43 protein-coding genes are annotated in these 43,288 nt (G+C 72.9%); 20 read left to right on the top strand and 23 right to left on the bottom strand.

The genetic code is table 11. The features are described from left to right. Window positions 1-165: 165 nt before the first annotated feature. The 4 genes from ACZ45Z_RS03450 to ACZ45Z_RS03435 all read left to right on the top strand — a co-directional run bounded on the left by ACZ45Z_RS03450 (window position 166) and on the right by ACZ45Z_RS03435 (window position 4,502). Window positions 166-591 carry a GNAT family N-acetyltransferase gene (locus tag ACZ45Z_RS03450; RefSeq protein WP_468355293.1) on the top strand — a complete coding sequence of 142 codons (426 nt, stop codon included), beginning with the start codon at window positions 166-168 and terminating at the stop codon, window positions 589-591. Window positions 592-774: 183 nt separating this feature from the next. After that, window positions 775-2,118, top strand: coding sequence for a hemolysin family protein (locus tag ACZ45Z_RS03445; RefSeq protein ID WP_468355290.1), 1,344 nt, complete (start codon window positions 775-777; stop codon window positions 2,116-2,118). Beyond that, window positions 2,115-3,140 carry a hemolysin family protein gene (locus ACZ45Z_RS03440; protein ID WP_468355287.1) on the top strand — a complete coding sequence of 342 codons (1,026 nt, stop codon included), beginning with the start codon at window positions 2,115-2,117 and terminating at the stop codon, window positions 3,138-3,140. Before ACZ45Z_RS03445 ends, ACZ45Z_RS03440 begins: the two co-directional genes overlap by 4 nt. 135 nt (window positions 3,141-3,275) lie before the next feature. Further along, window positions 3,276-4,502 (top strand): FAD-dependent oxidoreductase, encoded by a 1,227-nt coding sequence (locus ACZ45Z_RS03435; RefSeq protein WP_468355284.1) that lies wholly within the window; start codon window positions 3,276-3,278, stop codon window positions 4,500-4,502. A 115-nt stretch (window positions 4,503-4,617) separates the two neighbouring features. Here the strand turns inward: ACZ45Z_RS03435 and ACZ45Z_RS03430 are convergent, their stop codons facing one another. Further along, complete coding sequence (locus ACZ45Z_RS03430; RefSeq protein ID WP_468355281.1) at window positions 4,618-5,241, bottom strand: TetR/AcrR family transcriptional regulator; 624 nt, start codon at window positions 5,239-5,241, stop codon at window positions 4,618-4,620. A 75-nt stretch (window positions 5,242-5,316) separates the two neighbouring features. Between ACZ45Z_RS03430 and ACZ45Z_RS03425 the strand changes: the two genes are divergently transcribed. From ACZ45Z_RS03425 to mug, 3 genes are all read left to right on the top strand, one after another. Continuing rightward, entirely contained in the window at window positions 5,317-6,111 is a 795-nt protein-coding gene (locus tag ACZ45Z_RS03425; protein WP_468355278.1) for an SGNH/GDSL hydrolase family protein, read from the top strand. A gap of 99 nt (window positions 6,112-6,210) precedes the next feature. Then, window positions 6,211-7,644, top strand: a complete 1,434-nt coding sequence (purB, locus tag ACZ45Z_RS03420) for an adenylosuccinate lyase (RefSeq protein WP_468355573.1) — start codon at window positions 6,211-6,213, stop codon at window positions 7,642-7,644. A gap of 15 nt (window positions 7,645-7,659) precedes the next feature. Further along, window positions 7,660-8,211 (top strand): G/U mismatch-specific DNA glycosylase, encoded by a 552-nt coding sequence (gene mug / locus ACZ45Z_RS03415; protein ID WP_468355275.1) that lies wholly within the window; start codon window positions 7,660-7,662, stop codon window positions 8,209-8,211. A 144-nt stretch (window positions 8,212-8,355) separates the two neighbouring features. Here the strand turns inward: mug and ACZ45Z_RS03410 are convergent, their stop codons facing one another. Then, a complete protein-coding gene (locus ACZ45Z_RS03410; RefSeq protein ID WP_468355272.1) occupies window positions 8,356-8,844 on the bottom strand; it encodes a hypothetical protein in 489 nt (162 codons plus the stop codon). A 206-nt stretch (window positions 8,845-9,050) separates the two neighbouring features. Here ACZ45Z_RS03410 and ACZ45Z_RS03405 point away from each other — a divergent pair, with 206 nt between their 5' ends. Continuing rightward, window positions 9,051-10,208 (top strand): ROK family transcriptional regulator, encoded by a 1,158-nt coding sequence (locus ACZ45Z_RS03405; protein WP_468355269.1) that lies wholly within the window; start codon window positions 9,051-9,053, stop codon window positions 10,206-10,208. Between the two features lie 74 nt (window positions 10,209-10,282). Here ACZ45Z_RS03405 and ACZ45Z_RS03400 read toward each other — a convergent pair whose 3' ends face one another. Together ACZ45Z_RS03400 and ACZ45Z_RS03395 are read right to left on the bottom strand one after the other, a co-directional pair. Further along, window positions 10,283-11,029, bottom strand: a complete 747-nt coding sequence (locus ACZ45Z_RS03400; RefSeq protein WP_468355266.1) for a GntR family transcriptional regulator — start codon at window positions 11,027-11,029, stop codon at window positions 10,283-10,285. A gap of 244 nt (window positions 11,030-11,273) precedes the next feature. Beyond that, window positions 11,274-12,152, bottom strand: coding sequence for an RNA polymerase sigma-70 factor (locus ACZ45Z_RS03395; protein WP_468355570.1), 879 nt, complete (start codon window positions 12,150-12,152; stop codon window positions 11,274-11,276). Window positions 12,153-12,416: 264 nt separating this feature from the next. Here ACZ45Z_RS03395 and ACZ45Z_RS03390 point away from each other — a divergent pair, with 264 nt between their 5' ends. The 4 genes from ACZ45Z_RS03390 to ACZ45Z_RS03375 all read left to right on the top strand — a co-directional run bounded on the left by ACZ45Z_RS03390 (window position 12,417) and on the right by ACZ45Z_RS03375 (window position 18,407). Then, a complete protein-coding gene (locus ACZ45Z_RS03390) occupies window positions 12,417-13,247 on the top strand; it encodes an alpha/beta fold hydrolase (RefSeq protein ID WP_468355264.1) in 831 nt (276 codons plus the stop codon). A gap of 215 nt (window positions 13,248-13,462) precedes the next feature. Continuing rightward, window positions 13,463-15,043 (top strand): alkaline phosphatase D family protein, encoded by a 1,581-nt coding sequence (locus tag ACZ45Z_RS03385; RefSeq protein ID WP_468355261.1) that lies wholly within the window; start codon window positions 13,463-13,465, stop codon window positions 15,041-15,043. A gap of 83 nt (window positions 15,044-15,126) precedes the next feature. Beyond that, complete coding sequence (locus ACZ45Z_RS03380; RefSeq protein ID WP_468355258.1) at window positions 15,127-16,521, top strand: GNAT family N-acetyltransferase; 1,395 nt, start codon at window positions 15,127-15,129, stop codon at window positions 16,519-16,521. A 191-nt stretch (window positions 16,522-16,712) separates the two neighbouring features. Then, window positions 16,713-18,407: a DUF885 domain-containing protein gene (locus tag ACZ45Z_RS03375; RefSeq protein ID WP_468355255.1), complete on the top strand. Its 1,695-nt coding sequence runs from the start codon at window positions 16,713-16,715 to the stop codon at window positions 18,405-18,407. Between the two features lie 85 nt (window positions 18,408-18,492). Here the strand turns inward: ACZ45Z_RS03375 and ACZ45Z_RS03370 are convergent, their stop codons facing one another. Next, window positions 18,493-18,981: a rhodanese-like domain-containing protein gene (locus ACZ45Z_RS03370; RefSeq protein WP_468355251.1), complete on the bottom strand. Its 489-nt coding sequence runs from the start codon at window positions 18,979-18,981 to the stop codon at window positions 18,493-18,495. A 94-nt stretch (window positions 18,982-19,075) separates the two neighbouring features. Here ACZ45Z_RS03370 and ACZ45Z_RS03365 point away from each other — a divergent pair, with 94 nt between their 5' ends. Continuing rightward, window positions 19,076-19,522 (top strand): Lrp/AsnC family transcriptional regulator, encoded by a 447-nt coding sequence (locus tag ACZ45Z_RS03365; RefSeq protein WP_468355248.1) that lies wholly within the window; start codon window positions 19,076-19,078, stop codon window positions 19,520-19,522. Window positions 19,523-19,566: 44 nt separating this feature from the next. Here the strand turns inward: ACZ45Z_RS03365 and ACZ45Z_RS03360 are convergent, their stop codons facing one another. The 5 genes from ACZ45Z_RS03360 to ACZ45Z_RS03340 all read right to left on the bottom strand — a co-directional run bounded on the left by ACZ45Z_RS03360 (window position 19,567) and on the right by ACZ45Z_RS03340 (window position 26,979). Next, window positions 19,567-22,743 (bottom strand): AAA family ATPase, encoded by a 3,177-nt coding sequence (locus ACZ45Z_RS03360; protein ID WP_468355245.1) that lies wholly within the window; start codon window positions 22,741-22,743, stop codon window positions 19,567-19,569. Next, on the bottom strand, window positions 22,740-23,906 hold the full coding sequence (locus ACZ45Z_RS03355; protein ID WP_468355242.1) for an exonuclease SbcCD subunit D: 1,167 nt from the start codon (window positions 23,904-23,906) through the stop codon (window positions 22,740-22,742). The genes ACZ45Z_RS03360 and ACZ45Z_RS03355 overlap by 4 nt, the downstream gene beginning before the upstream one ends. A gap of 85 nt (window positions 23,907-23,991) precedes the next feature. Beyond that, entirely contained in the window at window positions 23,992-24,531 is a 540-nt protein-coding gene (locus ACZ45Z_RS03350) for a hypothetical protein (RefSeq protein ID WP_468355239.1), read from the bottom strand. Between the two features lie 248 nt (window positions 24,532-24,779). Then, window positions 24,780-26,270, bottom strand: a complete 1,491-nt coding sequence (locus ACZ45Z_RS03345) for an APC family permease (protein WP_468355236.1) — start codon at window positions 26,268-26,270, stop codon at window positions 24,780-24,782. A gap of 82 nt (window positions 26,271-26,352) precedes the next feature. Then, complete coding sequence (locus ACZ45Z_RS03340) at window positions 26,353-26,979, bottom strand: YigZ family protein (RefSeq protein ID WP_468355233.1); 627 nt, start codon at window positions 26,977-26,979, stop codon at window positions 26,353-26,355. A 243-nt stretch (window positions 26,980-27,222) separates the two neighbouring features. Here ACZ45Z_RS03340 and ACZ45Z_RS03335 point away from each other — a divergent pair, with 243 nt between their 5' ends. The 3 genes from ACZ45Z_RS03335 (at window position 27,223) to ACZ45Z_RS03325 (ending at window position 29,071) form a co-directional block, all read left to right on the top strand. Next, a complete protein-coding gene (locus ACZ45Z_RS03335; protein WP_468355230.1) occupies window positions 27,223-27,972 on the top strand; it encodes a type VII secretion system-associated protein in 750 nt (249 codons plus the stop codon). Window positions 27,973-28,139: 167 nt separating this feature from the next. Beyond that, window positions 28,140-28,547, top strand: a complete 408-nt coding sequence (locus ACZ45Z_RS03330; RefSeq protein ID WP_468355227.1) for a CoA-binding protein — start codon at window positions 28,140-28,142, stop codon at window positions 28,545-28,547. Window positions 28,548-28,573: 26 nt separating this feature from the next. Then, entirely contained in the window at window positions 28,574-29,071 is a 498-nt protein-coding gene (locus ACZ45Z_RS03325; protein WP_468355224.1) for a GNAT family N-acetyltransferase, read from the top strand. On the opposite strand, the gene ACZ45Z_RS03320 is transcribed toward ACZ45Z_RS03325, so the two are convergent. Further along, window positions 29,072-29,629 carry a YbaK/EbsC family protein gene (locus tag ACZ45Z_RS03320; protein WP_468355221.1) on the bottom strand — a complete coding sequence of 186 codons (558 nt, stop codon included), beginning with the start codon at window positions 29,627-29,629 and terminating at the stop codon, window positions 29,072-29,074. A 43-nt stretch (window positions 29,630-29,672) separates the two neighbouring features. Then, window positions 29,673-30,245: a helix-turn-helix domain-containing protein gene (locus ACZ45Z_RS03315; RefSeq protein WP_468355217.1), complete on the bottom strand. Its 573-nt coding sequence runs from the start codon at window positions 30,243-30,245 to the stop codon at window positions 29,673-29,675. A gap of 106 nt (window positions 30,246-30,351) precedes the next feature. Between ACZ45Z_RS03315 and ACZ45Z_RS03310 the strand changes: the two genes are divergently transcribed. Further along, window positions 30,352-31,221: an EamA family transporter gene (locus ACZ45Z_RS03310; protein WP_468355214.1), complete on the top strand. Its 870-nt coding sequence runs from the start codon at window positions 30,352-30,354 to the stop codon at window positions 31,219-31,221. A 55-nt stretch (window positions 31,222-31,276) separates the two neighbouring features. On the opposite strand, the gene ACZ45Z_RS03305 is transcribed toward ACZ45Z_RS03310, so the two are convergent. After that, window positions 31,277-32,101, bottom strand: coding sequence for an acyltransferase (locus ACZ45Z_RS03305; RefSeq protein WP_468355567.1), 825 nt, complete (start codon window positions 32,099-32,101; stop codon window positions 31,277-31,279). Between the two features lie 150 nt (window positions 32,102-32,251). Here ACZ45Z_RS03305 and ACZ45Z_RS03300 point away from each other — a divergent pair, with 150 nt between their 5' ends. Then, window positions 32,252-32,806, top strand: coding sequence for a gamma carbonic anhydrase family protein (locus ACZ45Z_RS03300; RefSeq protein ID WP_468355211.1), 555 nt, complete (start codon window positions 32,252-32,254; stop codon window positions 32,804-32,806). 81 nt (window positions 32,807-32,887) lie between these two features. Here the strand turns inward: ACZ45Z_RS03300 and ACZ45Z_RS03295 are convergent, their stop codons facing one another. The 9 genes from ACZ45Z_RS03295 to ACZ45Z_RS03255 all read right to left on the bottom strand — a co-directional run bounded on the left by ACZ45Z_RS03295 (window position 32,888) and on the right by ACZ45Z_RS03255 (window position 40,895). After that, window positions 32,888-33,649, bottom strand: a complete 762-nt coding sequence (locus tag ACZ45Z_RS03295; protein WP_468355208.1) for an enoyl-CoA hydratase/isomerase family protein — start codon at window positions 33,647-33,649, stop codon at window positions 32,888-32,890. A 66-nt stretch (window positions 33,650-33,715) separates the two neighbouring features. Beyond that, on the bottom strand, window positions 33,716-34,969 hold the full coding sequence (locus tag ACZ45Z_RS03290; RefSeq protein WP_468355204.1) for a cytochrome P450: 1,254 nt from the start codon (window positions 34,967-34,969) through the stop codon (window positions 33,716-33,718). A 99-nt stretch (window positions 34,970-35,068) separates the two neighbouring features. Further along, a complete protein-coding gene (locus ACZ45Z_RS03285) occupies window positions 35,069-36,436 on the bottom strand; it encodes a cytochrome P450 (RefSeq protein WP_468355201.1) in 1,368 nt (455 codons plus the stop codon). A 10-nt stretch (window positions 36,437-36,446) separates the two neighbouring features. After that, window positions 36,447-37,037 (bottom strand): GTP-binding protein, encoded by a 591-nt coding sequence (locus ACZ45Z_RS03280; protein WP_468355198.1) that lies wholly within the window; start codon window positions 37,035-37,037, stop codon window positions 36,447-36,449. After that, on the bottom strand, window positions 37,012-37,392 hold the full coding sequence (locus ACZ45Z_RS03275; RefSeq protein ID WP_468355196.1) for a DUF742 domain-containing protein: 381 nt from the start codon (window positions 37,390-37,392) through the stop codon (window positions 37,012-37,014). The genes ACZ45Z_RS03280 and ACZ45Z_RS03275 overlap by 26 nt, the downstream gene beginning before the upstream one ends. Continuing rightward, window positions 37,389-37,802 carry a roadblock/LC7 domain-containing protein gene (locus ACZ45Z_RS03270; RefSeq protein ID WP_468355193.1) on the bottom strand — a complete coding sequence of 138 codons (414 nt, stop codon included), beginning with the start codon at window positions 37,800-37,802 and terminating at the stop codon, window positions 37,389-37,391. The genes ACZ45Z_RS03275 and ACZ45Z_RS03270 overlap by 4 nt, the downstream gene beginning before the upstream one ends. Continuing rightward, the gene (locus ACZ45Z_RS03265) at window positions 37,799-38,956 is read right to left on the bottom strand and encodes an ATP-binding protein (protein WP_468355190.1); all 1,158 of its coding nucleotides are present in this window, start codon (window positions 38,954-38,956) and stop codon (window positions 37,799-37,801) included. The genes ACZ45Z_RS03270 and ACZ45Z_RS03265 overlap by 4 nt, the downstream gene beginning before the upstream one ends. 427 nt (window positions 38,957-39,383) lie before the next feature. Continuing rightward, window positions 39,384-39,740 (bottom strand): DUF4333 domain-containing protein, encoded by a 357-nt coding sequence (locus ACZ45Z_RS03260; protein WP_468355187.1) that lies wholly within the window; start codon window positions 39,738-39,740, stop codon window positions 39,384-39,386. Window positions 39,741-39,896: 156 nt separating this feature from the next. Further along, window positions 39,897-40,895 carry an alpha/beta hydrolase gene (locus ACZ45Z_RS03255; protein ID WP_468355184.1) on the bottom strand — a complete coding sequence of 333 codons (999 nt, stop codon included), beginning with the start codon at window positions 40,893-40,895 and terminating at the stop codon, window positions 39,897-39,899. A 289-nt stretch (window positions 40,896-41,184) separates the two neighbouring features. Here ACZ45Z_RS03255 and ACZ45Z_RS03250 point away from each other — a divergent pair, with 289 nt between their 5' ends. Then, window positions 41,185-41,394, top strand: coding sequence for a hypothetical protein (locus ACZ45Z_RS03250; protein WP_468355181.1), 210 nt, complete (start codon window positions 41,185-41,187; stop codon window positions 41,392-41,394). A gap of 67 nt (window positions 41,395-41,461) precedes the next feature. Here ACZ45Z_RS03250 and ACZ45Z_RS03245 read toward each other — a convergent pair whose 3' ends face one another. Then, a complete protein-coding gene (locus tag ACZ45Z_RS03245) occupies window positions 41,462-42,034 on the bottom strand; it encodes a helix-turn-helix domain-containing protein (RefSeq protein ID WP_468355178.1) in 573 nt (190 codons plus the stop codon). A 181-nt stretch (window positions 42,035-42,215) separates the two neighbouring features. On the opposite strand from ACZ45Z_RS03245, the gene ACZ45Z_RS03240 reads away from it, so the two are divergent. Next, window positions 42,216-43,073 (top strand): methyltransferase, encoded by an 858-nt coding sequence (locus tag ACZ45Z_RS03240; RefSeq protein WP_468355175.1) that lies wholly within the window; start codon window positions 42,216-42,218, stop codon window positions 43,071-43,073. Window positions 43,074-43,288 lie beyond the last annotated feature (215 nt).

The following is a 43,288-nucleotide window of genomic DNA, read 5'->3' as shown; positions in this document are numbered from 1 at the left end:
TGGCTCCCCCGCCGGGGGCCCCCCCCCGACCACACCCCCCCCCCTGGAATAAGTCCCCCCCCCCCCCCCCCCCCCCCCCCTCTCCCTTCACCCCCCCCCCCGGGGCGGGCGGCGTCCCGCAAACGCGGTCGACACCGCCGCCGCCCCGATGGTGGGGTGGCCGCCATGAGCGATCTTCATATACGCGCCGCCACCCCGTCCGACCTCGACGCCGTCCTGGCGTTCTGGAAGGTCGCCGCCGAGGGGACCAGCATCAGCGACGACACCGAGGGCGTGGCCCGGCTGCTGGCGCGCGACCCCGAGTCGCTGCTGCTGGCCGAGCGGAACGGTGAGCTGGCCGGGACCGTCATCGCCGGTTTCGACGGCTGGCGCTGCCACCTCTACCGGCTGGCCGTGCACCCCGGTCACCGCAGGCGTGGCATCGGCGGCGCGCTGCTCGCCGCCGCGGAGGACCGGTTCACGGCGCTGGGCGGGCGGCGTGCGGACGCGATGGTGCTGGACGGCAACGAGCGGGCGCGGCATGCGTGGCGGGCGGCGGGGTACGCGCCCGAACCGCAGTGGAGCCGCTGGGTCAAGCATCTGGACACCTGAGGCCGGGGCCGGGATCTTCTCGACACCCCACCCACTTTGCCGGTCCTTTACCCTGGGGTTCCCACCCTCCCCGTGAAAGGTGTGTGAGCGTCCAGCCATGGGCGAACCTCCCGGTCGCCGAGCAGCCCCCCGACAGAGCGCGAACCTCCCGATCCTGTCCGACGATGGGACGGAGGTGACCCGATGACCGAGCTGCTCCTTCTGGCCGTGGCGCTCCTCCTGACGCTCGCCTGCGGAGTCTTCGTCGCGGCTGAGTTCTCGCTGACGACCGTCGAGCGCAGCGATCTGGTGCGCGCCGCCGAGCGCGGCGAACGCGGTGCGGACAGCGCCCTGAAGGCCGTCCGCGGCCTCACCTTCCAGCTCTCCGGCGCGCAGCTCGGCATCACCGTGACCGGCCTGGTCATCGGCATGCTCGCCAAGCCGGCGCTGGCGACCTTGCTGGCCGGCCCGTTCGACGCGCTGGGCCTGCCGCGTGCCGCCGCCGAATCGGTGGCCCTGGTCGTGGCCACCGCCGTCTCCACCGTCGTCCTGATGGTCGTCGGCGAGCTGGTCCCCAAAAACTGGGCGATCTCCTCCCCGCTGGCCGTCGCCAAGCGGGTCGCGACCGCGCAGCGCGGCTTCAGCGCCGCCTTCAAGCCGCTGATCGGCCACCTGAACACCACCGCGAACCACACCGTGCGCCGGATGGGCCTGGAGCCCGCCCAGGAGCTGGCCTCCGCGCGCGGCCCGCAGGAGCTGATGGCGCTGGCCCGGCACTCCGCCAAGGAGGGGGCGCTGGAGCCGGACACCGCCGAGCTGTTCGTGCGCACCCTCAACCTGGCCGACCTGAGCGCGGAGAACGTCATGACGCCACGCGTGCAGGTGATGGCGCTGGAGGTGCAGTCCACCGCCGAGGACGTCGCGAACGCGACCCGCGCGACGGGACTGTCCCGCTTCCCCGTCTACCGCGGCAGCCTGGACAGCGTCGTCGGCGTCGCCCACATCAAGGACGTCCTGCGGATCCCGGCCGAGCGCCGCCCCCGCCACCCCGTCGCCGAGCTGCTGCGCGAACCCCTGCTCGTCCCCGAGACGCTGACCGTGGACCGGCTGCTGGACCGGCTGTCCGGCAAGCGGACGATGGCCGTGGTCATCGACGAGTACGGCGGCACGGCCGGCGTGGTGACGCTGGAGGACATCGTGGAGGAGGTCGTCGGCGAGGTCCGCGACGAGCACGACCCGCTGGAGTCGCCCGACCTCGCGCCGGCCGGTACGGACACGGACGGCCGGAGCGTCTACCAGGCCGACGGCGCCGCGCGCACCGACCAGTTGGAGCGGATCGGGCTGCGCCTGCCGGAGGGGCCGTACGAAACGCTCGCCGGCCTGATAGCCACCGAACTCGGCCGCATCCCCGTGGACGGCGACCGACTGGAGGTCGTCGGCTGGTCGGTGGAAGTGCTGGACGCGACCGGCCACCGCGCGGCCCGTGTCCTGCTGCACGCGCCGCCGCCCGGCAGCTCCGAGGAGCGCGGCGCGGGAGCCGGCCGATGATCGTCATCCAGTTGTTCGTGGGTCTGCTGACGCTGGTCGTCAACGCCTTCTTCGTCGGCGCGGAGTTCGCGCTGATCTCGGTGCGCCGCAGCCAGATCGAGCCGTACGCCGACCACGGGGACCGGCGGGCGCGCAGCGTGCTGTGGGGCCTCCAGCACGTCTCCGCGCTGCTGGCGGCCGCCCAACTGGGCATCACGCTGTGCACGCTGGTGCTGGGCGCGGTCGCCGAGCCGGCCATCGCCCACCTCCTGGAGCCGCTGTTCCACGCGGTGGGGATCTCGCACACGCTGGTGCACCCCATCTCCTTCGTGATCGCGCTGTCGTTGGCGACGTATCTGCACATGCTGTTCGGCGAGATGGTGCCGAAGAACGTCGCGCTGGCGGAGCCGGTGCGCAGCGCCCTGGCGCTGGGCCCTCCGCTGGTCGCCCTGACCCGGGCGCTGCGCCCGGTGATCTTCGCGATCAACGCGCTGGCCAACGCGCTGCTGCGGCTGCTGCGGGTGCAGACCAGGGACGAGGTGGCCGCGACGTTCTCGGACGACCAGCTCGCCAAGATGGTGGAGGACTCGCGGGACGCCGGGCTGCTGGACGACCGGGCCAAGGAGCGGCTGCGCGACGCCCTGGAGCTGGGCCGCCGTCCGGTCAGGGACGTCGTGCTGCCCGCCGAGAAGGTCGTCTCGGCCCGGATCGGGATCACCGCGGAGGGCCTGGAACGGCTGGCCGCCGATTCGGGCTTCTCGCGTTTCCCGGTCCTGGACGACACCCGCCGCATTCTGGGCTACCTGCACGTCAAGGACGCGTTGGACGCGCTCCCGCGCGAGACGCCGTTCCCGGTCTCCGCGCTGCGCCCGATCGCCCGCGTCAAGGCCGCCACCCCGCTCGACGACGTCCTGACGGCGCTGCGCGGATCGCGTACGCATCTGGCCGCGGTGATCGGTGACGACGGGACGCTGGCCGGGCTGGTGACCATGGAGGACGTCCTGCGGGAGGTGGTCCTGCAACGGCCGCCGGCGGCTGAGTGAGCGACGCGGGAAACCCGCCGTCGCGGTCCGGGCGGGGGGTGCCCGAGCACGGTGCCTGACCGATCGGTTAGATTGCTGACCGATCGGTCAGACATCTGCCGGACGCGCCTCCGGCCAGGACGAGGGAGCACGAGCATGGACCGTACGACGGCTTGCGTCGTGGGCGGCGGGCCCGCCGGGATGATGCTCGGGCTGCTGCTCGCCAGAGCCGGGGTGGAGGTGACCGTCCTGGAGAAGCACGGCGACTTCCTGCGCGACTTCCGCGGCGACACCGTGCACCCCTCGACGCTGCGCCTGCTGGACGAACTGGGCCTGGGCGCGGCCTTCGCCCGGCTGCCGTTCGTCCGGCTGGAGGAGATGCGGGCGCGGATCGGGGGCACGACGGTGGTGATGGCCGACATGCGGCACCTCCCCGGGCGGCACAAATACTTCGCGATGGTCCCGCAGTGGGATTTCCTCACCCTCCTCGCCGACGCCGCCGCCGCGGAGCCGTCCTTCACCCTGCGGATGAACACCGAGGTCACCGGAGTGCGCACCGAGGGCGGGCGGACAACGGGCGTGCGCTACATCGGCGCGGACGGCACACCGGGCGAACTCGCCGCGGATCTGACGGTGGCCTGCGACGGCCGGGACTCGGTGGTCCGGCGGGCGGCCGGGCTCCGCCAGGAGCACTTCGAAGTGCCGATGGACGTCTGGCAGGTCCGGGTGGACGCGCCCTCCGACGACCTCAAGGACGGGCGGGTCTTCGCGCGGTTCGGCGGCGGCCAGGTGGCGGTCACCATGGACCGCGGCGACTACTACCAGACCTCCTATCTCCTGGCGAAGGGCCGGGACGCGGAGCTGCGCGCGCGGGACATCCAGTGGCTGCGGGACCGACTGGGCGCCCTGTTCGACTGGGACGCGGAGGTGACGGACGCGATCGGGTCGTGGGACGAGGTGAAACTGCTGGAGGTGACGTTCGGCAGGCTGCGGCGCTGGCACCGCGACGGGCTGCTGTGCATCGGGGACGCCGCGCACACCATGTCGCCGGTCGGCGGCGTCGGCGTCAACCTCGCGCTCCAGGACGCGGTCGCCGCCGCCCGCATTCTGGCTCAGCCGCTGCGCCGCGGCACGCTCGGCGTCGCCGACCTCGCCCGCGTACAGCGCCGGCGACGGCTGCCGGTCCTGGTCACTCAGAGGGTCCAGCGGGCCGAGCACACCATGATCCGGGCCGCGCTGGAGGGCACGCTCGACGGCGACCGGCTTCCGGTGCCGATGCGCCTGCTGCGGCGGGTGCCGGCCCTGCGTACGGTCACCGGCTACCTCGGCGGGATCGGCGTACGCCCCGAACGCGCCCCGGACTTCGCCCGGTCCCCCGCCTGAGAGCCGACGCCCGTCCCCGGCCCGCCGGGGTGCCGCCCGGCGGGATCCGGTCCGGGAACACGACCGCCCGGAGGGCACCTGCGCACCTCGGAAAGGGCCTGTCCCCGCGCCGGGATCAGCCGCGGCGTTCGATGGCGTTGAGGGTGAACGTCTCCAGCTCCGCGGCCGCCGCGTCCAGGTCGAGGTCCGGGTGGGCGAGCCAGTGGGCGATCACCCCGTCGATCGCGCCGCCGATCGCCAGGGCCACCACCTGGGTGTCGAACTCCCGTAGCGCGCCCGCCCGCTGGCCCTCGGCGAGCAGCGCGGCGAGGGCCTGCCCCCGTCCGTGGGTGTCGTGCGAGCCGGGGGTCTTCAGCCGGGTGCCGCCGTGGTCGTCGAGCAGCATCTCGGTGATCACCCGGACGTGCCGGCGGTGGGCTCGCTGATAGCCGATCATCGCCCGTACGTAGGCGACGACCGCGTCGCGCGGGTCCGGCTCGTGCTCCACCGCCGCGGTGACATACGCGCCGAACTCCTCCAGGACCTGCTCCAGCGCCGCGCGGGTGAGGTTGTCCTTGGAGGAGAAGTGGTAGAGCACGGCGGCCTTGGACAGGCCCGCGCGTTCGGCGATGGCCGAAAGGGAGGTGGCGGGGTAGCCGCGGGTGGAGATCAGGTCGATGGTGCACTCGATGAGCTGGCGGCGGCGGGCCCGCTCGGTGAACGTCGGCGCGTCGGGGTCACCGCCCCGGCGAGGAGTCATCGCGCGTCCACCCTTGCCTTTCCTCGCACACCGGACGACATCCGACCGTACACCGGCGGATAGGATCTCCGCGCCATGGAGATGAATGCCCATTACACCAGTTTCGTCGCGGTCGGCGACAGCTTCACCGAAGGCATGTCGGACGGACTGCCGGACGGCTCCTACCGCGGCTGGGCCGATCTGCTCGCCGCCCGGCTCGCGGCCCGGCCGCACGGCCGTGCCGACGGCCCCTCCTCCGGGTTCCGCTACGCCAATCTCGCCGTACGCGGCAAGCTCATCGGGCAGATAGCCGACGAGCAGTGCCCGCCCGCGGCGGCGATGGACGCGGACCTGGTGACGCTCGTCGGCGGACTCAACGACGTCCTGCGCCCCAAGTGCGACGTGGACCAGGTGTGCGCACGGCTCTCGCGGGCCGCACGCCTGCTGGCGGCCGGCGGCGGGCGGTTGGTGCTGATGCGCAGCCCCGGCCGGCAGGGTCCGGTCCTGGAACGCTTCCGGCCGCGCATGGAGCGGTTGTTCGCCCACCTCTACGACCTGGCGGAGCGCCATGACGCGGTGCTGGTCGACCTGTACGGGTCGCGGACGCTCTCCGACCCCCGCCTGTGGGCGGACGACCGGCTGCACCTGAACGCCGAAGGTCACCGACGGGTGGCGGAAGCCGTCTGGCAGGCGCTCGGCCTGGACCCCGAGTCGGACTGGGACGCACCACTGCCACCCGCCGCCGCACCGAGCCGGGGCGCCCGGCGGGCTTCGGACCTGCGATTCGCTCGCGAACATCTGCTGCCGTGGATAGGCCGCCGCCTCACGGGCCGCTCCTCGGGCGACGGCCGGTCGGCCAAGCGTCCGCTGCTGCTGCCGTACGAGGGCTGACGCCGTGCGGCCCGTCCGCGGGGGGTTGGAGGAAAGCACAGCCGGGACCGGGGCGTCGGCCTGCGTGAAGCGCCAGTAGACTCTGGCCATGTGACTGCTGTGTCTGCGAAGCCTCGCATCCCCAATGTCCTGGCCGGCCGCTACGCCTCCGCGGAGCTGGCTGTGCTGTGGTCCCCCGAGTACAAGGTAAAGCTGGAGCGGAAGCTGTGGCTGGCCGTGCTGCGCGCGCAGAAGGACCTGGGGGTGGAGGTTCCCGAGCAGGCGCTGGCCGATTACGAGCGGGTCCTGGAGACCGTCGACCTGGCCTCGATCGCCGAGCGCGAGAAGGTCACCCGGCATGACGTCAAGGCCCGGATCGAGGAGTTCAACGCCCTCGCCGGCCATGAGCAGGTCCACAAGGGCATGACCTCCCGCGACCTGACGGAGAACGTCGAGCAGTTGCAGGTGCGGCTGTCGCTGGAGCTGATGCGCGACCGTACGGTCGCCGTCCTGGCGCGGCTCGGTTCGCTGGCCGCCCAGCACGCCGAACTGGTCATGGCGGGCCGCTCGCACAACGTCGCCGCGCAGGCCACGACGCTCGGCAAGCGCTTCGCGACCGCGGCGGACGAGCTGCTGGTCGCCTACGGACGGCTGGAGGACCTGCTCGCCCGCTACCCGCTGCGCGGCATCAAGGGGCCGGTCGGCACCGCGCAGGACATGCTCGACCTGCTGGGCGGTGACGCCGCCAAGCTCGCCGACCTGGAGCAGCGGATCGCCGCGCACCTCGGCTTCGGCCAGGCGTTCACCTCCGTCGGCCAGGTCTACCCGCGCTCCCTGGACTACGACGTGGTGACCGCGCTGGTGCAGCTCGCCGCCGCGCCGTCCTCGATCGCCAAGACGATCCGGCTGATGGCCGGGCACGAGCTGGTGACCGAGGGCTTCAAGCCGGGCCAGGTCGGCTCCTCGGCGATGCCGCACAAGATGAACACCCGCTCCTGCGAGCGCGTCAACGGCCTGATGGTCATCCTGCGCGGCTACGCCTCGATGGCCGGCGAGCTGTCCGGCGACCAGTGGAACGAGGGCGATGTGTCCTGCTCCGTGGTGCGCCGGGTCGCCCTGCCCGATTCGTTCTTCGCGCTGGACGGTCTGCTGGAGACGTTCCTGACCGTGCTGGACGAGTTCGGCGCCTTCCCCGCCGTCGTCGCCCGCGAGCTGGACCGCTACCTGCCGTTCCTGGCCACCACCAAGGTGCTGATGGGCGCCGTACGGGCCGGGGTGGGCCGCGAGGAGGCGCACGAGGCGATCAAGGAGAACGCGGTGGCGTCGGCGCTGGCCATGCGCGAGCGGGGCGCCGAGCGCAACGAGCTGCTCGACAAGCTGGCCGCCGACCCGCGCATCCCCCTGGACAAGGCGCGGTTGGACGCCCTGATGGCGGACAAGCTGTCCTTCACGGGCGCCGCCGCCGACCAGGTGGCGTCCGTCGTCGCCCGCGTCGAGGACATCGCCAAGCAGCACCCCGAGGCCGCGGCCTACACCCCGGGCTCGATTCTCTGACGTGCCCGACCTGTCATGACGGCCTTCACCCCCGAAGAACTGTCGGCCGCTCGCGACCGCCTCGTCCCCGACGTGGCCGCGAGCGGTCTTCGGGTGCTCTTCTGCGGGATCAATCCGGGGCTGATGTCGGCCGCGACCGGGCATCACTTCGCCCGGCCCGGGAACCGCTTCTGGCCCGTGCTGTACGCCGCCGGTTTCACGCCCCGGCTGTTCAAGCCCGCCGAGCAGGAGGAGTTGCTCGCCCACGGCGTGGGCATCACCAACGTCGTGGCGCGGGCGACGGCGAAGGCCGATGAGCTGACGGCGGAGGAGTACCGCGAGGGCGGCCGGCTGCTGGCCGAGAAGGTCGCGCGGCTGCGCCCGGACTGGCTCGCCGTCGCGGGCGTCACGGCCTACCGCGTGGCCTTCGGCGACAAGCACGCCGCCATCGGGCCGCAGGAGCGGACCCTGGGCGCGACCCGCCTGTGGGCGCTGCCCAACCCCAGTGGTCTGAACGCCCATTGGACGCTCGCGACCATGGCGCAGGAGTACGGCCGGCTGCGCGCGGCGGCCTTCGGCACGTCCTGACGGGCGCGCTCCTCTCCCCCTGGTCCGTATGTCCCGACGGTCCCGGCCGCGACGCTCGCGCGTCTGATCCGTACGTCCGGACGGTTCCCGGCCACGACGACGCTCGCGCGTCCGGTCGGAGCCGCGCACCCGGTACCGCGCGCACTACGGCAACCGCCCCGCCGGCCGCCGCCCCTCCCCCGTCGCCGCGACGATCTGCCAGGGCAGTTCCGGCCCGCCCCGCCCGGCGCCGACCGCCACCCAGCGGCCGTCGGCCTGCCAGGTGTGCAGCCGGGGCACCAGGGCGCACAGCACGTCCAGCGGCGGCGCGACCGGGAGCCCCATGGCCACCCGCTCCAGCCGGTCGGTGAGGTCGATGACGGCGGGCTCGCCCCACCGTAAGGACAGGACCGCGCTCAGTCCGGCCAGGCCGGCCGCGCAGTCGTCGCGTATTTCCTGGACGTCGGCCGGGTCGGCGTCCTCCAGCGGCGGGCTCTGCCACAGGCGGGCCAGATGGAATCCCGGCCCGCTCTCTCCCGTGGGGGACCGCTCCCGCCGGGCCGGGAACGCGCGGCTCCGCAAGGCGTCGATCACGCGCAGGTGCTGAGCGGTGGTGGAGTGCGGGGCCTCGGGCGGCTGTTCTTCAGGCGTCATACCGTCAGTAAAGCGCCGGGGTACGACAATTGGCCGCCCGGCAGCGGTGCGGACGCCCCGTCCGCGCCGGCGCGCACCGTCCCGCCCCGCGCGGGGGACGGCGCCGGGCGGCCCGGCCGGCTTCCTCCGCGCCGTCCGCCGGGGCTCGCCGCACACCCGCTGACCGGCTACGATCCGCCAGACAGGGCAAGCGAGGGAGACGGACGTTGGGGCGGCTCACCGGCGGGGACCCGTCCCTGCTGCGACGGATCAACTCCGCGGTGGTACTGCACGCGCTGCGCGCGGCGGACTCCCCCACGCTCACCGACCTGGTCCGGGTGACCGGCCTGTCGCGGCCGACCGTCGAGGGCGTCGTCGAGGGACTGATCGAGACCGGGCTGGTGGTCGAGGCGGCCGCCGAGGAGGGCGAGGCGCGGCGCCAGGGGCGGCCGGCCCGCCGGTTCCGGTTCCGCACGGAGGCCGGCCATCTGCTGGGCATCGAGATCGGCCCGCACCGTATCGCGGCCCTGCTCTCCGACCTGAGCGGGCGGGTGCTGGACTCGGCGCAGCGTTCCGTGGAGGAGACCGCGCCGGCCGATGAGCGGCTGGAGCGGGTGCGCGCGACGGTGGCCGATCTGCTGCGGCGGGCGGGAGTGGCGCGCGGTTCGCTGCGCGCCGTGGGCGTGGCCGGCCCCGGAATCGTGGAGGCGGACGGCACGGTGCGGCTGGGCACCGCGCTGCCCGGCTGGACCGGCCTGCCGCTGGGCGAACGGCTGCGGCGGTCGTTCCGCTGCCCGGTGCTGGTCGAGAACGACGCGAACGCGGCCGCGGTGGCCGAGCACTGGCAGGGCGCGGCCACCGGGTCCGACGACATCGTGTTCGTGCTCGCGGGGCTGAGCCCGGGAGCCGGTTCGCTGATCGGCGGGCGGCTGCACCGGGGGTTCGGCGGCGCCGCCGGGGAGATCGGCGCGCTGCATCTGCTGGGCCGCGAGGCCACCCCGGAGAAGCTGCTGTCGACGACCGGGGAGCCGCTGCACCCCTTGGACGAGGCCCAGGTCGCCACCGTCTTCGCCCTGGCACGCGGCGGCGACGAGCGGGCCCGCGAGGCGGTGAACCGTTTCCTCAGGCGGCTGGTCCACGATGTCGCGGCCCTGGTGCTGGCGCTGGACCCGGAGCTGGTGGTGATCGGCGGCTGGGCCGCGGGCCTGGCGGACGTATTGGAGCCGCTGCGCGCGGAGTTGGCGCGCTACTGCCTGCGGCCGCCGCAGGTCGCCCTGTCGGTGCTGGGCGAGGCCGCGGTGGCCACCGGCGCGCTGCGGCTCGCCCTGGACCACGTGGAGGGCGAACTCTTCGCGGTGGAGGGCACGGTGACGGGGCGCCGCTAGGGTTCGCCGGGCACCCGGGCACCCACGGAGCGGGCCCGTGCCCGCGGGTGGCGGCACGGGCCCGGGCGGTCGTCTCAGCCCGCGAGCAGGGAGACGGCGTCGCTCTCGCCGAAGGTGAGGCGGCAGGTGTCGGCGCGGTAGGTGGAGACCGCGACGGCGGCCGTACGGCCCCCGGAGACGTAGCGGGTGGTGACGACGAGAACGGGCGCGCCGGGCAGCCGGTCGAGGTGCTTGGCGTCCGCCGCGCCGGCGGACCCGAGCTCGACGGTGCGGTCCTGGCCGTCCAGCTCCAGGGCCTGAAGCTCGTGCAGGACGACACGGGCGTGGGCCGGCGCGCTCACCGAAGCCGCTGCCGAGCAGCCCGGGACCGATGCCGAGGGGACGTACAGCAGCTCGGCGGCGACGGGCCGGCCGTTCGTCACCCGGCTGCGGCGCACGAGGTGCACGCGGTCGCCGGGGGCGGTCTCCAGCAGGCCGGCCACCGCGGCGGGCACGGTCTCGGTCTCGACGGCGTCGAGCGGCTGCCAGTCGTCGCCGGGCGCGCCGGGCCAGGTGTGGCGGACCGGGTCGACGGCCACGCCGACGCGCGGGGGTGCGACCGTGGTGCCCACCCCGCGGCGGCGCTGCAGCCTGCCCTCCAGCTCCAGTTGCTCCAGGGCCTGCCGCAGCGTGGCGCGTGCGACGCCGAAGCGGGCCGCCAGCTCACGCTCGTTGGGCAGGATCTCGCCGACCGTGAATTCCGAGTCCAGCGCTTCACTGAGCACCGTCTTGAGGTGCCAGTACTTCGGCTCCGGCACCGTTTCGAGCTGCGTGGTCCCCACCCTGTCCTCCGCACTGGCCGTTGCCCCCGGGGGCCGCGCCCGCATCGGGCACGGGCTCGCCGGGAGCCCGTATATGAGCGCTTCTTTATTAAAGGTTGTTGCAGTATCCCGACGATATGGCCGGCCCCACCCTTGGTCAAGACCAATCCCCGAACCGGGGCAGGCGACCGCCGGGCAGGGGGTGGCACCTCGGGGCCTCAGCGCGTCGGGGCGTCGGCGCCTCCGAGGAGGGCGCCTTTGAGGGTCAGCTCGCGAACGCGCGGAGCTTGTCCGGATTGCGCACGATGTAGACCGTCTGGATCCGGCCGTCCTGGACATCGAACTGGAGGACGCTGTCCGGCGTGCCGCCGTAGTGCGCCAAGAGCCCGACGCCGCCGTTGAGTTCGACGAGGCGGACTTCCATGCCGGGGATCGACGTCTTCTTGGTGACGCCCAACAGGAACCGGGCGACCTTGTCGGCGGATTCGATGATCCGCAGCGGCGCCTTGGCCTTCCCGCCGCTGTCGCCGACCAGGCGCGCGTCCGCGGCCAGCAGGCTCAGCAGGCCCTCCAGGTCCTCACCGGCCGCCGCGGCGATGAACCGCTCGGTCAGATCGCGCTGCCGCTGCGGATTGACCTCGAAGCGCGGTTTGCCCTCGGCCACGTGCCGCCGGGCCCGGCCCGCCAGTTGGCGGACCGCGGCCTCGCCGCGCTCCAGGACCTCGGCGATCTCCGCGTACGGGTAGCCGAAGGCTTCGCGGAGCACGAACACCGCGCGTTCCAGAGGGGAGAGCGACTCCATGACCACGAGCATCGCGAGCGTGACGGACTCGGTGAACACCGCCCGTTCCGCCGTGTCGGGGGCGGTGCCGACCGCGTCCGTGGCGAGCGGCTCCGGCAGCCAGGGCCCCACGTAGGACTCGCGGCGCGACTGGACCTGGCGCAGGCGGTCGATGGCCAGCCGGGTGGTGACGCGCACCAGGTAGGCGCGCGGTTCGCGGACCTCGGCCCGGTCCGCGGCCGACCAGCGCAGCCACGCTTCCTGGACCACGTCCTCGGCGTCGGCCACCCGGCCGAGCATGCGGTAGGCCACCGCCCGCAGCACCGGGCGGTGCTCTTCGAAGACTTCGGTCGCCGCGTCCATCAACACCCTGCCATCCCAGCGTTCCGGCGCGTCGTTGTCCAGCGGAACCGGCACGGCGCGGCCGGGCGGGCACGTGGTGTGCGGCACATTCCTGGGCGTGGCGCGGCCGGGGGGACTCACGGCCGCGGCCGCCCATACCGCTCGGTAGCCAATGCTGGCATCGTGTCCCGCGTGCCCCCGCACGTCCCGCACGCCCTCGCGTGTCCCGTGCGTCCCGCATGTCCTCGCAACCCCGCAAGCACCGCGATCCTTTGAGGAGTCCCCATGGCCGCCTCGGTCTCCTTCGCCCGTGTCACCCCCGCAGACCGGCCCGCGTGCACGCTCGCGTACGAGCGCAAGGGCGCGGGCGAGCCCATAGTGCTGCTGCACGGCATCGGTCACCATCTCCAGGCATGGCGGCCGGTCTGCGACATCCTGGCCGCCTCGCACGAGGTCATCGCCATCGACCTGCCCGGCTTCGGCGCCTCCCCGTCGCTGCCGGACGGCTCGTCGTACGACCTGACGACGGTGGTCGCGCTGCTCGCCGCGGCGTTCCCGGAACTGGGCCTCGACCGGCCCCATGTGGTGGGCAACTCCCTGGGCGGTCTGCTCGCCCTGGAGCTGGGCCTGGCCGGCGCCGTGCGGTCGGTCACCGCCCTGTCGCCGGCGGGCTTTTGGACGCAGGCCGAGCGGCGCTACGCCTTCGGGGTGCTGCGCGGCATGTACGCCGGCGCGCAGGCGCTGCCGCAGCCGGTGGTGGAGTCCCTGGCCCGCTCGGCCCTCGGCCGCGCCTCGCTGACCGGCACCATCTACGCCCATCCCGGCCGCCGTTCGCCCGAAGCGGTGGTGGCGGAGACCCGGGCGCTGCGCGAGGCCCCCGGCTTCGCTCCGTCGCTGGCGGCCGGTCGCCGGGTGCGGTTCACCGCCGATCTCCCGGACGTCCCGGTGACCATCGCCTGGGGCAGCCGGGACCGGTTGCTGCTGCCCCGTCAGGGCCTGCGCGCCAAGCGGACCATTCCCGGGGCCCGGCTGGTGCGGCTGCCCGGCTGCGGGCACGTGCCGATGAACGACGATCCGGCGCTGGTGGCGCGGGTCATCCTGGACACGGTGGGCTGACCGGCTCCTCTTGAGGTCGCCGTCCGCCGGCGGTTCGCCGTCCCGGGGTGCCGGCGCCGTCCTGGCGATCGGCCGGCGGCCTTGCGACGATGGGCGCGGTCCGGGGGACGTACGGCCCTGGATGGTCAGCCGTTCACCGTGCGTTCGGCCGCGGGGCACCGGGTCGCGGTACGAACGGGACGGCACCCAGGCAGGTCGAGCGATGGAGGTATCCGATGGCGCAGGGATCCGGGGCAGGCTTCGGACGGCGGTCGCTGCTGCACCGCGCGGCGGCCGGCTCGGCGGTGCTCGCCCTGCCCGCTCTGTCGTGTGCCGCGCCCGCGCAGGCCCGCAGCGGGCGGCCGAGCGCCGACTGGGGCGTCCAGGTCGGGGATGTGACGGCGTCCTCGGGACTGGTGTGGGTGCGGTCGGACCGGCCGGCCCGGATGGTGGTGCAGACCTCCGCCACCGAGTCGTTCCGCGGCGCGACGACGCGGACCTGGCGGGGGCCGGTGACCGGCCCCGGCACGGACTTCACCGGCGTCACCGCGCTGCACGGCCTGCCGCCCGGTGAGCAGATCCACTACCGGGTGCTGCTGGCCGATCCGGACGATCCGCGGCGCACCGGCGAGCCGGTCGCCGGCACCTTCCGCACCGCGCCCGCGAGCCGCCGCGCGGACGTCCGCTTCCTCTGGTCGGGTGACCTGGCCGGCCAGGGCTGGGGCATCAACCCCGACCGCGGCGGCTACCGCGTCTTCGAGGACATGCGGCGGCGCGATCCGGACTTCTTCCTGTGCAGCGGCGACAACATCTACGCGGACGGACCGATCACCGCCGAGGTGACGCTGCCCGACGGCCGGATCTGGCGGAACGTGACGACCGAGGAGAAGGCGAAGGTCGCCGAGACGCTCGGGGAGTTCCGCGGCGCGTTCCGCTACAACCTGCTGGACGACAACCTGCGCCGGTTCAACGCCCAGGTGCCCACGATCGCGCAGTGGGACGACCACGAGGTGCACAACAACTGGTATCCGGGGCAGTTGCTCGACGACGCCCGCTACACCGTCAAGGACGCGGACGTGCTCGCGGCGCGCTCGCTGCGGGCGTTCGGCGAGTACTTCCCCATCCGTACGCTGCGGGCCGACGGCGGCGGCCGGGTCTACCGGGTGCTGCGCCACGGGCCGCTGCTGGACGTGTTCGTGCTGGACATGCGCCGCTACCGCAACGCCAATTCGCCGGGCCGGCAGACCGACGACCCGCAGGGGATCCTCGGCGCCGAGCAGTTGCGCTGGCTCAAGCGGGAGCTGTCGCGGTCGCGGGCGGTGTGGAAGGTGATCGCCGCCGACATGCCGCTGGGCCTGGTCGTCCCGGACGGGAAGACGGACTTCGAGGCGGTGGCGCAGGGCGATCCGGGCGCGCCGCTGGGGCGCGAGCTCCAGCTCGCCGAGCTGTTGCGGCACATCAAGCACCAGCGGGTGACCGGGACGCTCTGGCTGACGACGGACGTGCACTACACCTCGGCGCAGCACTACGCGCCGGAGCGGGCGGCGTTCAAGGACTTCGCGCCGTTCTGGGAGTTCGTGTCCGGGCCGCTGAACGCCGGCGGATTCCAGGCGCTGAAGCTGGATGGAACCTTCGGGCCCGAGCAGACGTTCCTCAAGGCACCGAGCCGTGCCAACACCTCGCCGGCGGAGACCCCGCAGAACTTCGGCGAGATCGGCATCGACGGGGGCAGCGGGGAGCTGACGGTGCGGCTGCGTCAGGAGGGCGGGAAGGTGTTGTTCAGCAAGGTACTCCAACCGGGACAGGTGGGGCAGTAAAGGCCAATGCGTCGATTGCGTCTTTTACCCGTCGGACACAAGGTGTTGGCGATCAGGCAACACCGGTCCGCAAGGCTGTCCGCATGACTGAAGCAACCTCTGCCCACAGCTCCCGCCGCTCGCACTGGCGGCGGGACCTCGTCGAGCTGGCCGCCTTGTTCACGGCCGTGGCGGTGGCCGACGCCGTCGCCAACACCGTCGCGCACGCGCCCTCGGGTGGCACGCTGCTGTGCTTCGCCGCCATCGCCCTGCTGGCCACCTCGGGCTTCCACGTCTGGTGGTCACGCCGCCACCCGCACGCCCCGCCGCCGACCGATACCGGCGCCACGGCGTCGTCCTCCGCCCAGGCCCGCCGGCCGGGCGGGCAGGAGACGACGCTGTGGCGGATGCGGACGACGGTCCGTGACGAGCCGGGCAGCCTGGCGCGGCTGTGCACCGCCCTGGCCCGGCAGCGGGTGGACATCCTGAGCCTGCAGACCCATCCGCTGTCCGACGGGACGGTCGACGAGTTCCTGCTGCGCGCGCCGGCCGCGGTGACGCCCGCCGAGCTCACCCGGACGGTGGCCGGGGCGGGCGGCTCCGACAGTTGGCTGGAGCGGGCGGACGCCCACGATCTGGTGGACGGGCCGACCAGGATGCTGGGCCTGGCGACGCGTACGGCACTGGATTCGGCCGAACTTCCTCTGGCGCTGCGCGAGTTGCTGGGGCGCTGCACCATCCACTCGACGCCGGCGCGTTCGCTGCGCGGCCAGCCCCTCGCCGAACCGGTGCCCGCCGAGGGGGTACTGGAGGACCACGTCATGAAGTTCCGCGACCCCTCCGGGGGCTCCTTGACCATCGAACGGCCCCAGTTGCCGTTCACGCCCACCGAGTTCGCCCGGGTGCGGGCGCTGATCGCGCTGGACACCCGGCTCGGGCAGCGGGTGCCGCCGCGACGTGACGTGCTGACGCTGCCCGAGGGCAACGCCATCACCATCCGCCGCGCCGACACCACCGATCAGGCGGCCGCCCGCGAGATGCACGACCGCTGCTCCCCGGCGACCCTCTCGCTGCGCTACCACGGCCCGGTCGCCGACGCGGACCGTTATCTGGCGCATCTGCTCAGCCCCCGTTTCGGCCGCACCCTCGCGGTGGAGACCGCCTCCGGCCGGCTGGTGGCACTCGGCCATCTGCTGTGGGACGGCGACGAGACCGAGGTCGCGCTGCTGGTGGAGGACGCCTGGCAGCAGCGCGGGATCGGCACGGAGCTGCTGCGGCGGCTGGTGGCGATGGCGGCCGAGGCCGGCTGCGAGAGCGTGTACGCCATCACCCAGTCCTCCAACACCGGCATGGTGGCGGCGATGCGCGGACTGGGGCTGCCCCTCGACTACCAGATCGAGGAGGGCACGCTGGTGATCACCGCACGGCCGACGGGTGTGGCGGGCCGGGCGGACGCCCGCGAGACGGTACGGACGCAGGACGGCACCGGCCGCCGCTGAGCGTGCGCGAGGGTCGATGCCGCGCCGCTGAGGCGGACCGCCGGGGCGAGAACCGCGCCCCGGCGGTCGCCGTCCGTAGCGCGGGCGGCGCCCCGCCGCTCACCGGCGAAGGCAATGGACGGGTAAAGCGACAGGAACGTCCGGCCTATTGATGGTGACGCGGCGGGTCCATCCATATGAGGATGGCCCTCATGTCCCACACCACACCTCCCGCCGACGGCCCGCTGCCCCGCCAGGTGGCCGACGCCTACGTCGACGCCCTGGTCGAGCTGGACCCGATCACCGGCACCTTCCTGGGTGTCGCCGAAAGCTCCGACAAGCTTCCCGACTTCTCCCCGACCGGCCAGGAAGCGGTGGCCCAGCTCGCCCGTACGACGCTGGAGCAGCTCACCGCGGCCCAGGCCCGTCCCGGTGCGGAGCGCGCCGCCGAGCAGGTCTGCGCACGGCTGCTGCGCGAGCGGCTCACCGCGGAACTCGCCGTACACGAGGCGGGCGAGGGTCTGCGCGCGGTCAGCAACATCAGCTCCCCGCTGCACCACGTCCGGGAGGTCTTCCAGCTCACGCCCGCCGACACGGACGAGGACTGGGCGGCGATCGCCCGGCGGATGCGGGCGGTACCGGACGCGCTGGAGGGCTACCGCGCCGCGCTCGCCGCCGGCCTCCAGCGGGGCCTTCCGGCGGGTCCGCTTCAAGTGGCCACCGTCATCGGCCAGTTGGGCGAACTGATCGGTACGGACCGCGGCTGGTTCGCCCAGTTCACCGACCCGGGCCCGGAGGCGCTGCGTGCGGAACTGACCGCGGCCGCCCAGGTGGCGACCGGCGCGCTGGTCGAGCTGCGGGACTGGTTCCGCGACACCTACGCCCCCGCCGTCGAGGGCGCGCCGGACGTGGTGGGCCGGGAGCGCTACGCCCTCCTCGCCCGCTACTACAACGGCGCCGACCTCGACGCGGAGGAGGCGTACGCCTACGGCTGGTCGGAGTTCCACCGGCTGCTGGCCGAGATGGAGGCGGAGGCCGGGAAGATCCTGCCGGGTGCGACGACGCCGTGGGAGGCGCTGGCCTGGCTGGACGAGAACGGCGAGGCCGTCGAGGGCGTCGAGGAGACCCGGCGGTGGCTCCAGTCGCTCATGGACGAGGCCATCGAGGCGCTGGACGGCACGCACTTCGAGCTCGCCGAGCGGGTGCGGCGGGTGGAGTCGCGGATCGCTCCGCCGGGCAGCGCGGCGGCACCGTACTACACCCAGCCGTCGCTGGACTTCTCCCGGCCGGGCCGCACCTGGCTCCCGACGATGGGCCAGACCCGCTTCCCGGCGTACGACCTGGTGTCCACCTGGTACCACGAGGGCGTGCCCGGCCATCACCTCCAGTTGGCGCAGTGGGCGCACGTCGCCGGCGACCTCTCGCGCTACCAGACGACCGTGGGCATGGTCAGCGCCAACGCCGAGGGCTGGGCGCTGTACGCCGAACGTCTCATGGACGAGCTGGGGTTCCTGACGACCGCCGAACGGCGGCTGGGGTATCTGGACGCGCAGATGATGCGGGCGGTGCGCGTCATCATCGACATCGGCATGCATCTGGAGCTGGAGATCCCGGCGGACTCGCCCTTCCACCCGGGTGAGCGCTGGACGCCCCGACTCGCGCACGAGTTCTTCGCGCGCCACAGCAGCCGCCCGGCCGACTTCGTCGAGAGCGAGATCGTCCGCTACCAGGGGATGGCGGGCCAGGCGATCGGCTACAAGCTCGGCGAGCGCGTCTGGCTCCAGGGCCGGGAGGCGGCCCGCGCCCGGCACGGCGCGGACTTCGACCTCAAGGCGTGGCACATGGCGGCGCTGTCGCAGGGGTCGCTCGGCCTGGACGATCTGCTCAGCGAGCTGTCCGCGCTCTGACCCGGCGGACGCCGGACGGCGCCCGGTCACCACACTCCACGTGGCGGCCGGGCGTGCGCGTCGGCCGCCGTCGGGCGGTTCGGCTTCAGCAGCCGCAGTCGTCGGCGTCGACGGGCGCCGTCAGCGGGTCGGCGGGAAGGGTGCGCGGGCCTTCCCAGGTCGTCACCTCGTAGCCCTCGCGGATCCAGTATTCGATGCCGCCGAGCATCTCCTTGACGCGGTAGCCCAGGCGGGCGAGGGCGAGGGCGGCGCGGGTGGCGCCGTCGCAGCCGGGGCCCCAGCAGTAGACGACGACGGGGACCGCCGGGTCCAGCAGCCCGGGCGCGTCCCGCGGTATGCGGGCGGTGGGCAGGTGAACGGCGCCGGGGACGTGTCCCTGGTCCCAGGCGGCGGTGCTGCGCGAATCGACCACGGCGAAGTCGCGGGCGCCGGCCGCGAGGGCGCTGTGCACATCGGCGACATCGGTGTGGAAGGCGAGGCGCGCGGCGAAGTAGGCGGCGGCTTCGGCGGGCGCGGCCGGCGCGACGGCGAGGACGGGGCTGGTGGCGGCGGGCCGCCGCGTCTGTGTGGTCATGGCCGATAATCTACGGTTCGCGGACCGGCCCTAGAAGTCATGATCACCGGCAAAACCCTTGATCTTCCGGTGATTTCCCTGCTAGACAGCGGGGATGACCGGCTATTCCCCCGACGCCACCGACTGGCGCATCCTCGACGTCCTGCAACGCAACGGCCGCGCGGGCTACGCCGAGCTGGCGCGCGCCGTGAACATGTCCGCGAGCGCCGTCACCGAGCGGGTGCGGCGCCTGGAGGAGGCCGGGGTGATCTCGGGGTACGCGGCGGTGGTCGACCCGGAGCGGATCGGTCTGTCCGTCCTGGCGTTCGTGCGGCTGCGCTATCCGAACGGCAACTACAAGCCGTTCCACGACCTGTTGGAGCGGACGCCGGAAATACTGGAGGCGCACCACGTCACGGGCGACGACTGCTTCGTCATCAAGGTCGCCGCCCGTTCGATGAAGCATCTTGAGGAGGTGTCGGGCCGGATAGGGGCCCTCGGCGCGGTGACGACCAGCGTCGTGTACTCCTCACCGCTCCCCCGGCGGCCGGTCAGCCACTGACCGGCCGCGCCCCACCGCCGCACCGCCCGCGGCGGTGTCCGGCGTCAGCCGCGGACGCGGTGGCGCACGGTGGAGCCCGAGCGGTCCTTCACGACCTCCAACTGGGCGGGGATGCGCGCCCGGAGGTCCGCGACATGGCTGACGATGCCGACGCTGCGGTCCCGCTCGCGCAGCGAGTCCAGGACGTCCAGCACCTCGTCCAGGGTCTGTTCGTCGAGGCTGCCGAATCCCTCGTCGATGAAGAGGGTGTCCAGCCGGGTGCCGCCCGCCTCGTCGGTGACCACGTCGGCGAGGCCGAGGGCCAACGCCAGGGACGCGAAGAACGTCTCGCCGCCGGAGAGGCTGGAGGTGTCCCGCTCGTGCCCGGTCCAGGCGTCGATGACGTGCAGGCCGAGTCCCGAACGCCGGGTGCCGCCGGCGCGTTCGTCGGAGTGCACCAGGGTGTAGCGGCCGGCGGACATCCGGAGCAGGCGCGCGCTGGCGGCGGCCGCGACCTGTTCGAGGCGGGCGGCGAGTACGTACGACTCCAGGCGCATCCGCCGTTCGTTCTCCGTGGAGGTGCCCGAGGCGAGGGCGGCGAGGCGGGCGATGCGGTCGTAGGCGGCGCGCAGCGGGGCGAGTTCGCGGGCGTCGGACTCGGCGCGGGCGGAGAGCCGGTCGAGCTCCGCGCAGCGTTCTCGGGCGGCGGCCTGGGTGGCGGAGGCCGCGCGCAGCCGCTGCCCGGCCGCGTCCAGCGCGGTGCGGGCACCGTCCGGGTCCGCGGGCGGTGCGGCCGCGGCGGCGGTGGCCGCGGGGTCGGCCAGCTCCGCCGCCACGGCGGCCTCTTCGGCCTGCCAGGCGTCGAGGCGCCGCTGCAGCTCCCGCCACCGCGTGTCGTCCAGCAGCGCCCGCGCGGCGTCCTGGGGGGTGCCGAATCCGGCGCGGTGGGCGGCGTCGAGGGCGCCGGATTCGGCTTCCTTCAGCCGTACGGCGCAGGCGGCCGCCGTACGGGACGCCTCGGCGGCGTCGGCGAGCAGTTCGCCCTGCCGCTCCAGGCGCCGGGCCCGGTCGGCGACGCTCGCGCAGTCGCCCCGCGCCTGGTCCAACTCCTCTTCCAGGGCGGTCTGTTCGCGTTCGAGTGCCTCGCGGTGCGAGGTGCGGGCGGCGGCCCGGCGCTCGGCCTGCTGCTGCTCGGCCCGGCGGCGTTCGTATTCGCGCTCGGCGCGCTGGAGGGCCTCGCGGGCGGCGTGCAGGTCCGCGCCGGCGGCATGGTCGCGGGCGTGGTCGGCCCGCAACCGCTCGACGTGCGCGGCGAGTTCGCCGGCCGGGGCGTCCCCGGCCGTGGCGGCCGCGGCGGCCAGCGCTTCTCTGGTCGTCCGGCAGCGTCCCTCCGCCTCCTGCCGGGCGTCCTCGGCCCGGCGGTAGGCGGCCAGCGCGGCCTCCTCGGCGGCGCGGTCGACGTGGCCGGCACCCGCCCGCGCCGGGTGGGGGTGCTCGGTGGCGCCGCACACCGCGCAGGCCCGGCCGTCGCGCAGGTTCTCGGCGAGTTCGGCGGCGATACCGCGCAGCCGCCGGTCCTTGAGGTCGAGCCACCGCTCGTGGGCCGCCGCGGCCGCCTCCCGGGCGGTGAGCGACGCCCGCTCGGCCGCGCCGACTTCTTCCGCCAGGCGGTCCCGTCGGCGGGCGGCGTCCAGGCGTTCGGCGGCCGGGGCGATCAGCGAGCCGAGGTGTTCGGCGCGGGTCGCGGCTTCCTGGGCACGTTCGATCCGCCGCTGGTGGGCCCGGCGGGCGGCCTCCCACCCGGCCAGCCACTCGGCGGCGTCCAGCAGCGTCTCGTCGTCGGCGCGCGCCTCACGGTCGAGCCCGGCACGTTCCTCGGCGAGTTCGGCGGCCCGCCGCTCCGCCCGGCGGGCCGCGCCGAGCGAGCCGAGGTCCGCGCGCGCCTGCCGCTCCAGGGCGGCGAGCCGGTCACCTCCGGCGTCGGTGAGGTCCGGCGGCAGCAGTGCCCGGGCGCGCCGCTCGGTGCGCTGCGCGGCGTCCAGTTCGCGCGCGGCGGCGTCGCGCAGCGCCAGGGCGGGGGCGACGTCCGCGGCCGCCCGGGCCCGGTCCAGCCGCTCGCGGGTCTCGTCACGCTCACCGGCGTACGCGGCGAGTCGCGCGGCGCGGTCGCGGGCCTCGGCGTGGCGCCGCTGGAGCCGGTGGCGTTCGCGGGTCTCCTCCAAAAGCCGGGCGGCGCGGTGTTCGGCGGCCTCGGCGGTGGCCTGGGCGGCCCGCGCGATGTCCAGGCGTTCGCGTGCGCTCACCCGGGCCACGGCGGCTCTGGTCAGCACGGCGTCGGCGAATCCGGGCTCGCCGGGGCCGGGGGCGGGCGGGCCGGCGTCGGCCGCCGCGCCGCTCCTGCCGCCGTCCACGGGGCCGCCCTGTCCCGGTACGGTCGTCGCCCGTGCCCGCGCGGCGGCGCCCCGCCCGCGTGCCGGGGTGGTCTGGGCCGCGGGCGCGGCCCGTTCCGGTGCGGGCAGGGACGCGTCGGCGAGGTCGGCGCAGTCGCCGGCCGCCTGCGCCATCCGGTGGGCCAGCGCGAGGAGCCGTTCGTCGCCCGCGGCGACCCGGTCCGCCGCCGTCTTGCGGCGCGCGTTGAGCTGGTCTTCCAGGGCGGCGAACCTGCGGGTGTCGAAGAGCCGTCCCAGCAGCCGGGACCGGGCTTCGGCGTCGGCGCGCAGAAAGCGCGCGAAGTCGCCCTGCGGCAACAGGACCACCTGGCAGAACTGCTCCTTGCTCATGCCGAGAAGCTGCCCGATCTCCTCGCCGATCTCCTGGTGCGAGCGGCTGAGCGCCTTCCAGTGGCCGCCGCCTCCCGCCGCGTCGTCGGCACCGGCGGGCACGTACTCCCGCAGCCGGCTCTGCGCCTTCTCGCGGGTGAAGCCGCTGCCGCGCTTCTTGGGGCGCGGCTGTTCGGGCAGCCGAGTGATCTCCAACCGCCGTCCGGCCACGGTCAGTTCGAGGACGACCTCGGTGAGGGTCAGCGGGTCCGCGAGGTCGCTGCGCAGTGCCTGGCCGCCCTGCCGCGCGCCCGGCACCGACCCGTAGAGCGCGAAGCACACGGCGTCCAGGACGGAGGTCTTGCCGGCGCCGGTCGGCCCGTGCAGCAGGAAGAGGCCGTCGCCGGTGAGGCGGTCGAAGTCGATGGTCTGGGTGCGGGCGAACGGCCCGAACGCCGTGAGGGCCAGTTGGTGCAGCCTCATCGGGCCACCTCGCGCTCGGTGTCGTCGACGCGGACGTCATCGATCGCGGACCGCAGTTCGGCCCGCTCGTCGTCGTCGGCGCCCCGGCCGGCCCGGACGTGTTCCACGAAGTCCTCGGCGATCTCCTGGTCGCTGCGGCCGCGCAGCCGCTGGGCGTAGGAGGCGAGGGAGCGGGCGGGTCCCTCGTCGGGGTCGAAGACGAGGCTGAGGAGGTGGGGGAAGCGCCGGGTGAGGCGGGCCATGGGCTCGTGCGGGCGGGCGGTGTCGGTGAGCGTCGCCTCCACCCAGGCGTCTTCGTGGCCGGCCAGCTCCGGATCGTCGAGCAGGTCCGCCAGCCGTCCCCGGATACGGGCCAGCGGTCGCGGTACCGGGCAGGGCACCCGCTCGGCGCGCAGCCCGCCCGCCGCGTCGAGGTCGACGATCCAGGAGGACTTGTGGTGGGCGGCCTCGGAGAAGGAGTAGGCGAGCGGCGAGCCGGAGTAGCGGACCCGTTCGGTGAGGGTCTGGCAGCCGTGCAGGTGGCCGAGGGCCGCGTAGTCGACGCCGTCGAACACCGACGCGGGGACGGAGGCGACCCCGCCGACGGTGATGTCCCGTTCGCTGTCGCTGGCGGCTCCACCGGTGACGAAGGCGTGGGCGAGCACCACCGAGCGGGTGCCTTCGGGCCGGCCGGCCAGGTCGGCGCGGACCCGGTCCATGGCGGCGCCGAGGACCGCGGCGTGGTCGGCGCGCGGGGCGCCGAGCTCGTCGCGGACCATCGCCGGTTCGAGGTAGGGCAGCCCGTAGAACGCCACCGGTCCGTGCGCGTCGGTGAGGAGGACGGGGGTGCCGCAGGCCGCCGGGTCGGTCCGCAGGTGGATGCCGGCCCGGCGCATCAGTCCGGCGCCGACGCCCAGGCGGCGGGCGGAGTCGTGGTTGCCGGAGATCATGACGGTGGGTACGCCGAGGGCGGCGAGGCGGTGCAGGGCGTCGTCGAAGAGTTCGACGGCGGCGAGCGGCGGCACGGCGCGGTCGTAGACGTCTCCGGCCACGACCACGGCCTCGATCTCGCGGGTGCGGACGGTCTCGACGAGGTGGTCGAGGAAGGCGCGCTGGGCGGTGAGCAGGCTCACGCGGTGGAAGGACCGGCCCAGGTGCCAGTCGGAGGTGTGCAGGATTCTCACGCCCGGGCCCCCACCTGCACCGCTACCTCTCGTCCGCTCCGCGACCGCGCCGCTCCGTCCGGGCCGGCTCTCCGCAGGGCACACTCTAGCCTCGGTCGGCGCGCCGACCGGACGCGCCCGGCGGCCTCAGTCGCGCGCCGCCGGTCGGCCGGGCCTGGAGGGGCCATACGGTCATCGGCGCGCCCGGCCCGCAGTGCTCGTACTGCTTCTCGCCCGCGCAGACGCGGAGCGAGCCGGTGGTGCTGAGGCGGTAGCCGCGCAGCCGGAAGTCGATCCGGGCCGTTCCCGGGCCGCACTGGGTGACGTGCTCGCGCGGTATCGGGCCGGCGAGGTCGTAGGTCCAGGCGAACCACACCGAGGCGCAGCCGCCGCCGGTGTTCGTCAGCCGCCCGTCGACGACCAGGTCGGAGCGGGCCCCGTCACGCTTCTCCTTCCAGCGGGTGCCCGAGGCGGTGGCGGTGCCGTGCGCCGCCGTCCAGGCGACGACTTCGTCCGGGGCCGGGGCCGGGGCCCGCTTCGGTGGCGGGACGCGGGTGTCGGCGTCGGCGGCGGAGGAGGTCAGGGCGAGCAGCGGCAGGACGGCGGCCAGAGTCGCGGCTCGGGAGGCACGCGGGCGTAACGGCATCGTGGTGTTCCTTTTCCTCGGGTGCGCCGGGTCTGCGGTGGTCTCGGGCACCTTGGGATGGAAGCACCGCGAACCGGACGGGCCGTATGACGTGGGTCACGGGCCGGGTCGGCGCCAGAGCCGTCATTCGGGGCATCAGGAACATTCCGACCGCCGCGCCGGCGGAAGTGACGGAGGTCACGCAACTGGCGGCGCCGGGCGCGCAGTTGAGAGGTCCGGTCGCGGACGGCCGGTGCCCGCCGCGCCGCTCACCCCGGCGAGCCGACGGCCCTGTCCGGTCCCTCCTCGACCTCCGGATCCGCCCCGTCCGGATCCACCCCGTCGGGGTACGCCTCACTGATCCGCTTCGGCCCGAACGGCCACTCCTTCTCGTGACGCGCCCACAGCAGAAACGCCACGATGCCCGCCGCGAGCCAGGCCAGTGACCAGCCGATGGGGTGCCGGCCGGGGGCGTTCCGATCCGCGTAGCCGTAGATCACCAGCCAGCCGGCGAGCGCCACGACGCCCGGCAGCGGATAGAGCCACATCCGGTACGGCCGGCGCAGGTCCGGACGGCGGCGGCGCAGCACGGTCACCGCCGCGATCTGGGCCAGCGCCTGGACGAGCACCATGACGGTGGTCAGCAACTGGATGATCGTGGCCAGGTCGGTGTGCCGGCCGACGAGGAAGCCGGCGGCCATGAGGAGGCCCATCGTCAGCAGCCCCAGGACGGGGAAGCGGTGGCGGGGGTGGAGTCGGCCGTAGGGGCGGAAGAAGACCCGGTCGCGGGCCGCGTCGCAGGGGATGCGGGAGCCGCCGAGCAGCCCGGCGAGGACGGAGGCGGCGGCGGTGATGAGGATGAGGACCGTGACAGCGGCGGCCGGCCCCCGGCCCCAGGCCGTCTCCAGCACGGCCGACGCGACGGAGGAGGACGCCGTGCTGTCCGGGTCGAGCATGTCCCGCCAGTCGACGACGCCGAGCGTGCCGATCTGGAGGAGCAGGTAGATCGTCATGATGCCGAGGACGGAGTAGACGATGGCGCGGGGCAGGGTGCGTCCGGGCCGCTTGATCTCGGCGCCCAGGTAGGCGGCGGTGTTGTAGCCGAGGTAGTCGTAGATGCCGATGGTCAGGCCGGCCGCGAAGCCGGGCCAGAAGCCGGGCGCCGTCAGGTCGAAGGCGTGCGCGGGATAGGTGAAGGCGCGTTCCGGGCTGAAGTGCGTGAACGCGGCGGTGACGACCAGGACGACCGAGGCGATCATCACCGTCCACAGCACGACGGTGAGCCTGGCGACGCTCTCCACCCGCCGCCACAGCAGCGCGACGACGCCGGCGGTGAGGAGGAGACCGGTCACGTCGCCCTGGCCCGCGGTCATGTCCGGCCACAGATAGCCCAGGTACTGCACGAAGCCGATGACGCCGGTGGACATCGCGAGGGGGACGAACAGCATCGCCGTCCAGACGAACAGGAACGGCATCAGCTTTCCGGTGCGGTACTGGAACGCCTGGCGCAGATAGACGTAACTGCCGCCCGCGCCCGGCAGGGAGGCGCCCAGTTCGGCCCAGACCAGGCCGTCGGCGAGCGCCAGGGCCGCGCCGGCGAGGAAGCCGATGACGGCCTGCGGCCCGCCGAACGCGGCGACCATCAGCGGGATGGTCACGAACGGCCCGATGCCGCACATCTGGCTCATGTTGAGGGCGGTGGCCTGGAACAGTCCGATCCGGCGGGCGAATCCCGGGCGCTCGGCGGGGAGGTCAGGCATCGGTCGGCCCTTTCTCGTGGCGGCGCGCACGCCGGTCCGCGCCCGCGCCCGCCCATCCTGGCCCGGGGCCGACCCTGGCGGATCACATCTCGCCGTACGCCTCGCCGCCCAGCTCCAGCACCGCGGTGCCGGCCGTCGCGTCGGCAAGCCAGGCGCGGAAGGCTTCCAGGTCCGCCTCGGGCAGTCCGACCTCGATGCGCACCTGGGCCCCGTACGTCACCTCGCGCACCGAGCGTCCCGTGGTGCGCAGGTCGTTCTCCACGCGGCCGGCCCGCTGGTGGTCGACGGTGAGCGTCACCAGCCGGAAGCGTCGGCGGGTGACTGTGCCCACCGCGTCCAGTGCCTCGCCGACGACACCGCCGTAGGCGCGGATCAGGCCCCCGGCGCCCAGTTTGACGCCGCCGAAGTACCGGGTGACGACGGCGACGACATAGCGCACCTCGCGCCGCAGGAGCATCTGGAGCATGGGGACACCCGCGGTGCCGCCCGGCTCGCCGTCGTCGCTCGCCTTCTGGATGCCGCCGTCGGCGCCGATGACGTACGCGAAGCAGTGGTGGCGGGCGCCGGGGTGCTCCTTGCGGACGCGCGCGATGAAGTCCTGGGCCTCGGCCTCGGTCGCGGCGGGCGCGAGCGCGCAGAGGAAGCGGGACTTGTTGATCTCGATCTCGTGGACACCCTCGCGCGCGAGAGTCCGGTACTGCTCCTGCATCGCACCACCCTATGCGGCCCCGCCGGAGGGGACGCCGGCCGGTCCCGGCCTCCCGCGCCGCGCTGCGGTGTCCGCCGTACGGGGGCCGTGCGCACGGCCAGGCGGCGTACGCGCGAGGTGCGCACGGTGCGTCGCGAGGACGTCCGCCCCGCCCGTGGGCACTGTGAGCCCAGGGCGAGGGCCTCGCGTTTCCGGGGCCGGCTCGTGGACGCAGGAACGGAACGGCCAGTTGGCGGAGGCTTCATGGACAAGAGCACACAGTCGGCGATGACGGCGGGCGTTCCCGTGACGGGCAAGGAGATGCCCGAACCACCCCCGGAAGTCATCGAGGCGGCACGCAACGCGCCCGATCACTGGTTGGCGATGGTCGACCTGACCTGGTCGGGTGAGGGGCAGCCGCCCCTCTGGGCGCTGATCGGGCAGTGGCGGTCGGGGCCGACCGGTGAGATCGAGGAGTGGCGCGACAACCCGGAGTACCGGCCGTCGCCGCAGATGCTGGACTGGCCGGACCCGGCCGACGCGGTCGACGGCGCGGTGCAGCTCGCCGCGACCGGCTACGGCCCGGCCGAGGACGTCCACGCGGCGCTGGCGCGCGCGGAGGTCTCCGTCCTGGTCACCGCGACGGGCACCCCGCTGGCCGCGGCCTCGCCGGAGGGCACCCCGGTGGTCCCCGTCTACACCTCGGAGGGCTATCTCGAAGGGGTGGGACGCCTGATGTTCGACCGGCGGCCGGTGGCCGAGCTCCTCGACCAGTTGCCGCCGGGCCACGCCCTCTACGTCAATCCGACGGGTCCGGTGAGCATGCTCGTGGAGACCGAGCCGGTGCGGGCCGCGGTCGCCGACGCGGCGGCCCTGGGCGACGAGGCTCCCGTGCCGGCCGGTGCCCCGGAGCTGCGCCCGGGTACGGCGGCGGCCGGTGCCGAGCCGGTGGGTGCCGGGATGGCGATCGGCGCCCCGGCCCGCGCCGAGGCCGGCAGCAGCGTCGGCGCCTGACCGGCGGGCAGCAGCGCCCGCGGCGCGTGCGTCGCGAAGCGCCGGCACCTGGACACGCCCCGCCCGTCTTCCCCTTCGGGCGGGGCGACCGCTTGCCTGCCCGGGAATCTCCCGCGTGCGGCGTCCGTTGAGCCGGACAGGACCTTTCCGGCCGCAGGAGGAGTGACGTGTACGGCGACCCCCGCACGATCCGCAGGATTCTCACCGAGCTCGGCGACACCTGGGCCGTGGTGGGCCTGTCCACGAACGAGCGGCGCGCGGCACATGGCGTGGCGGACGTGCTCCAGCGCTACGGCAAGCGGATCGTCCCGGTGCATCCGAAAGCCGAGACGGTGCACGGCGAGCGGGGGTACCCCTCGCTCGCCGCGATCCCCTTCCCCGTCGACGTGGTCGATGTCTTCGTCAACAGCGACCTGGCGGGCGCGGTGGCCGACGAGGCCGTGGCGATCGGCGCGAAGGCCGTGTGGTTCCAGCTCGGGGTCGTTGACGAGGCGGCGTGGGAGCGTACGCGGGAGGCCGGGCTGGACATGGTGATGGACCGCTGTCCGGCCATCGAGATACCCCGTTCGGGCTGAGCGCGCGGTGCGTTAGCGTCCAGGGCATGATCACGCCACGTGCCGCTCTCCCCGAGGACGCCGCCGAGCTGGTCCGGTTGCGCCGCCTGATGTTCCGCGCGATGAACGGCCGTGACGAGCCCGGGGATTGGGAGAGGGACGCCGAGGCGATAGCGCGCCGCCAGCTCGCCGGACCGGACGCGCCGCTGGGGGCGTTCGTGGTGGACGGTGACGAGCCGGGTGCGCCGCATCTGGCGGCGTGCGCGGCCGGGCGGATCGAGGAGCGGCTGCCCGCGCCCGGCCATCCCTCGGGGCGTTTCGCCTTCGTCTTCAATGTCTGCACAGATCCGCGCTACCGGGGCCGCGGTTACGCGCGCGCCACGACCGAGGCGCTGCTGGACTGGTTCGCCGAACGGGGCGTCAGCCGCGTCGACCTGCACGCCACGGACGGCGCCGAACCGCTCTACCGCAGCCTGGGCTTCGCCGAGCACTCCACGCCCCTGTCGCTGGACCTGCGCTCGCGCGCGCCCGGCGGCCGGCTCTGACTACGCCACGCCCAGGCCCTCGATGACCGTGGCGCCGGGCAGTTCCGCCAGCGCCTTGCCGGGCACGATGAGCTTGCCCCGGCGCGCGCCGCTGCCGATCAGCGCGTAGGGGAGGTCGGCGGCCGCGGCGTCCACCAGAACCGGCCAGTCGGCGGGCAGGCCGATCGGGGTGATGCCGCCGTATTCCATTCCGCTGGCGCCGACCGTGGTGTCCATCGGCGCGAAGGACGCCTTGCGGGCGCCCAGTTGGCGCCGGACGACGCCGTTGACGTCGACGCGGGTGTGCGAGGGGACCAGGCAGGCGGCCAGGGTGACCTCGCCGCCTCTCTTGCCGGCGACGACCACGCAGTTGACGGACTGCTCCAGGAGCCAGGCGCCGTAGTGGGCGACGAGGCGTTCGGTGTCCGCGATGGCCGGGTCGGTGTCGACATGGCGCAGTTCCGCGACCGGTACGGAGCCGCTCCACGAGCGGATCGCGGCCGCGACGGGGGCGGGCAGCAGGTCCAGGCGGTCGGCGGCGGGCCGGACCTCGTCGAATGCGTCCATGGGCACGGGCATGGCGCCAAGCTAACAGGGGCGGTGGGTCGTGCGGGACGCCGGTTCAGCGGGCGAGCGGGATGATCACGGCCATCGTCATCTCCACGGGTTCCTCGCCGGCGTTGCGGTAGGCGTGCGCGACCTTGGCCTCGAAGGTCGCCGAGGCGCCGGCCGGGACGGTGTGGTCCTCGCCGTCGACCGTCAGGGTCAGCGTGCCGGCGCGGACGTGGATCAGCTCGACGGTCCCCGGCGGATGCGGATCGGAGCCGCTGCTCTCGCCCGGCATCAGCCGCCACTCCCATAGTTCGAAGGGTCCGGGGGCCTCGCCGCCCACCAGCAGCGAGGTGTAGCTGCCGGCCTCGGTCGACCACATCCGGACGGCGTCGCCGGGCGCGACGATGCGCACCTGGGGGCCCTGTTCGTAGTCCAGGAGCGTGGTGATGCTGACGCCGAGCGCGTCGGCGATCTTGACGGTGGTGCCCACACTCGGGTTCGTACGGGCCTGCTCGATCTGGATGATCATGCCCCGACTGACGCCCGCACGCGCCGCGAGCGCGTCGAGGGTGTAGCCGCGTTCGGTGCGCCAGCGCTTGAGGTTGCGGGCGAGCGACTGCGTGAGCTGGTCGAGGTCCGTCACGGTCCATCCTCATCGAAGGCTAATATATTGGATGCAGTAGTCGACTCAGGTGTACTACGGTGTGCTGCACTTCATCGTTCAGCACACTGTACTGCGAGGTTTCACCATGACAGCGGTCTTCGCCCTGGCCACCAGCCTCCTGTGGGGGCTCGCCGACTTCGGCGGCGGACTGCTGACCCGACGCCTGCACGCCCTGACCGTGGTGGTCGTCTCGCAGGCCCTGGCCGCCGTCGTGCTCGGCGCCATCGTGCTGGCCACCGGCGGCTGGCGGGAGGCCGGGCCGCAACTGTGGTTCGCGGTCGCCGCCGGCGTCGTGGGACCCGCCGCGATGCTCTGCTTCTACCGCGCCCTGGCGCTCGGCCCGATGGGCGTGGTCTCGCCGCTCGGCTCGCTCGGCACCGTGCTCGTCCCCCTCGGCGTGGGCTTCATGGCGGGCGAGCGGCCCGGGCTGATGCAGGCCGTGGGCATGGTCGTGGCCGTCATCGGCGTCCTGCTGGCCGGCGGACCGCGCATCGGCGGCGCGTCCGTGCCCCGCGAGACGATCGTGCTGACGCTGGTCTCGGCGCTGGGCTTCGGCGCCGTGATGGCCCTGATCGCCGAGGCCTCCACGACCGTGACCGGACTCTTCCTCGCCCTGTTCGTCCAGCGGCTGTGCAACGTCGCGGTCGGCGGCGCGGCCCTGTACGCCACCGTCCGGCGCGGCACCCCGGCACTGCCCGAGGGCGGCTTCCCGGAGCTGCGCGGCACCCTGCCCGCGCTCGCCTTCATCGGTATCGCCGACGTCGCCGCCAACGGCACCTACGCACTCGCCGCCCAGAACGGCCCGATCACCATGGCGGCCGTCCTCGCCTCGCTGTACCCCGTCGTCACCGCCCTCGCCGCCCTCGGCGTCCTCAAGGAGCGACTGCGCGCGATCCAGACGGCGGGCGCCTCGCTGGCCCTGGTCGGCACGGTCCTGCTCGCCTCGGGCGGGTGAGGACGGCCGCGTCTTCCGGCGCGGCGGTCCCTTGCCCCGGCCTTCGCCGGGCCCGCTACGTCGCGTCCGCCGACGAGCGGGTCCGGGAGGAATCCGAATCCCCTGCCCCACCTGCCGCCGCTTCCCCCTCCGTCGCCGCCGCGCCGCCGGCCGCCGCCTCCCACTCGGCCACCGCGAGCAACTGCTCGGGAGTGACGCCCTCGGGGATCGGCACCGGCGCCGGGGTGCGCAGCGGCGGCTGCCAGCCCTGGCGCGGGTCCCAGCGGCGGACGACCTTCGCGGGCGCCCCGGCGACCACCGCGTGGTCGGGAACCTCGCCGCGGACCACGGCGCCCGCCGCGACCACCACGTTCCTGCCCAGCCGCGCGCCGGGCAGGATGACCGCGCCGGTGCCGATCCAACTGCCGGAGCCGATGGTGACCGGGTCGGTACGCGGCCACTGCCTGCCGACCGGCACGTCGGGGTCGTCGTAACTGTGGTTGGTGGTGGTCACGTAGACACCGGGGCCGAAGAAGCAGTCATCGCCGATCGTCAGCCGGACATCCGCGATCACATGGCTGCCGCGCCCCAGGACGACGCCGTTGCCGAGGGTGAGGATCGGCTCCGGGCCGAGGTCGAGGTCCGGCATCATGCCCGCGGTCAGGGTCACGTCCTGGGCGATGATGCAGTGGTCCCCGATCTCGATCCACGGGTCGCCGAAGACGGTGCCCTGGGGGAAGGCGAGCCGGGCGCCGGCTCCCAGGCGCCGGAAGCGGTACGGACCGGGCCGGTCCGCCGTGACGGCCGCGGCCTGCCGCACCCAGCGCACGCCGCGGTGGACCGCGCGCGACACGGCCCGGCGTCGCCAGGCCGCGACGGATGAGAACACGTTCTTGTTCATCGGCACCCGCACACCGTACTCAGCGCCCCCCGCCACCTCCCGCGCCGGGCCCTGTGATCTTCGCCCCACCGGCAGGCGCCCCCACCCGGCCTCGCGGCCGTCGTCTACGGTGCTGTCGGCGCGACGCACCAGCGGCAAGGAGAAGCAGGGATGACGGGACGGGCGTTGATTTCACAGGTGGGCGGCAAGGAACCGAGCATCGATCCGGCGGCCTTCACCGCTCCCACCTCCGTCGTCCTCGGCGAGGTCACGCTGGCCGCGGGCGCCAGCGTCTGGTACCACGCGGTGCTGCGCGCCGACTGCGGACCGATCGTCCTCGGCGCGGACAGCAACATCCAGGACAACTGCACGGTGCACGTGGACCCGGGCTTCCCGGTGACCGTGGGCGAGCGGGTCTCCGTCGGCCACAACGCGGTGCTGCACGGCTGCACCGTCGAGGACGACGTCCTGGTCGGCATGGGTGCCACCGTCCTGAACGGCGCGCACATCGGCGCGGGTTCGCTGATCGCCGCGCAGGCGCTGGTCCCCCAGGGCATGCGGGTCCCGCCCGGCTCCCTGGTCGCCGGAGTGCCGGCGAAGGTCAAGCGCGAGCTGACCGACGAGGAGCGTGAGGTCATCAAGCTCAATGCCGGGATGTACCTGGGACTGGCGGCGGCGCACCGGGAAGCGGTGGGGGACGACGGGGCGCCGGACTCCGGGCGCTGATCCGGCCTCGGAAGCGGTGGGGCCGCCTTCGGACCGGTGCGGCCGGGTGCGGCTCGTGACGGCCGCCCCGGCCGGGAGGCTTCAGCCCCGCCGGGCCGACGCGCCGGCGGCCAGCACGGACGTCATCAGCTCCGCGTCGAACAAGGTGGCGTCCGCGAGGCGGTGGGCACCGGCGTAGGCGTTCATCATGACCTTGGCGGTCCGCAGTGCCACGGGCGAACGGCGGATGAGGGGCTTGGTCCACTGCCTGATCGCGTCGTCCAACTCCGCCTCGGCGACGACCTTGTGGAGGATGGACAGCTCGGCGGCCTTCACCGCGTCGAAGCTCTCCCCGGTCAGCACGAGTTCCCGGATGCGGGCGGCGCCGGTCTCGTTCAGCAGGCGGGGCAGGGCGCCACCCCAGGCGGGCGGCAGTCCCAGGGCCAGCTCCGGCATCCGGAACCGGCAGTCGTCGGCCCCGGCCCGCAGGTCGCAGAAGAGAGCGAGCGCCATCCCGGCCCCGATCACGCCGCCCTGGAGCCGGGCGATGGTGACCGCGTTGGCGGTCGCCAGGGCGTCACAGACCCGGCGGGCCTTGTTGGCGAGCACCCGCAGGTCCGCGCCACCGGGATCGGCGGCGAGGAGTTCGGCGAACTCCCTGCGGTCTCCGCCCAGGCAGAAGTCGGCACCGGCGCCGGAGAGGATCAGGACCCGCACACCGGACTCGTCCTGCACCGTGCCGAGTACGGCGAGGAGTTCGTCAAGCACCAGCCCGGAGACGGCGTTACCGGTCTCCGGGCTGCTCAACTCGACCTTGAGCACGGGCCCTTCGGATATGACGCGGAGCGCCTTGAGATCTTCCACGACGGTGTTCCTTGTTCTCGCTTCTCATTGTCGGTGCACTGCCTGCTTCTCCCCGGGATCGATACGTCAGGGGGCGGCTACCCGTAGCTCCATGATGCGTCGGAAGCCCACCCTCGGGGCCCAGACCGGGGGCGCGGCCACCCGTAGGCCGGGCAGCCGTCGGAGCAGGGCGCTCAGGAGTGTCGTCGCTTCCAGACGAGCCAGCGGGGCACCGAGGCAGTAGTGGATTCCGCCGCTGAAGCTGAGGTGGGAAGCCTTACGGCGGATATCGAAGACCTCGGGGGCCATGTGGTGGGCCGGATCGTGGTTCGCGGCGCCCACCATGAGGTGGATCATTTGGTCCTTCGCGATGGGCCATCCGGCCAGTGCGGTGTCCTCGCCGGCGACCCGGCTGATGACGTGGTTCGGGGAGTCGTAGCGCAGCACCTCCTCGACGGCGTCCGGTATGTGCTCCGGGTGGGCGCGCAGCCACCCCAGTTGGCGCGGGTGCTCCAGCAACAGCCAGGCCATGGTCGACAGCAGCGTCGCCGTCGTCTCCGGTGCGGCCAGGAAGACCAGGAGCGCCAAGAGGTAGACGGCCTCGTCGGCCGCCTCCCGGTCGGATTCGAGAGCGTCCCAGGTCCGCAGCCACGCCGAGACCGGGTCGTCCCCGGGTGCTCTGCGCCGGTCCCGCACCAGGGCGGTGAAGTACTCCCGCAGCCGTTCCGTCGCGGCGTCGGACCGGGCGAGCTGGCTCGCGGAGGGCAGCAGTTCCTGGGTGAACACCTGGTCGTGAGCCCATGACCGCAGCAATGGATAGTCGGCGGGCGGCAGTTGGAGGAATTCGCCGATGGCGCCCATGGGCAGCTCTTCACTGACGGTGGAGCTGAAGTCGGCCTCGCCATGGCGCAGTTTATCGATGAGCTGGTCGAGAAGCCGCTCCACAGACTTCTCAATCGTCTTCTTGATAACCGGCACGGATTTCCGGTCGAAGATATTGCCCAAGGACCGCCGCACCCGGGTGTGGTGCGGCGGATTGAGCGCGGGCAGGGTTCTGCTCATTTCCCGCGAGGAGCGCGCGCTCCACCGTGTCGCATCCCCCTGACGTGCCCGCCAGCCACTGTCGGGCACCCGCCAGCCCCGGTCTCGCAACACCTGGTCACACAGCCCGTAAGAGGTGATCAGATATCCGCCCCACGGAGCCGGCACGACGTCCCCCATGGACCGGAGTTCCGCATAGACAGGCAGGGGATTCGCCTGTCCACTCGCCGTACGCAGGCGGGAGAAAAGGGAAACCACCGTGCGCCGATCGACGGGTGGGGAAGCCAGGGCGGGCTCCACAGTGACTCCTTCAGACGATCAAGTTGAACGCGACACCCCTGCCTACCCGTGCGCTTGAACATTCATACGACGGAAAGATGGTCGAGCTTGTTGCGAACGTCACACCTTCCACCACGTCAGGAATCCGCTCCACCAACTGTTCTTCCTCGATTTGCCCGGAGTCTCCTGCACGGGGGGATGTGACGCGGCGTGGCCGGCGGCCGGGAATCCGACCGGGGAACGACGCTCGGCGCGGATCGGGGTGAAGCGGGCGGGCAGCGCGTTGAGCGCGCGGTGGAAGGGCCCGGGCCGCCAGGTCAGACTCTCCTCGGGCACGCCCAATTCGACGTCGGGCAAGGTGTTGAGGAGCTTTTCGATGGCCAGCACCGAGATCAGCAGGGCGGGGTCCTTGGCCGGGCAGGCGTGCGGGCCGGCTCCCCAGGCGAGGTGGGCGCGCTTGCTGAGCGTCTGGCGGCCCACCGACAGGCTCGGATCGGTGTTGGCCGCGGCGAAGCTGATGAGCACCGGATCGCCGGCGTCCAGTTGGCTCCCGGCGAGATCCACGTCGTGCACCGGGTAGTGCACGGCGTAGTTGGCGATCGGCGGGCTGTTCCACAGCACGTCGTTGATCGCGTCGTCCACGAGCAGCCCGGCCGAGTGCGGGCCGCCCGCGTACTTGTCGTCGGACAGCAGCAGGCGCAGGGCGCTGGAGATGATGTTCTGCATCGGCTCGGCGCCCGCCCCGATGAGCAGGACGAGCTGGTGGATCATCTCCTCGTCCGTCAGGTTCGAGGGATGCGCCATCAACCAGGAGGTGACGTCCTCTCCCGGATGGGCACGCTTCAGCGCGACCAGCTCGAACAGCGACTCGGTGAGGACCTCGTTGGCCTTCTCCGCGTCGACGCCGTCGAAGATGCCCGAGAAGCCGAAGACCAGCCGGTCACCGATCTCGGCCGGGCAGCCGAAGAGGTCGTTGAAGACCAGCAGCGGCAGCCACTGCGCGTAGTCGGTGACCAGGTCCGCCTTGCCCCGGCTGCTGAACTGTTCGATGAGGTAGGTGGCCACCCGGTCGACGTGCCGGCTCATCCGGTGCATGTCCACACGGGCCAGGCTGTCCGTCACCGCCTGCCGCAGCCTCAGGTGCTCGGCGCCGTCGGAGAACATGGAGTTCGGCCGGTACATCAGCATGGGCAGCACCGGGCTGTCCATGGGTATGCGCCCCTCGTTCAGGGCCCGCCAGCGCCGGGAATCGCGCGCGAAGGCGTCCGGGTTCTGCAGGACGTGGAGCGCCGCGGCGTAATCCGTGACGAGTTCGGCCTCCACCCCGGGAGCCAGCTCGACGGGCGCGCTGGGGCCGCGCTGCCGCAGGCTCGCGTAGAAGGCATCCGGCGCGGCGGCGAATTCGGGCCCGTACAGGGGCGCTCGTCCGCCGCCGGCGTGCGCGGGGCAGCCGGGTGGCGGAGTCTGGTATTCCGAGTGAGATGACATGCCTGAACTCCTAGTTGAGGCGGGACTGTAGATAGCGGACGAGCGTGATCAGGGAATCCGCCGATGACCGCTGGTCGCGCGCGTCACAGGTGACGACGGGGGTCTCGGGGAGCAGGTCCAGCGCCTCGCGGATCTCGTCGAGCGAATGGTCCGGCGTGCCGTCGAAGCGGTTCACGGCGATGGCGTAGGGAATGCCGTAGTGCTCCACCAGGTCCATGACCGGGAAGGAGTCCTCCAGGCGCGCGGGGTCGACGAGCACGAGCGCGCCGAGCGCCCCCCGCGACATGTCCTCCCAGACCTGAACGAAGCGCTGCTGGCCGGGCGTTCCGAACAGGTACAGGACCAGCTTCTCGCTGAGGGTGAGGCGCCCGAAGTCCATGGCCACGGTCGTCGTGGTCTTTCCGGGCGCTCCTTTCGGGTCGTCAATTCCCGCGCCGGCCTGTGTCATGACTTCTTCGGTGCGCAGCGGAGGAATCTCCGACATCGTCCCGATGAACGTCGTCTTGCCCACGGCGAAGTGTCCGACCACGAGGATCTTCGCCGCCGTCTGCACCGAATTACGCAGATAAACGTTGTCATCCGAAGCGAGCCTGGAGCCCATTCAGCACCTCCTCGAGGATTTGCCTGTCAACGAGCTGGGCAGACGGTATGGGAGCCCGCGCACGAAGGTGTCCTTCCTGAGTGAGGTCGGACACCAGGATTTTGACGACACCGACCGGAAGTCGTGTGTGTCCGGCGATTTCGGCGACCGAAAGGAAGCCTCCCGAGCAGAGCTCAAGGAGGCGGAGCTTCTCCGGATCGAGGGGTTTGGTCCGGGGTGGCTCCTCATGCACGGTGACCAGGGTGATCAGCGAGAAATCGCTGCCGTCGAGGAGGTCACGGCCGTTGGTGATGACGTACGGCCGCACTAATTCCGCTGCTTCGTGTTCCAGTTCCGGCTCGTCCGAGATCGTCATGGTTGGATATCAGCCCTCTCACGGGGCGGGCTGGTCAGCGCCTTGCCGAGCTGCCCGACGAGCTGCTGCATACGGAAGGTGATCTCCGCCATGTCCACATCCGGCGATGCCGACACCGCGAGATAGGCGCCTTCTCCGGCCGAAATGAGAAAGACCCAGCCGTGGTCGAATTCCACCAGCGTCTGGCGCCACTGCGAGCGCGTACGGGTCGCGCCGCTTCCGCAGAAGTCGGCGACCGTACGGCTCAGCGACTGCATTCCGCTCATGGCGGCGGCGACGGTATCGGCGTGGTCCCGGCCGACCTCTTTCGAGCGCGCCATGAGAAGACCGTCGGCGGAGACAAGAATCGCGTGTTGCGCCTCGGGCACTTCCAGAGCACTGTCAAGCATCCACGACAAATCGTAGTTCACTGAGCCTCATGCCCTTCACTGCTTGCGTTGGTGGAACGCCGGCCCGATTGCGTCCCCCGCTGGAATGCGCCCATGACGGACGCGGCTCTCGCGCTGTCCCGGGCCGGGCCGTTCGTGCTCTCGGCGTCCGCCGGCACGATGGATATCGCGCCGCGTCGCCGGCGCTTGGGAAGACCGCCCGCCGTGGTCGCGGGGGCGGCCGGGGCAGGGGAGCCCGCCGGGGAGCCCGCCGGGGTCTCCTCGGGCGGCATCGGGGCGGACGCGGCCACGGCGGGACTCTCCTCGGGCTCGTGCAGGGACGTCAGCAGATCGTCGGGAAGCAGGACGACCGCGCGCACGCCGCCGTAGGGCGAGGTGGAATCCACCGAGACCTTGAAGCCGTACCGGGCGGCCAGCACACCGATGACGGTGAATCCGAACTGCGGCGGATTACCGAGACTGGAAACGCCGGGCGAATGCTCGCTCGACAACAGCTCGGCGGCCCGCGCCTTTTCTTCCTCGTTCATGCCGACACCGGCGTCGTCGACGACGATGCACACGCCCTTGGGCACCGGACGGATATTGATCTCGATCACCGTCTCGGGTGCCGAATAGCTGGTCGCGTTGTCCAGCAGCTCGGCCAGGGTCAGCGCCACCGGCTCCACGGCGCGGTTCACGATCGCGTAGTTGCTCTGCGACCGGATCTCCACGCGCGTGAAATGGCGGATACGGCCCTTGGCGCTGCGGACCACGTCGTAGAGAGAAGCCGCGTTCCGCCGCCGTCCGAGCCAGCCGTCGCAGAGCACGGCGATGGACTGGGCGCGCCGCGCGAACTGCGAGTTCATGTGGTCGATGTCGAGCAGGTCCTGGAGAATGCGGTGCTCGCCGTACGTCTCCTGCATCTTGGAGATCGCCAGTTGCTGCTCGCTCGCCAGACCCTGCAAGGTCCGCATCGCGGCCTTCAGCGTGTTCTTCGTGGCTTCTTCGGCGCGGTCCTTGGCCTCTTCGACGGCCTCGGCGTAATGCCCCTCCAGGGTGGCGTAGTGCGCCCGGAGTGCGTCCTGTTCCTTTCTTAGCTCCGCGTTCTTCTTTCGGCCGCGAATAATCACGGCTGCGGCGACAGGGGTACCAGCGATCAAACCCCAGAGCGCTGGATCCTGGAAGTATGGCGTCATAGGACTCTCTTCGGACGACGGAGCCACCGGATATCGGATGCCGGGCGGGCGCGAGCCACCTCACACACGATCCCAGGCATACGCGATCGGCCACGCGCGGTCGCCTGCCAGAAAGCCAACGAAGGCCCGGCTAATGGCATGATTCTCCCCGGAGTGGCGGTTTTCTCGGGCCGATACGCGGAATTTCTCTTTTGCCATAGCAGGTGATGACATCGCTTGGCAAGTATGATGATCTTAGCATCACGGCACCATCGGCCGTCTATGGCGATCTCCCCTCTAACGAGAATCTGACGGAGATTCAACAATGGTTCCCTTTGGGTCCATTGGGCGTTCTTTCCCCGTCCCCGCACCCAGCGCTTCCGCTATTCGGACAACCGTTCCTGACGTCCGGTCGACGCCGGCCGCGGCCGCGAGCGGCCGCCCGGGGTCAGCGGTGCGGGGCGTCGTGGACGTAGGTGATCGCGTCGCCGCTCACTCGCACCACACGTACCGTCATATCGCGGTCCGTGCCCCGCAGATAGTGCGCCGTACACAAGGTCCGGGCCCCTTCGACCGCTCGCAGGTCCCGGGCGCAGTCGACCGAGCGCGGCCCCCGGGGGATGACGGGCAGCGACAGGTGGCCGGAAATCGACCGGGCGACCTCGGCACGCGGTACCGACCCGGTCACGTCGTCCACCTCGCTGGTCGCGTCCCGGGCCATCAGCCAGTGACTGCCCGCCATGAGGCCACCCGCCAGCAGAGCCGTCCCGGCCAGCGCCAGGCCCAGGGCCCGCAGATACCTCACAGCACTTCCTCCCACCGCAAGACGACGAAACGCCGGCCGCTCCAGCGGCCGGGCAGTGGCCCATTGTCGCCGCCCGCCCGGCACGGGCGACAACAGGGTCCGCCCCTCGGTACGCGCCGGGACCCTGACGACCCGTCAGGCAGGCGGCCCGGGCTGTCAGGCAGACGGTACGGGCCCCTGCATCCGCGCACTGATCCAGTGCAGCGATTCGGCCATCCGCTGGATGTAGGTGTGGCCGCTGTGCACCCCGTGCGGTATTTCGAAGAGCGCCGTGTGGACCGGGCCGCCGGTGTGGTCCCGGATGAAACGCTTCACGTCGGGCACCGCCACCTCGTCGGACCCGAGCTCGAACGCCAGGTACACCGGCGGTCCGTGGTGCGCGGCCAGCCGACGGGCCAGCCACCGCGGGTCGTTGGCGCGCTTCTGGCGCGGGTGCCCCCGCCACAGCGGCGAATCGGGCTTCGTGTCCGGGCCGTTGGCGACGACCGCCTTGAATCTCCCCGGGTGTTTCAGCACCGCCTTCAGCCCGGCGAACCCGCCGGAGGAGGACCCCATGAAGGCCCAGCCGTCACGGCTGTCGTACGTGCGGAAGTGGGCGCGCGCGAAGTCCGGCACGTCCCGCGTGAGCCAACTCCCCATCTTCGGCTGACCCGGTATGTCGCTGCCGTCGTAGTACCTCTTGGTCGGGTTGAGCACCGGCATCACCAGGATGAACGGCAGCGTCTTGCCCTGCTTCGACCAGGCGGCGACGCGCTCGGGGAGCGCGAAGGTGTCCCCGGCCCAGTAGTTGAACGGGTATCCCCAGGCACCGGGCAGCGCGATCAGCACCGGGAAACCGCTCCTGGCATACCGCTGCTGGTGGTACTGCGGCGGCACCCACGCCCAGATGTCCCCGGTGAACCCGGACTTCCGCCCGTGCCACCTGGCCCTCACCACCTGGGTGCCGTCGTCACCGGTCGCGCGGAACGGAAGGAGCGCGGAGCGCGGGCCGGTGGGCGGCACCATCCTCGGCCTGCCGTTGCTGGCGTCCACGGTCCGCGCGTGCGGCCGCGGCACACCCGACGCGTCGACGGCGCCCCCGTCCTGGCTGCCGCAACCGGCAAGGAGCGCCACGGCGACCGCGCTGAGCGCGGCACCGGCACGCAGGCACTTCATCGGAACGTTCTCCTCGGACAGGTCCGGGTCCGGTCCACGGGCGGCCCCTCGCCATCACCGAGGTACCGGACGAAAGACACCACCATAAAAGCGGCGGGCCCCTGCCCCGTGCCGGCCCCGGACCGCGGCGGCCCTGGGCCACACCGTCGGCGGACCGGCCGGGAAACGGCCCGTCGCGTCAACGGAGCCGGCCGCCATCCGCCCGATCGAGACCCCGCCACTCACACACGGTGAGGTATCGAACGCACTCGGCATGCGAGGGGGCGCGACCGGTCTCATCCTGGGAGGCATGAACCGCGCACCTGTGATCGTGCATCCGCCGTCCACCGGCGGTCGCCGCGTCACGCTCCACGGACAGGACCTCGGGCGTGCGCGGCGCACCGGTGACGTGGCCGCGTTCCTGCGCCGGGCCGGATTCCGCCCTACGAAGTTCGTCTGGGACGACACCGGCGTCTTCGAATGGCGCGACTGCGGACCCGACGTCTGGTCGACGCCCTGAGCGATGCCGCCGGGCTCAAGCCTGGCGAGGCGCGCGGCCTCCGGGTCGGTGGTTCTCGCGCCGCGCCTCAGGCGCCCGCCCCACGCGGCTTCGCGCGGACGTGCATGCGTTCGCCCTGCGGCCCGAAGAGGCTGAGGACCTCCACCGGCGCCCTCCCCGTACTGCCGAACCAGTGCGGCAGCCGCGTATCGAACTCGGCGGCCTCCCCCACCTTGAGTTCGATGTCCCGCTCGCCGAGGACCAGCCGCAGCCGGCCGCCGAGGACGTACAGCCACTCGTAGCCCTCGTGCGTACGCGGGTCGGGAGTGCTGCGGGAGGTGCCGATGACCATCTTGAACGCCTGGAGCCCGCCGGGCTGTTGACTGAGCGGCACGACCGTGGTGTCCCCGCGCCTGACCGGCTTCAGCCGTACCCGTGGATCGCCGACCGGTGGCGCGCCGACCAGCTCGTCCAGAGGCACCTGGTGGGCGTGCGCGATCGGCAGCAGCAGCTCCAGATTGGGCTTGCGCTGCCCGGACTCCAGCCGGGACAGGGTGCTGACCGAGATCCCGGTGGCCTCCGACAGGGCGGCGAGGGTGCACTCGCGCTGCTGTCGGATGCGCCGGAGCCTGGGTCCCACAGCGGCGAGCACGTCTTCCATTCCCTTATTGCAGAAACAGCAACAAGGTTTGTCAAGCTTGCCCCGCCCCGCGCAGGGTCGGCGCCAGGAGGTGCACGACATGGCAGAGGAACGCGACATGGCAGAGGTACGCGACACGGCGGACGTAGCGGAAACAGGCACAGGGGAACCGGGAGGATCTGCTGGAGCTGGAGAAGGTGCGATGAACGACTTCGACTGGGCCGCGATGACCGACCTGCTGGAGCTGGAGGGCGAGACGCACAGCCCTTATGTGCGGCAGGCCCTGGCGTACGTACGGGAGTCCTTCGGGGAAAGGGAGGGGCGGGGTCCGCGGCGGATCCTGGACATCGGGAGCGGCCCCGGGGTCGCGGCCTGCCGGTTGGCGGCGACGTTCCCGGAGGCCGAGGTGACCGCGGTGGACGGGTCGCCGGAGCTGCTGGCCCGCGCCGGGGCACGCGCCGAGCGGCTCGGCGTACGGCTGCGGACCGAGGTGGCCGAGTTCCCGGCGGGCCTCACCGACCTGGGTCCGGCGGACCTGGTGTGGTCGGGGCAGGTCGTGCATCACGTCGGCGATCAGCAGGACGCACTGGACCGGCTGGCCGGTCTGCTGGCACCCGGTGGCGTGCTGGCGCTCGTCGAGGGCGGGCTGCCGGCCCGCTGTCTGCCGCGTGACCCGGGATTCGGCCGTCCCGGCCTCCAGGAGCGTCTGGACGCCGTGCTGGCGGACCGCTTCAGCCGGATGCGGGACGAGCTGCCCGGATCGGTCGCGGTGGTCGAGGACTGGCCCGGCATGCTGCGGGCCGCGGGTCTGGGCGAGGTACGCGCCAAGACGTTCCTCGTGGACCGTCCGGCGCCCCTGGCCGAGGGGCCGCGGCGGTCGGTGCGACGGGCTCTGGAGCGGTATCGCACGATGCTGGGCGAGCTTTTGGACGCGGCGGACGTGGCGACGCTGGACCGGCTGCTGGACCCGGACGACCCGGCGGGTATCGACCGGCGTACGGATCTGTTCCTGCTGACCGCGAAGACCGTGCACTTCGGCCGGCGGCCGGAGAGCCGATAAAGCGACAGGAAGGGCGGGGACGGCGAGAACGGCAGGGACGGCAGGGGGATGCGGTGTGGCGTCCGCGACGTCCGCCGTACACAACGGGACCGGGGGGGGGGGGGGGGGTGGGGGGGGGGGGGGGGGGTGGGTGGGGGGGGGGGGGGGGGGGGGGGGGGGGGGAGTAGGGGGTTTACCTAAACTGTTTTCCCACCCTCTCGTCGGACCGACCCTCC

Source organism: Streptomyces sp. NPDC031210 (genome assembly GCF_055570395.1).
Note: the sequence above shows the minus strand (reverse complement) of the source record. Positions and strands in the feature narration are given on the sequence as shown.

Bases quoted from the DNA above. Each gene is read 5' to 3' on its own strand.
- ACZ45Z_RS03445 (WP_468355290.1), top strand. From the start codon at position 775: ATGACCGAGCTGCTCCTTCTGGCCGTGGCGCTCCTCCTGACGCTCGCC.
- ACZ45Z_RS03430 (WP_468355281.1), bottom strand. From the start codon at position 5,241: ATGACTCCTCGCCGGGGCGGTGACCCCGACGCGCCGACGTTCACCGAG.
- ACZ45Z_RS03435 (WP_468355284.1), top strand. From the start codon at position 3,276: ATGGACCGTACGACGGCTTGCGTCGTGGGCGGCGGGCCCGCCGGGATG.
- ACZ45Z_RS03340 (WP_468355233.1), bottom strand. From the start codon at position 26,979: ATGCAGGAGCAGTACCGGACTCTCGCGCGCGAGGGTGTCCACGAGATC.
- ACZ45Z_RS03395 (WP_468355570.1), bottom strand. From the start codon at position 12,152: ATGGACGCGGCGACCGAAGTCTTCGAAGAGCACCGCCCGGTGCTGCGG.
- ACZ45Z_RS03245 (WP_468355178.1), bottom strand. From the start codon at position 42,034: ATGGAAGACGTGCTCGCCGCTGTGGGACCCAGGCTCCGGCGCATCCGA.
- ACZ45Z_RS03350 (WP_468355239.1), bottom strand. From the start codon at position 24,531: ATGCCGTTACGCCCGCGTGCCTCCCGAGCCGCGACTCTGGCCGCCGTC.
- ACZ45Z_RS03440 (WP_468355287.1), top strand. From the start codon at position 2,115: ATGATCGTCATCCAGTTGTTCGTGGGTCTGCTGACGCTGGTCGTCAAC.
- ACZ45Z_RS03320 (WP_468355221.1), bottom strand. From the start codon at position 29,629: ATGCCCGTGCCCATGGACGCATTCGACGAGGTCCGGCCCGCCGCCGAC.
- ACZ45Z_RS03365 (WP_468355248.1), top strand. From the start codon at position 19,076: ATGACCGGCTATTCCCCCGACGCCACCGACTGGCGCATCCTCGACGTC.
- ACZ45Z_RS03300 (WP_468355211.1), top strand. From the start codon at position 32,252: ATGACGGGACGGGCGTTGATTTCACAGGTGGGCGGCAAGGAACCGAGC.
- ACZ45Z_RS03325 (WP_468355224.1), top strand. From the start codon at position 28,574: ATGATCACGCCACGTGCCGCTCTCCCCGAGGACGCCGCCGAGCTGGTC.
- ACZ45Z_RS03375 (WP_468355255.1), top strand. From the start codon at position 16,713: ATGTCCCACACCACACCTCCCGCCGACGGCCCGCTGCCCCGCCAGGTG.
- ACZ45Z_RS03275 (WP_468355196.1), bottom strand. From the start codon at position 37,392: ATGACGATCTCGGACGAGCCGGAACTGGAACACGAAGCAGCGGAATTA.
- ACZ45Z_RS03335 (WP_468355230.1), top strand. From the start codon at position 27,223: ATGGACAAGAGCACACAGTCGGCGATGACGGCGGGCGTTCCCGTGACG.
- ACZ45Z_RS03370 (WP_468355251.1), bottom strand. From the start codon at position 18,981: ATGACCACACAGACGCGGCGGCCCGCCGCCACCAGCCCCGTCCTCGCC.
- ACZ45Z_RS03280 (WP_468355198.1), bottom strand. From the start codon at position 37,037: ATGGGCTCCAGGCTCGCTTCGGATGACAACGTTTATCTGCGTAATTCG.
- ACZ45Z_RS03425 (WP_468355278.1), top strand. From the start codon at position 5,317: ATGGAGATGAATGCCCATTACACCAGTTTCGTCGCGGTCGGCGACAGC.
- ACZ45Z_RS03250 (WP_468355181.1), top strand. From the start codon at position 41,185: ATGAACCGCGCACCTGTGATCGTGCATCCGCCGTCCACCGGCGGTCGC.
- ACZ45Z_RS03305 (WP_468355567.1), bottom strand. From the start codon at position 32,101: ATGAACAAGAACGTGTTCTCATCCGTCGCGGCCTGGCGACGCCGGGCC.
- ACZ45Z_RS03310 (WP_468355214.1), top strand. From the start codon at position 30,352: ATGACAGCGGTCTTCGCCCTGGCCACCAGCCTCCTGTGGGGGCTCGCC.
- ACZ45Z_RS03410 (WP_468355272.1), bottom strand. From the start codon at position 8,844: ATGACGCCTGAAGAACAGCCGCCCGAGGCCCCGCACTCCACCACCGCT.
- mug (WP_468355275.1), top strand. From the start codon at position 7,660: ATGACGGCCTTCACCCCCGAAGAACTGTCGGCCGCTCGCGACCGCCTC.
- ACZ45Z_RS03385 (WP_468355261.1), top strand. From the start codon at position 13,463: ATGGCGCAGGGATCCGGGGCAGGCTTCGGACGGCGGTCGCTGCTGCAC.
- ACZ45Z_RS03450 (WP_468355293.1), top strand. From the start codon at position 166: ATGAGCGATCTTCATATACGCGCCGCCACCCCGTCCGACCTCGACGCC.
- ACZ45Z_RS03390 (WP_468355264.1), top strand. From the start codon at position 12,417: ATGGCCGCCTCGGTCTCCTTCGCCCGTGTCACCCCCGCAGACCGGCCC.
- ACZ45Z_RS03240 (WP_468355175.1), top strand. From the start codon at position 42,216: ATGAACGACTTCGACTGGGCCGCGATGACCGACCTGCTGGAGCTGGAG.
- ACZ45Z_RS03285 (WP_468355201.1), bottom strand. From the start codon at position 36,436: ATGTCATCTCACTCGGAATACCAGACTCCGCCACCCGGCTGCCCCGCG.
- ACZ45Z_RS03380 (WP_468355258.1), top strand. From the start codon at position 15,127: ATGACTGAAGCAACCTCTGCCCACAGCTCCCGCCGCTCGCACTGGCGG.
- ACZ45Z_RS03360 (WP_468355245.1), bottom strand. From the start codon at position 22,743: ATGAGGCTGCACCAACTGGCCCTCACGGCGTTCGGGCCGTTCGCCCGC.
- ACZ45Z_RS03265 (WP_468355190.1), bottom strand. From the start codon at position 38,956: ATGACGCCATACTTCCAGGATCCAGCGCTCTGGGGTTTGATCGCTGGT.
- ACZ45Z_RS03345 (WP_468355236.1), bottom strand. From the start codon at position 26,270: ATGCCTGACCTCCCCGCCGAGCGCCCGGGATTCGCCCGCCGGATCGGA.
- ACZ45Z_RS03255 (WP_468355184.1), bottom strand. From the start codon at position 40,895: ATGAAGTGCCTGCGTGCCGGTGCCGCGCTCAGCGCGGTCGCCGTGGCG.